The 57,671-nt window shown below is 31.3% G+C and carries 57 protein-coding genes, 1 pseudogene and 1 other annotated feature (1 of these 59 running past the window's edge); of the genes and pseudogenes, 52 read left to right on the top strand and 6 right to left on the bottom strand.

Annotated elements, in window-relative coordinates; genetic code table 11:
* The first annotated feature begins 49 nt into the window (after positions 1-49).
* The 21 genes from ACZ41D_RS13010 (at position 50) to murA (ending at position 19,725) form a co-directional block, all read left to right on the top strand.
* Positions 50-622: a TAXI family TRAP transporter solute-binding subunit gene (locus ACZ41D_RS13010; protein WP_464151844.1), complete on the top strand. Its 573-nt coding sequence runs from the start codon at positions 50-52 to the stop codon at positions 620-622.
* Positions 623-674: 52 nt separating this feature from the next.
* Positions 675-2,570 carry a TRAP transporter permease gene (locus ACZ41D_RS13005; RefSeq protein ID WP_464151843.1) on the top strand — a complete coding sequence of 632 codons (1,896 nt, stop codon included), beginning with the start codon at positions 675-677 and terminating at the stop codon, positions 2,568-2,570.
* Positions 2,571-2,581: 11 nt separating this feature from the next.
* A complete protein-coding gene (locus ACZ41D_RS13000) occupies positions 2,582-3,793 on the top strand; it encodes a homocitrate synthase/isopropylmalate synthase family protein (protein ID WP_464151842.1) in 1,212 nt (403 codons plus the stop codon).
* Positions 3,794-3,828: 35 nt separating this feature from the next.
* On the top strand, positions 3,829-4,590 hold the full coding sequence (locus ACZ41D_RS12995) for a cyclase family protein (RefSeq protein ID WP_464151841.1): 762 nt from the start codon (positions 3,829-3,831) through the stop codon (positions 4,588-4,590).
* Positions 4,591-5,046: 456 nt separating this feature from the next.
* Positions 5,047-6,225: an acetyl-CoA C-acetyltransferase gene (locus ACZ41D_RS12990; RefSeq protein ID WP_464151840.1), complete on the top strand. Its 1,179-nt coding sequence runs from the start codon at positions 5,047-5,049 to the stop codon at positions 6,223-6,225.
* A 315-nt stretch (positions 6,226-6,540) separates the two neighbouring features.
* The gene (locus ACZ41D_RS12985; RefSeq protein WP_464151839.1) at positions 6,541-7,719 is read left to right on the top strand and encodes an acetyl-CoA C-acetyltransferase; all 1,179 of its coding nucleotides are present in this window, start codon (positions 6,541-6,543) and stop codon (positions 7,717-7,719) included.
* An 87-nt stretch (positions 7,720-7,806) separates the two neighbouring features.
* Positions 7,807-8,463, top strand: coding sequence for a CoA transferase subunit A (locus ACZ41D_RS12980; protein WP_464151838.1), 657 nt, complete (start codon positions 7,807-7,809; stop codon positions 8,461-8,463).
* On the top strand, positions 8,463-9,122 hold the full coding sequence (locus tag ACZ41D_RS12975) for a CoA transferase subunit B (protein WP_464151837.1): 660 nt from the start codon (positions 8,463-8,465) through the stop codon (positions 9,120-9,122). Before ACZ41D_RS12980 ends, ACZ41D_RS12975 begins: the two co-directional genes overlap by 1 nt.
* Positions 9,123-9,331: 209 nt before the next feature.
* The gene (locus ACZ41D_RS12970) at positions 9,332-9,550 is read left to right on the top strand and encodes an AtpZ/AtpI family protein (protein WP_464151836.1); all 219 of its coding nucleotides are present in this window, start codon (positions 9,332-9,334) and stop codon (positions 9,548-9,550) included.
* A 4-nt stretch (positions 9,551-9,554) separates the two neighbouring features.
* Complete coding sequence (locus ACZ41D_RS12965; RefSeq protein ID WP_464151835.1) at positions 9,555-9,956, top strand: ATP synthase subunit I; 402 nt, start codon at positions 9,555-9,557, stop codon at positions 9,954-9,956.
* 43 nt (positions 9,957-9,999) lie between these two features.
* A complete protein-coding gene (gene atpB / locus ACZ41D_RS12960) occupies positions 10,000-10,671 on the top strand; it encodes a F0F1 ATP synthase subunit A (protein ID WP_464151834.1) in 672 nt (223 codons plus the stop codon).
* Between the two features lie 25 nt (positions 10,672-10,696).
* On the top strand, positions 10,697-11,512 hold the full coding sequence (atpE, locus tag ACZ41D_RS12955) for an ATP synthase F0 subunit C (protein WP_464151833.1): 816 nt from the start codon (positions 10,697-10,699) through the stop codon (positions 11,510-11,512).
* Positions 11,513-11,601: 89 nt separating this feature from the next.
* The gene (gene atpE, locus ACZ41D_RS12950; protein ID WP_464151832.1) at positions 11,602-11,874 is read left to right on the top strand and encodes an ATP synthase F0 subunit C; all 273 of its coding nucleotides are present in this window, start codon (positions 11,602-11,604) and stop codon (positions 11,872-11,874) included.
* A 79-nt stretch (positions 11,875-11,953) separates the two neighbouring features.
* Positions 11,954-12,466 (top strand): F0F1 ATP synthase subunit B, encoded by a 513-nt coding sequence (locus ACZ41D_RS12945; protein WP_464151831.1) that lies wholly within the window; start codon positions 11,954-11,956, stop codon positions 12,464-12,466.
* Entirely contained in the window at positions 12,454-13,005 is a 552-nt protein-coding gene (locus ACZ41D_RS12940) for a F0F1 ATP synthase subunit delta (protein WP_464151830.1), read from the top strand. Before ACZ41D_RS12945 ends, ACZ41D_RS12940 begins: the two co-directional genes overlap by 13 nt.
* Before the next feature lie 2 nt (positions 13,006-13,007).
* Complete coding sequence (atpA, locus tag ACZ41D_RS12935; protein WP_464151829.1) at positions 13,008-14,525, top strand: F0F1 ATP synthase subunit alpha; 1,518 nt, start codon at positions 13,008-13,010, stop codon at positions 14,523-14,525.
* A gap of 34 nt (positions 14,526-14,559) precedes the next feature.
* A complete protein-coding gene (gene atpG, locus ACZ41D_RS12930; RefSeq protein WP_464151828.1) occupies positions 14,560-15,432 on the top strand; it encodes an ATP synthase F1 subunit gamma in 873 nt (290 codons plus the stop codon).
* Between the two features lie 49 nt (positions 15,433-15,481).
* Complete coding sequence (gene atpD / locus ACZ41D_RS12925; RefSeq protein ID WP_464151827.1) at positions 15,482-16,873, top strand: F0F1 ATP synthase subunit beta; 1,392 nt, start codon at positions 15,482-15,484, stop codon at positions 16,871-16,873.
* Positions 16,874-16,917: 44 nt separating this feature from the next.
* Positions 16,918-17,319, top strand: a complete 402-nt coding sequence (locus ACZ41D_RS12920) for a F0F1 ATP synthase subunit epsilon (RefSeq protein WP_464151826.1) — start codon at positions 16,918-16,920, stop codon at positions 17,317-17,319.
* 314 nt (positions 17,320-17,633) lie between these two features.
* Positions 17,634-18,443: a YwmB family TATA-box binding protein gene (locus ACZ41D_RS12915; RefSeq protein WP_464151825.1), complete on the top strand. Its 810-nt coding sequence runs from the start codon at positions 17,634-17,636 to the stop codon at positions 18,441-18,443.
* Between the two features lie 28 nt (positions 18,444-18,471).
* A complete protein-coding gene (murA, locus tag ACZ41D_RS12910; RefSeq protein ID WP_464151824.1) occupies positions 18,472-19,725 on the top strand; it encodes a UDP-N-acetylglucosamine 1-carboxyvinyltransferase in 1,254 nt (417 codons plus the stop codon).
* Positions 19,726-19,744: 19 nt separating this feature from the next.
* Here the strand turns inward: murA and ACZ41D_RS12905 are convergent.
* A pseudogene (locus ACZ41D_RS12905) lies at positions 19,745-21,182 on the bottom strand (IS1182 family transposase).
* 315 nt (positions 21,183-21,497) lie between these two features.
* Between ACZ41D_RS12905 and ACZ41D_RS12900 the strand changes: the two are divergent.
* The 3 genes from ACZ41D_RS12900 (at position 21,498) to ACZ41D_RS12890 (ending at position 23,968) form a co-directional block, all read left to right on the top strand.
* A complete protein-coding gene (locus tag ACZ41D_RS12900; RefSeq protein WP_464151823.1) occupies positions 21,498-22,097 on the top strand; it encodes a PRD domain-containing protein in 600 nt (199 codons plus the stop codon).
* 71 nt (positions 22,098-22,168) lie between these two features.
* A complete protein-coding gene (locus ACZ41D_RS12895) occupies positions 22,169-23,371 on the top strand; it encodes a transposase (RefSeq protein WP_464151822.1) in 1,203 nt (400 codons plus the stop codon).
* 135 nt (positions 23,372-23,506) lie between these two features.
* Positions 23,507-23,968 carry a PRD domain-containing protein gene (locus ACZ41D_RS12890; protein WP_464151821.1) on the top strand — a complete coding sequence of 154 codons (462 nt, stop codon included), beginning with the start codon at positions 23,507-23,509 and terminating at the stop codon, positions 23,966-23,968.
* A 233-nt stretch (positions 23,969-24,201) separates the two neighbouring features.
* On the opposite strand, the gene ACZ41D_RS12885 is transcribed toward ACZ41D_RS12890, so the two are convergent.
* Positions 24,202-25,233 carry an IS6 family transposase gene (locus ACZ41D_RS12885; protein WP_464151820.1) on the bottom strand — a complete coding sequence of 344 codons (1,032 nt, stop codon included), beginning with the start codon at positions 25,231-25,233 and terminating at the stop codon, positions 24,202-24,204.
* Between the two features lie 122 nt (positions 25,234-25,355).
* Here ACZ41D_RS12885 and nagE point away from each other — a divergent pair, with 122 nt between their 5' ends.
* The 13 genes from nagE (at position 25,356) to ACZ41D_RS12820 (ending at position 37,580) form a co-directional block, all read left to right on the top strand.
* Entirely contained in the window at positions 25,356-26,765 is a 1,410-nt protein-coding gene (nagE, locus tag ACZ41D_RS12880) for an N-acetylglucosamine-specific PTS transporter subunit IIBC (protein ID WP_464151819.1), read from the top strand.
* Positions 26,766-26,793: 28 nt separating this feature from the next.
* On the top strand, positions 26,794-27,516 hold the full coding sequence (locus ACZ41D_RS12875; protein ID WP_464151818.1) for a sugar isomerase domain-containing protein: 723 nt from the start codon (positions 26,794-26,796) through the stop codon (positions 27,514-27,516).
* Positions 27,517-27,564: 48 nt separating this feature from the next.
* Entirely contained in the window at positions 27,565-28,056 is a 492-nt protein-coding gene (locus tag ACZ41D_RS12870; protein WP_464151817.1) for a PTS sugar transporter subunit IIA, read from the top strand.
* Positions 28,057-28,112: 56 nt separating this feature from the next.
* Positions 28,113-28,850 carry a glucosamine-6-phosphate deaminase gene (gene nagB / locus ACZ41D_RS12865; RefSeq protein ID WP_464151816.1) on the top strand — a complete coding sequence of 246 codons (738 nt, stop codon included), beginning with the start codon at positions 28,113-28,115 and terminating at the stop codon, positions 28,848-28,850.
* 10 nt (positions 28,851-28,860) lie between these two features.
* A complete protein-coding gene (gene nagA / locus ACZ41D_RS12860; RefSeq protein ID WP_464151815.1) occupies positions 28,861-30,024 on the top strand; it encodes an N-acetylglucosamine-6-phosphate deacetylase in 1,164 nt (387 codons plus the stop codon).
* A 256-nt stretch (positions 30,025-30,280) separates the two neighbouring features.
* Entirely contained in the window at positions 30,281-31,459 is a 1,179-nt protein-coding gene (locus ACZ41D_RS12855) for a MalY/PatB family protein (protein ID WP_464151814.1), read from the top strand.
* Positions 31,460-31,591: 132 nt separating this feature from the next.
* Positions 31,592-32,572, top strand: a complete 981-nt coding sequence (spoIID, locus tag ACZ41D_RS12850) for a stage II sporulation protein D (RefSeq protein WP_464151813.1) — start codon at positions 31,592-31,594, stop codon at positions 32,570-32,572.
* Between the two features lie 137 nt (positions 32,573-32,709).
* Positions 32,710-33,600, top strand: a complete 891-nt coding sequence (locus tag ACZ41D_RS12845; protein ID WP_464151812.1) for a peptidoglycan DD-metalloendopeptidase family protein — start codon at positions 32,710-32,712, stop codon at positions 33,598-33,600.
* 100 nt (positions 33,601-33,700) lie between these two features.
* Entirely contained in the window at positions 33,701-33,955 is a 255-nt protein-coding gene (gene spoIIID, locus ACZ41D_RS12840; protein ID WP_464151811.1) for a sporulation transcriptional regulator SpoIIID, read from the top strand.
* 244 nt (positions 33,956-34,199) lie between these two features.
* On the top strand, positions 34,200-35,219 hold the full coding sequence (gene mreB, locus ACZ41D_RS12835; RefSeq protein ID WP_464151810.1) for a rod shape-determining protein MreB: 1,020 nt from the start codon (positions 34,200-34,202) through the stop codon (positions 35,217-35,219).
* Positions 35,220-35,314: 95 nt separating this feature from the next.
* The gene (locus ACZ41D_RS12830; protein WP_464151809.1) at positions 35,315-36,385 is read left to right on the top strand and encodes a flagellar hook-basal body protein; all 1,071 of its coding nucleotides are present in this window, start codon (positions 35,315-35,317) and stop codon (positions 36,383-36,385) included.
* A 13-nt stretch (positions 36,386-36,398) separates the two neighbouring features.
* Entirely contained in the window at positions 36,399-37,196 is a 798-nt protein-coding gene (gene flgG, locus ACZ41D_RS12825) for a flagellar basal-body rod protein FlgG (RefSeq protein ID WP_464151808.1), read from the top strand.
* 36 nt (positions 37,197-37,232) lie between these two features.
* Positions 37,233-37,580, top strand: a complete 348-nt coding sequence (locus ACZ41D_RS12820; protein WP_464151807.1) for a rod-binding protein — start codon at positions 37,233-37,235, stop codon at positions 37,578-37,580.
* Positions 37,581-37,665: 85 nt separating this feature from the next.
* On the opposite strand, the gene ACZ41D_RS12815 is transcribed toward ACZ41D_RS12820, so the two are convergent.
* Both ACZ41D_RS12815 and ACZ41D_RS12810 read right to left on the bottom strand, forming a co-directional pair.
* Positions 37,666-38,181: a tryptophan transporter gene (locus ACZ41D_RS12815; RefSeq protein WP_464151806.1), complete on the bottom strand. Its 516-nt coding sequence runs from the start codon at positions 38,179-38,181 to the stop codon at positions 37,666-37,668.
* A 137-nt stretch (positions 38,182-38,318) separates the two neighbouring features.
* Positions 38,319-38,556 (bottom strand) — a binding site (T-box leader).
* 367 nt (positions 38,557-38,923) lie between these two features.
* Positions 38,924-40,021 carry an IS30 family transposase gene (locus ACZ41D_RS12810; RefSeq protein ID WP_464151805.1) on the bottom strand — a complete coding sequence of 366 codons (1,098 nt, stop codon included), beginning with the start codon at positions 40,019-40,021 and terminating at the stop codon, positions 38,924-38,926.
* A gap of 248 nt (positions 40,022-40,269) precedes the next feature.
* Here ACZ41D_RS12810 and ACZ41D_RS12805 point away from each other — a divergent pair, with 248 nt between their 5' ends.
* From ACZ41D_RS12805 to ACZ41D_RS12765, 9 genes are all read left to right on the top strand, one after another.
* A complete protein-coding gene (locus ACZ41D_RS12805) occupies positions 40,270-42,279 on the top strand; it encodes a sigma-54 interaction domain-containing protein (protein ID WP_464151804.1) in 2,010 nt (669 codons plus the stop codon).
* Positions 42,280-42,423: 144 nt separating this feature from the next.
* On the top strand, positions 42,424-43,188 hold the full coding sequence (locus tag ACZ41D_RS12800; protein ID WP_464151803.1) for a gamma-glutamyl-gamma-aminobutyrate hydrolase family protein: 765 nt from the start codon (positions 42,424-42,426) through the stop codon (positions 43,186-43,188).
* Between the two features lie 191 nt (positions 43,189-43,379).
* Positions 43,380-44,303, top strand: coding sequence for an AEC family transporter (locus ACZ41D_RS12795; RefSeq protein WP_464151802.1), 924 nt, complete (start codon positions 43,380-43,382; stop codon positions 44,301-44,303).
* Positions 44,304-44,358: 55 nt separating this feature from the next.
* Positions 44,359-45,546 (top strand): sensor histidine kinase, encoded by a 1,188-nt coding sequence (locus ACZ41D_RS12790; protein WP_464151801.1) that lies wholly within the window; start codon positions 44,359-44,361, stop codon positions 45,544-45,546.
* Complete coding sequence (locus ACZ41D_RS12785) at positions 45,546-46,199, top strand: response regulator transcription factor (protein ID WP_464151800.1); 654 nt, start codon at positions 45,546-45,548, stop codon at positions 46,197-46,199. Before ACZ41D_RS12790 ends, ACZ41D_RS12785 begins: the two co-directional genes overlap by 1 nt.
* A 149-nt stretch (positions 46,200-46,348) precedes the next feature.
* On the top strand, positions 46,349-47,353 hold the full coding sequence (locus tag ACZ41D_RS12780) for a hypothetical protein (RefSeq protein WP_464151799.1): 1,005 nt from the start codon (positions 46,349-46,351) through the stop codon (positions 47,351-47,353).
* A gap of 24 nt (positions 47,354-47,377) precedes the next feature.
* On the top strand, positions 47,378-48,313 hold the full coding sequence (locus tag ACZ41D_RS12775; RefSeq protein ID WP_464151798.1) for an ABC transporter ATP-binding protein: 936 nt from the start codon (positions 47,378-47,380) through the stop codon (positions 48,311-48,313).
* A gap of 10 nt (positions 48,314-48,323) precedes the next feature.
* On the top strand, positions 48,324-49,700 hold the full coding sequence (locus ACZ41D_RS12770) for an ABC transporter permease (protein WP_464151797.1): 1,377 nt from the start codon (positions 48,324-48,326) through the stop codon (positions 49,698-49,700).
* Entirely contained in the window at positions 49,657-50,832 is a 1,176-nt protein-coding gene (locus ACZ41D_RS12765; protein ID WP_464151796.1) for an ABC transporter permease, read from the top strand. Before ACZ41D_RS12770 ends, ACZ41D_RS12765 begins: the two co-directional genes overlap by 44 nt.
* Positions 50,833-50,913: 81 nt before the next feature.
* On the opposite strand, the gene ACZ41D_RS12760 is transcribed toward ACZ41D_RS12765, so the two are convergent.
* Complete coding sequence (locus tag ACZ41D_RS12760) at positions 50,914-52,008, bottom strand: glycerol dehydrogenase (RefSeq protein ID WP_464151795.1); 1,095 nt, start codon at positions 52,006-52,008, stop codon at positions 50,914-50,916.
* A 192-nt stretch (positions 52,009-52,200) separates the two neighbouring features.
* Positions 52,201-52,677: a cupin domain-containing protein gene (locus ACZ41D_RS12755; protein WP_464151794.1), complete on the bottom strand. Its 477-nt coding sequence runs from the start codon at positions 52,675-52,677 to the stop codon at positions 52,201-52,203.
* A gap of 184 nt (positions 52,678-52,861) precedes the next feature.
* Between ACZ41D_RS12755 and ACZ41D_RS12750 the strand changes: the two genes are divergently transcribed.
* The 6 genes from ACZ41D_RS12750 to ACZ41D_RS12725 form a co-directional block, all read left to right on the top strand.
* Complete coding sequence (locus tag ACZ41D_RS12750) at positions 52,862-54,172, top strand: GumC family protein (RefSeq protein ID WP_464151793.1); 1,311 nt, start codon at positions 52,862-52,864, stop codon at positions 54,170-54,172.
* A 72-nt stretch (positions 54,173-54,244) separates the two neighbouring features.
* The gene (locus ACZ41D_RS12745) at positions 54,245-54,403 is read left to right on the top strand and encodes a hypothetical protein (RefSeq protein WP_464151792.1); all 159 of its coding nucleotides are present in this window, start codon (positions 54,245-54,247) and stop codon (positions 54,401-54,403) included.
* A 78-nt stretch (positions 54,404-54,481) separates the two neighbouring features.
* Positions 54,482-54,721, top strand: a complete 240-nt coding sequence (locus ACZ41D_RS12740; protein ID WP_464151791.1) for an AbrB/MazE/SpoVT family DNA-binding domain-containing protein — start codon at positions 54,482-54,484, stop codon at positions 54,719-54,721.
* Positions 54,721-55,065, top strand: a complete 345-nt coding sequence (locus ACZ41D_RS12735) for a type II toxin-antitoxin system PemK/MazF family toxin (RefSeq protein WP_464151790.1) — start codon at positions 54,721-54,723, stop codon at positions 55,063-55,065. Before ACZ41D_RS12740 ends, ACZ41D_RS12735 begins: the two co-directional genes overlap by 1 nt.
* Positions 55,066-55,276: 211 nt before the next feature.
* Positions 55,277-57,298 (top strand): BglG family transcription antiterminator, encoded by a 2,022-nt coding sequence (locus ACZ41D_RS12730; RefSeq protein WP_464151789.1) that lies wholly within the window; start codon positions 55,277-55,279, stop codon positions 57,296-57,298.
* 20 nt (positions 57,299-57,318) lie between these two features.
* On the top strand, positions 57,319-57,671 hold the 5' end (the start) of the coding sequence (locus ACZ41D_RS12725; protein ID WP_464151788.1) for an amidohydrolase/deacetylase family metallohydrolase. Its footprint extends 775 nt past the window's final position; the window shows 353 of its 1,128 coding nt (coding positions 1-353); its start codon is at positions 57,319-57,321; its stop codon lies off the right edge, out of view.

Genomic DNA, 57,671 nt, shown 5'->3' with positions numbered 1-57,671 from the left:
TTATTTGGTTGCTCAAATAATGACGCATCACAATCTTTAAATATGAGTATTGGAACAGCAAGTATGGGTGGAGCTTATTACCCTATGGGGCAAGAAAATTGCAGCTGGTCCTGCTGGTGGAGGAACTTTACCTATATTAAAAGCTCTTCTTGAAAGTGAAGGGTTAAGCATTGACGATGTAGTTCCTAGCTATTTATCATATTCAGATGGTTTTTCTCAACTATCAGATGGAAATGTTGACATAGCTCTTGCACTTTCAGGTTATCCAGCTTCATCAGTTTTAGAGTTAACAGCTACAACTGATATCAGATTTATTGATATTGAGGAAGATAGGATTGAAAAAATATTATCAGAATATCCTTATTATAGTAAAATAATCGTTCCTAAAGAAACTTATGGTTTAGATAAAGATGCAGTCGCTTTAGGTGTGAAGAATACATTAATTGTAAATAATGATATTAGTGAAGACGATGTTTATAATATTACAAAGGCAATATTCGATAATCTAGATGAGTTTCAAGAAGCAAATGCAAATGCAAAGCAAATAGAGTTAGAATCAGCAAAAAATACAGCTATACCTTTACATCCAGGTGCTAAAAAATACTTTGATAGTTTAGAGTAATACACTAATAAATTTGCTTGGAGGTATCATTAAAAGTAATGGAGGGAAATAAATGGAAAGCTCTATCAATAAGAAGAAAGGCTTTATGCTCATTTCCTCTTTAATAGCAATTACAGTAAGTTTATTTCATATATTAAATGTATCTGGCATACTTACAATGTCTAGTATGTCGATAAGGGTAATACACCTTACTGCTATGGTAATGATAATGTACCTAGGAAATAAGAAAAATAAAGAGGATGGGGATAAGAACAAAGGATTAAAAACACTATATAGGATTATAATGCCTGTAATATTTCTAATCTGTGGTATTTATTTACTATATAGATGGGAAGCAATTATTTTAAGTGGTGGAGGAACAAACGAAGTAGATATTATTATTGGGATGATAACGATATTAATAGTATTAGATGCTACACGTAAATCATCAGGAATGGCGTTAGCAATAATTACAGCAGTGTTTTTAGCTTATCCATTTATTGGAAGTTATTTACCAGGTATGTTAAGGTCAAAATCTTATTCTGTATCTAGAATTTTTACATTCCTTTACACTACAACAGAAGGTATATATGGAATACCAATTAGTGTTTCAGCAACTTATATAATATTATTTTGTATTTATGGTGCTTTCTTAAGCCAACTTGGTGCAGGTGAATTTTTATTTAAATTATCATCAGTATTGACTAGAAGGTTTGTAGCAGCAACGGCAAAGACATCAATTATTTTCAGTGCATTAGTAGGTATGATATCAGGGTCAGCTGCAGGCAATGTAGCTATTACTGGATCTTTGACAATTCCTATGATGATTAAATCAGGTTATAAAGAAGACCAAGCTGCTGCTATATCAGCTGTTTCAGCGACAGGTGGTCAAATAATGCCACCTATAATGGGGGCAGCAGCATTTATGATGGCTGAATTAATTGGGGTACCTTATTCAAACATTATGAAAGTAGGTATACTTCCAGCAGTTCTCTATGCTTTGTCGATTTTTGCAATAGTACATTTAGAAGCAAAGAAACAGAATATCGATATGAATAATGAGGAGAATAATGATACATTTGTTTCTATAATGAAAGAGGGCTGGTTCTATATATTACCAATAGCATTGTTAATAATGATGATAGTTATAGGATATTCACCTTTTAAAGCTGCATTAGTATCTATAATTGCCTTAGTTTCAGTATATCTTATTTCGCAGGTAATAAGTGGCAAAGTGACTATGAAAGAGTTTGGAATTAAAGTCATCGAAGCGTTGAAAAAAGGTGCATTTGATACTAGCTCAATTGCCATAGCTTGTGCAGCAGCTGGAATAATAGCAGGTATATTATCAATAACAGGATTAGGTTCAAAACTTGCTACGATTATTATTCAAATATCAGGTGGAAATATATTAATTGCTTTAATATTAACAATGTTTGTTTCTCTTATATTAGGAATGGGGTTACCTACAACTGCAGCTTATTTAGTACTTGCTTCAGTAGTAGCTCCAGCACTAGTTAAATTAGGGTTACCATTAATATCAGCACATATGTTTGTATTCTTCTTTGGATGTATTTCAACTATTACACCACCAGTAGCCCTTGCATCATATGTCGCTGCTGGAATTGCAGGGTCTGATTTGAATAAAGTTGGATGGACAGCTTTTAAATACGGGTTAGTAAGTTTTATACTGCCATATATGTTTGTTTTTGGAGATGGTTTATTAATGGTAGGAAGTCCTTTAGTTGTTGGACAAACCTTTATTATGGCTGCTATTGGAGTATTTTGTATTGCAACCAGTCTAGTAGGATATCTTAATGTTAATTTAAGTAAACTACAAAGAATAATAGTATTTATTTCAGGACTGTTAATGATTTATCAAGGATTGTTAACAGATATAGTTGGATTTGCAATACTAGCAGCTATTTATATTTTAACAAAAAACAAAAAAGATAAGGCTATTATTTAGGAGGTAATAAGATGGAAAAATGGAGTAGTGAAAATTGGTGGGTAAGTAAATATAACTATTTAGATGAGTATAGATCAACTTTAAATTTACCTAAAAAAGTAAAAGTACATGATGCAACTTTAAGAGACGGAGAGCAAACTCCTGGCGTAGTATTTACTGTTGATGATAAAGTTGAGATTGCCAAAATGTTAGATGAAATAGGTGTAGATAGAATAGAAGCTGGAATGCCTGCTGTTTCAAAGGCTGATGAAGAAGCAATTAAAAAAATTGTAGGGCTAGGATTGAAAGCAGAAATATTTTCATTTGCTAGAGCTATAAAAGAAGATATTGATATGGCAGTAGAATGCGGCGTTGATGGTGTAGTTATAGAGATTCCAACAGGAAGACCTAAATTAAAATATCAATTTTCAAAATGGACAGATGAAGATATTATTGAGAAAAGTATTGAAACCATAAAATATGCCAAAGCAAATAATTTAAAAGTAGTGTATTTTGGTTATGATACAACTAGAGCAGATTATGAATTCTTAGTAGAACTATATTCAAAAATTATTGAGGAAGCTAGACCAGATTCAATTGGTATTGTAGATACAATGGGATGTATATTACCAGGTGCAGTAAATGCATTGGTTAGGAAATTAAAAGCACAGTTTGATATTCCTATAGAAATACATGCGCATAATGATTTTGGAATGGGAGTAGCTACTTCATTTGCTGCAGTTGAAGGAGGAGCTGAGGTAATACACACTTCAATAAATGGTATGGGAGAGAGAAGTGGGAATACACAACTAGAAGCAATTTTAGTAGGATTAAAGGTATTATATGGATTAGATGTTGATTACAAATTAAATATTTTAAAAGAAGTATCAGATAAAGTGGAAGAAATATCAAATTTCAGAAAAAATGTTAATCTACCATTAGTTGGAGATAATATATTTGTACGTGAATCTGGAATAGGAATAGATTTAGTAATGAATACTCCATTAGCTATGTTTGCTTTAAGGCCAGAGTTTATTGGAAATAAAGCTGGAGTAATATTAGGGAAAAAAAGTGGTTTAAAATCAATAGATGTAAAATTAGAAGAACTAGGTTTAACTATTGATGAATCTATTAAACCTAAATTGTTAGAAAGAATAAAGAGTTTAGCAATAAATAACAAAAGAGCGATAAATGATGAAGAATTTAAACAAATAATTAGTGATTTAGAAAAGGAAAATATTTAAATCTATAAATTATGTATAAATTAGGAGGATTAAGTATGAAAATCTATGACTTAAGTGTTTGCTTAGAAAATGATGCTACTGAACCATTTCCACCAGAGATAAAACATTCACCCCACGAAATGGGTGTTCATAGACTGGCTAAAGTGGCAGGTATAGAACCTACTGATTTTCCTGAACCTACAGCTCTTGCTACTGATTTTGTTACACTATCTACACATTCAGGTACACATATTGATGCGCCATTTCACTATGGCCCTACTTCAGAGGGCAAACCTGCAAAGTCAATCGACGAAATTCCATTGGAATGGTGTTATGGTGACGGAGTAGTGTTAGATATGAGACATAAAAATCCTGGAGATGAGATAACTGTTGATGATTTGAAAAATGCAGAGGAGAAACTGAAATACAGTATAAAACCAGGTGATATAGTTTTATTACAAACTGGATGCGATAAATACTGGGGAACAACAACAAAAGAATATTTAAAAATGCAATCTGGACTTGGAATAAAAGGAGTAGATTATCTATTAGATAAAGGGGTAAAGACTATAGGAATAGACGCTTGGACTCTGGATAGACCTGTTCAAGCGATGGTAGAATCATATCGAGCTGACGGAAATAAAAATCACTTGTGGGCTAGTCACTATTATGGAAGAAAAAGAGAGTATCTTCAAATTGAAAAATTAGCTAATTTATCGGTTCTTCCTTCGCCTATTGGATTTAAGGTATTTGCATTTCCAATAAAAATAAAAAGAGGAACAGCTGGTTGGTGTAGAGCAGTAGCTATTTATGAATAAAAAGCTTAAACTGCCTTAAAAAAATATAAAAATAGCTCTTATTAAAATTTGCAAGTTTAATTTTTAGATGTCGTACAAAAATTTAAACTTGCAAATTTTTTATATTTTTATTATGCAATTTCCTCATATTATATTTGTGAAACAATCTTAAAACATTAAAAAAATATTGTTAATTTTTTTACATTTATGTATTGAAATTTTTTTAAATAGTGATAAAATATAGATGAATAATAAATATAAAATATTATGTTACATAACGTAAATTATATTAAATCTAAGCATTTACATAGGATGTATATAATTAAAAAGATATTAGTTACTTTTAGGTATGATTTAAAGCTAAGAATGCAGTTTGAAATGTTAAAAAATTATCAATATTTATCATAGTAATAGATAAAAAAATAACATTTAATTAAATTATTATTTTTTAAAATTAATAAAAAGGGGATGTATTATATGAGAGAGGTTGTCATAGTTAGTGCAGTACGTACACCAATAGGTACTTTTGGAGGGAGTTTTAAAAATGTATCGGCAGTAAAATTAGGGGTTGTAGCAGTAAAAGCAGCAATGGAAAGAGCAGGAGTAAAACCAGATATGATTGACGAAGTGATATTTGGTAATGTATTACAAGCAGGATTAGGGCAAAACGTAGCAAGACAAATATCAATACACTCAGGGATACCTGTAGAAGTGCCATCTTACACAGTTAACAAAGTATGTGGCTCAGGATTAAAGACAGTACAATTAGCAGCACAAGCTATTATGGTTGGGGATGCAGATGTAATTATAGCAGGTGGAACAGAAAACATGAGTGCAGCACCATATATATTGCCAAACACAAGATGGGGACAGAGAATGGGAGATGGCAAGGTAGTTGATTATATGGTACACGATGGACTATGGGACATATTTAATGATTATCACATGGGAATTACTGCTGAAAACATAGCAGAAAGATGGAACATAACAAGAGAAGAACAAGATAAATTTGCTCTTCAAAGTCAACAGAGAGCTGAAAAGGCTATTAAGAGTGGAAGATTTAAAGATGAAATTGTGCCAGTAGAAGTTCCACAAAGGAAAGGAGACCCAATAATAGTAGACACAGATGAGCACCCAAGATTTGGTTCAAGTTTAGAAAAGATGTCAAAACTAAAGCCAGCATTTAAGAAAGATGGGACAGTAACTGCAGGTAATGCATCAGGGATAAATGATGGAGCAGCGGCGTTGATAATAATGTCAAAAGAGAAAGCAGAAGAACTAGGCATAAAACCACTAGCTACTATAGTTTCTTATGCAACAGCAGGAGTAGATCCAAAGATTATGGGTTATGGTCCAGTGCCAGCATCAAGAAAAGCACTAGAAAAAGCAGGAATGACTATAGAAGATATAGATTTAGTAGAGGCAAATGAAGCATTTGCAGCACAGTCATTAGCAGTAGTAAAAGACTTAGGGCTTGATCCAGAAAAGACAAATGTAAATGGAGGTGCGATAGCATTAGGCCATCCTATAGGATGTTCAGGTGCGAGAATACTTGTAACATTACTTCATGAGATGATAAAGAGAGATGTTAAGAACGGACTTGCCACTTTATGTATAGGTGGAGGTCAAGGAGCTGCTATGATAGTAAAAAGATAGTTAAATCTTATTAAAATGTATAAAAATATCTACACAATAAAAAAAGTGTATCCGAATGGATACACTTTTTTTATTGTGTATTAATTTGTGTTTTCAGCAATCAGCAATTATTTGATAAGAGAGTAAAAAAAATAAAGTAGAAAAATTTCTATAGTGATATTTTTGATATAGTACAAAATGGCTATAAATACGCGTTTATATAAATGGTATATTTATTGCTATATTGATTTTGTGGTATAACAAACACTTTTTAGTTTTGTATTTTTTAGTGTTAAAAAACCGTTGGTAAAAAATACAAAAAGGGGGATGTATTATATGAGAGAGGTTGTCATAGTTAGTGCAGTACGTACACCAATAGGTACTTTTGGAGGGAGTTTTAAAAATGTATCGGCAGTAAAATTAGGGGTTGTAGCAGTAAAAGCAGCAATGGAAAGAGCAGGAGTAAAACCAGATATGATTGACGAAGTGATATTTGGTAATGTATTACAAGCAGGATTAGGGCAAAACGTAGCAAGACAAATATCAATACACTCAGGGATACCTGTAGAAGTGCCATCTTACACAGTTAACAAAGTATGTGGCTCAGGATTAAAGACAGTACAATTAGCAGCACAAGCTATTATGGTTGGGGATGCAGATGTAATTATAGCAGGTGGAACAGAAAACATGAGTGCAGCACCATATATATTGCCAAACACAAGATGGGGACAGAGAATGGGAGATGGCAAGGTAGTTGATTATATGGTACACGATGGACTATGGGACATATTTAATGATTATCACATGGGAATTACTGCTGAAAACATAGCAGAAAGATGGAACATAACAAGAGAAGAACAAGATAAATTTGCTCTTCAAAGTCAACAGAGAGCTGAAAAGGCTATTAAGAGTGGAAGATTTAAAGATGAAATTGTGCCAGTAGAAGTTCCACAAAGGAAAGGAGACCCAATAATAGTAGACACAGATGAGCACCCAAGATTTGGTTCAAGTTTAGAAAAGATGTCAAAACTAAAGCCAGCATTTAAGAAAGATGGGACAGTAACTGCAGGTAATGCATCAGGGATAAATGATGGAGCAGCGGCGTTGATAATAATGTCAAAAGAGAAAGCAGAAGAACTAGGCATAAAACCACTAGCTACTATAGTTTCTTATGCAACAGCAGGAGTAGATCCAAAGATTATGGGTTATGGTCCAGTGCCAGCATCAAGAAAAGCACTAGAAAAAGCAGGAATGACTATAGAAGATATAGATTTAGTAGAGGCAAATGAAGCATTTGCAGCACAGTCATTAGCAGTAGTAAAAGACTTAGGGCTTGATCCAGAAAAGACAAATGTAAATGGAGGTGCGATAGCATTAGGTCATCCTATAGGATGTTCAGGTGCGAGAATACTTGTAACATTACTTCACGAGATGATAAAAAGAGATGTTAAGAACGGACTTGCCACTTTATGTATAGGTGGAGGGCAAGGTACTTCTATAATAGTAAAAAGATAATTTACCTTTAGGTAAACAAAATTTAAGCTTAAAATATGTCTATATAATTAAAGCGTTAAAGTTGGACCCTTAAAGGAGGTATAAAATATGAGTAAGATTATTTCTATAGAAGAAGCAGTAGGTAAAGTAAAAGAAGGTATGACAATTATGATAGGAGGGTTTTTAGGTTGTGGTAATCCTCATAAAATAATTGATGCACTGGTTAAAAAAGGAACAAAAAATTTGACATTAATAGCTAATGATACTGCCTTTCCAGAAATAGGAATAGGAAAATTAGTTATGAATAAGCAGTTTAAAAAAATTATCGCTTCTCATGTAGGCACAAATAAAGAAACTGGTAGACAGATGTCTACAGGAGAAACAGAAGTGGTACTAGTGCCTCAAGGAACACTAGCTGAACAAATAAGAGCAGGTGGAGCAGGATTAGGAGGAATACTTACGCCTACAGGAATAGGGACGATTATTGAAGAAGGAAAAAGAAAAATAGAAATTGATGGTAAGGAATATTTGCTTGAGTTGCCATTAAGGGCAGATATAGCTTTAATAGCAGGAACTAAAGTAGATAAAAAAGGGAATGTATATTACAATGCATCAACTAGAAACTTCAATACTTTAGTAGCTACAGCTGCTGACATAGTAATAGTAGAAGCTGAAGAAATAGTAGAAGTAGGAGAAATAGATCCAAATGTAGTAATGACTCCTGGCTTATTTGTTGATTATATAGTGTTAGGAGGCGAAAAATAATGGATAAGAATAAGATCAAAGAATTAATAGCAAAGAGAGTAGCAAAGGAATTAAAGGATGGAGATGTTGTAAATTTAGGAATAGGTTTACCAACTATGGTTGCCAATTATATTCCTGACGATATAAATATTACTTTTCATTCGGAAAATGGTTTTGTAGGATTAGGGCCTGCACCAAAGGAAGGAGAAGAAGATAAGGACTTAGTAAATGCAGGTGGGCAATATGTGACCATAAATAAAGGAGGAGCTTTTTTTGACAGTGCTACTTCATTTGGAATAATAAGAGGCGGTCATGTAGATGTTACAGTTTTAGGAGCACTTCAGGTAGATGAAAAAGGTAACTTAGCAAATTGGATGATACCGGGTAAATTAGTACCAGGTATGGGTGGAGCAATGGACTTAGTAACAGGTGCTAAAAAGGTAATCATAGCCATGACTCATACAGCTAAAGGTAAACCTAAAATATTGAAAGAATGTACATTGCCACTTACTGCTAAAGGTCAAGTAAATCTAATAATTACTGAAATGGGAGTAATGGAAGTAACTGATAAAGGATTAGTATTAAAAGAAATTGGACCAGAGGTTACTATAGAAGATATAAAGGCAGCAACGGAAGCTAACTTTATCATAGCAGATAATTTAAAAGAAATGAAAGTATAAAAGCAGGGATAATATCTCTGCTTTTTAATTTAAGTTGAAATGATATTATTTTCAAATTATAATTGTTGAACTTCTTTACTTATTTACCAAAACAGTAAATTGTATTATAATAATATTTAATAATTATAAGAAAATTAGAGAAATTTTTTTATTGTTAATTTTTTTTCAAAAAATATATTGAAATAATTTACTGGAGTGATAAAATAATAATGGGGGATAAGTCGAAAATTTACGAAAATATAGTTTTTATAACCCAAATAGGCCTTTCTATGTCGATACCTATAATAGGTTGTATAATATTAGGGCACTTTTTAGACAAAAAGTTTAATACAAATGTTATATTTTTATCAATATTTACTGTTGTTGGAATACTTTCTGCATTTACTAATCTCTTTAAATTAGTTAAAAGAATAAATAAAAGGAAGTGACATTATGAGTCTAGAGAAAAATACCAATCAAGAAATTATCAAAAGAGTTATAGCACTTGCTCTTATATTAATTGGTATAATTTTTTTTGTATTTTCTAATCCTAAACCATATATATATGGTTTGATATTTGGTACTACAATTAATATATTAAACTTTAGACTCATGTCATTAACTTTAGAAAAAGCAGTAACTAAACGTGCTAATAGAATTAAAGGATATGTAATGGGGAATTACATAATTAGGTATATTATTTATGGAGTAGTTTTATACATATCAGTTATAGCAGATTACATTAGTTTTGTTACTGTCGTAATAGGTTTTTTAATGGTAAAAATTATCATCATTTCTGATGCATTTTGTGATATAATTAAAATTAAATTTAAACGCCATAGTAAAAAAATTTAAAATAATTTAAAATATTTATCTCAAAAGAAAGGAGGTTAGAATTATGAAAATAGAAATGACTCTTACTATGTTTGGAAAAGAAATTTTTATTCCAGCTACTATTGTCAATTCGTGGATTATAGTTATTATACTCTCTATATTTGCTATAGTAGTAAACAAAAAACTTAAAGAGGCAGATATAGATAAAAAGCCTTCAAAGTTTTTAAATGTTATAGAGCTTTTAGTGGAAGGTGTAGAATCATTTGTTAAGAGTTCTATGGGAGCTAAGAACATGAAATTTGCACCATATATTGGAACATTGGCTCTTTACCTTTTGATTGCGAACCTTTTTGGGCTTATTGGTTTTGTGCCACCTACCTCTGATTACAATGTGCCATTTACATTGGCTATAATAACATTTGTTATGACTCAATACTATGGTTTAAAATCAAAGGGACTAGGTGGGTATGTTAAAGGATTTTTTGAGCCTGTGCCATTTTTATTTCCACTAAATATTATCGGAGAGTTGGCAAATCCTGTATCGCTTTCCTTCCGTCTATTTGGTAATATCTTAAGTGGAGTAATAATTATGGGACTTCTGTATTCTGCGTTAGGATTTTTTGCACCAATAGTAGCTCCTGTATTCCATGCTTATTTTGATGTATTTGCAGGTGTTATTCAAACATTCATATTTACTATGCTTACAATGGTTTTTGTATCAATGGCTATGGATTAAACTAGAGGAAGGGAGGTATCAAAATTTGGCAGAATCAAGTAATTTTATTGTTAGGTTTATAAATTGGCTGTTACAATTTGAAACTAAGGACCTTATATTAGCTGCATCAGCAATAGGTGTAGGATTTGCTATGATAGCTGGTATAGGCCCAGGTATAGGTCAAGGATATGCAGCAGGTAAAGCAGCAGAAGCTGTTGGCAAGACTCCCAAAAATAGTAGATCAATTACCCTTATGATGCTTTTAGGTGCAGCAGTAGCTGAAACTTCAGGCATACTGTCTCTTGTTGTTGCATTGATATTATTGTTTACAAATCCATTATTAGGGCTTAAAGGTGCTGACTTTGCTGGTTTAATAATAGCTGCATCAGGTATAGCAGCAGGTTTGTCAATGATAGGAGGTATGGGACCAGCTATAGGTCAAGGATATGCAGCAGGTAAAGCAGCTGAAGCAGTTGGTAGAAGCCCTAAACAAAGTAAATCTATCACTTTTGTTATGATATTAGGTCAAGCAGTATCTCAAACTTCAGGTATACTGTCCCTAGTTATATCATTGATACTGATGTATGCAAACCCTTTTATAAATGTAGAAGGGGCTATGATAATATTAGCAGCATCAGCAATAGGTGCAGGACTTTCAATGATAGCTGGTATAGGCCCTGCTATGGGACAGGGATATGCAGCAGGTAAAGCTACAGAAGCTGTTGGAAAAAGACCTAAACTTCAAGCAAGTATTGTTAGGACTATGATACTAGGTCAAGCAGTATCCCAAACTACAGGGATATACGCTTTGATTATTTCTTTGGTTTTAATGTTTGCAAATCCATTACTTAATTTATTATAGTGTAACTATATTTAATTGTTATAAGATAATATTTATTATGAGAATTCGTTACTTAAAAATTGGAATAAAAAAAAGAGGAGGAATTTTTTATGGATCCAAATACAGCTATTACAGGAAAAGATTTAATATTAGCAGCATCAGCAATAGGTGCAGGACTTTCAATGATTGCAGGTATTGGACCTGGTATAGGTCAAGGTTACGCAGCAGGTAAAGCTGCAGAAGCTGTTGGTAGACAACCAGAAGCACAAGGGGATATTATCAGGACAATGATTTTAGGTCAAGCAGTTGCAGAAACTACAGGTATCTATGGATTAGTTATAGCTATAATCTTACTATTTGTAAGACCACTGCTTGGCGCATAAAATTTTAAAAAGAGGTGGGCATACCCATCTCTTCTGAGTTTAACTCCAAGACAATATAGAGAAGGGAGGCATAATATTAATGGCCTTTGATGTAAGAGTTTTACCAGAATGGTCGTCGTTTATTCTACAATTAATATCTACACTTATTCTTTACCTTGTATTAAGACATTTTCTTTTTAAACCTGTTTCAGAAATGTTAAGAAAAAGAAGAGAAAAAATAGAAAATGACTTAAACGAGGCTAAAGAAAGAAAAGATGAAGCAGCTGCTCTAAAGAAAGAATATGAGCTTAAGATAGAAGAAGCTAAAAAAGAAGGTCAGGCTATAATAGAGGAAGCAAGAAAACGTGGAGAAGAATTAAAGGATAATATTATAGCTGAGGCTAGAAGTGAAGCTGAAAATATAATTAAGAAGGCTAATAGTGAAATAGAAAGACAAAGACAAAAGGCTATGGAAGACCTTAAAGCAGAGGTTGTTGCAATATCAATGATGGTGGCTTCTAAAGTAATAGAAAAGAACCTGGATGAAAATGTGCATAAGAAAATGATAGAAGAGTTTATAAACGAGGTAGGGGAAAGTAAATGGCAAAGCTAGTAGGTAAGAAATATGCAGAGGCATTATTTGATGTAGCAATAGAGTTAGATAAGCTAGAACAGTTTAAAGATGAAATATTGTTTATATCACAGGTTTTTCAAAAGGAGCCAAAATTAAATATTATCATACAGCATCCTAAAATAAGCAAAGCAGAAAAAAAGGATATTATTAACTCTATTTTTAAAGGTAGAGTTTCTCAAGAAATATTAAATCTTATGTATATTGTTATCGATAAAGAGAGAGAAAGAGATATTCAGGATATTAGTGATGAATATATTAATCTTTTTAATGAAAAGTATGGCATAGTTGACGCTCAAGCTATCACAGCTATACCTATGACTGAAGATGAAAAGCTTGCATTATCGCAAAAACTTTCTAAAAAATTCAACAAAAAGGTTAACCTTACAAATATTGTAGATAAAGATATAATAGGTGGAATATTAGTAAAGGTTCAGGATAAGGTAATAGATGAAAGCATCAGAAAACAGCTGGATATGCTTCAAGAAGACCTTCAAGGTGTGAAAGTAAGTAAAGAATAGGGGTGAAGAAAAGGATGAATCTAAGACCTGAAGAAATTAGTTCTATTATAAAAGAACAAATCAAAAAATACGAAAAAAGACTTGATGTAGTAGATGTAGGTACCGTTATTCAGGTTGGTGACGGTATAGCTAGAATTCACGGTCTTGAAAATTGCATGGCCAGTGAACTTTTGGAATTTCCCGGCGGCGTATATGGTATGGCATTGAACCTTGAGGAGGACAATGTTGGTTGCGTTCTTATGGGCTCAGATGAAAATATCAAAGAAGGGGACGAAGTAAAGAGAACAGGAAGAATAGTAGAGGTTCCAGTTGGAGATGCCATGATAGGCAGGGTAGTAAATGCATTAGGTCAGCCTATAGATGGTAAAGGTGCAATCAATACAGATAAGTTTAGACCAGTTGAAAGGGTAGCACCTGGTGTTATAACGAGAAAATCAGTATCCGAGCCTTTGCAGACAGGTATCAAAGCAATAGACTCTATGATACCTATAGGTAGAGGTCAGAGGGAACTTATCATAGGTGATAGACAAACAGGTAAGACTGCAATAGCAGTAGATACTATCCTAAACCAAAAAGGTCAAGATGTTATATGTATATATGTAGCTATTGGACAAAAAAGGTCAACAGTTGCTCAGATAGTTGATGTATTAGAAAAAAGAGGAGCTATGGACTATAGTATAGTTGTAGCAGCTACAGCTAGTGAACTAGCTCCATTACAATATATTGCTCCATATGCTGGAGTTACTATAGGTGAAGAATTTATGGAAAATGGAAAGGACGTACTTATAATATATGACGACCTTTCAAAGCACGCAGTTGCATATCGTGCTATGTCACTGCTTTTACGTAGACCACCTGGACGTGAGGCATATCCTGGAGATGTATTCTATCTTCATTCAAGATTATTAGAAAGAGCTGCAAAGTTAGACGAAAAATACGGTGGTGGTTCCATAACAGCACTACCAATTATAGAAACTCAAGCTGGAGATATATCAGCATATATACCAACTAATGTTATTTCCATAACAGATGGTCAGATATTCCTAGAATCTGAATTATTCTTTGCAGGACAAAGGCCTGCGGTAAATGCTGGTTTATCAGTTTCTCGTGTTGGTGGGGCTGCACAGATTAAGGCAATGAAAAAAGTAGCAGGGTCTCTAAAACTTGAACTTGCTCAATACAGAGAATTAGCAGCATTTGCTCAATTTGGTTCTGAGTTAGATAAAGAGACTCAAGAAAGGCTTGCTCAAGGTGAAAGAATTATGGAAATATTAAACCAGCCACAATATAAGCCATATCCTGTAGAAGAACAGGTTATGATTATATATGCTGTTATTAATAAATACCTTACAGATATACCTGTAGATAAGGTAAGACAGTTTGAAGAAGAATTTTTAAGTTTTATGAGATCAAACTACGCTGAAGTAGGCAAAAGCATTGTTGAAACTAAAGATCTTACTCCAGAGACAGAAGAAAAGCTTAAAGAAGGTATACAAGAATTTAAAAAGATATTTAGATAAAATCTGACCCCATGAAAGAATGGAGGTGAAAAACATGGCCCAAACTATTAGAGATATAAAAAGACGTATCCGAAGTGTAAGTAATACAAAGCAGATAACAAAGGCCATGGAGCTTGTGGCATCTGCAAAGCTTAGAAAATCCAGAGAAAAACTAGAGAAGACTAGACCATACTTTAATACTGTAGTAAGGAGTATACAAGAAATACTTTCTTCTACTACTGGTTTAAAACATCCATTTTTAGAAAAAAGAGAAATAAAGAGGTCTTTATATATAGTTATCACTGGAGATAGAGGACTGGCAGGAGGATATAATAGCAATATCATAAGATTAGCAGAGAACCATATGAAAAATAGAAATGTAGAAGTAACGGTAATACCTGTAGGGCAGAAAGGGAGAGACTATTTTAAGAAGAGAAATTATGATATTAGCGGAGAATTTATTCATATATCTGAAAATCCTCAATTTCATCATGCTGCAACTATAGGGGATTTAGCTGTAAAACTTTACAGCAAACACGAGGTAGATGAAGTTTACTTAGTATATTCCCATTTTAAAAGCACTATATCTCAAGAACCGAGGATGATGAAGATTCTTCCTGCTGAAAACATCAATGACAATAGTGAAGAAATACAAACTATGGCAGAGGATACTGTGGTGGAATATGAACCTTCACCAAATGAAGTTTTAAATTATTTAATACCTAAGTATGTTAAAAGTACTATATACGGTGCCTTAATAGAAGCTTCTGCTAGTGAGCAAGGTGCTAGAAGGGTGGCTATGGAATCAGCTACAGATAATGCTGAAGAGATGATAGATAATTTGATGTTGAAGTTTAATAGGGCAAGACAGGCATCTATTACTCAAGAGATATCAGAAATAGTAAGTGGAGCAGATGCTTTAAAATAATTAATGAGGAATACCTATCCTAAAGAAAAAAGGAAAGGATGTGAAATAAATGGCTGTAACAAATGAAGGTAAGATTGTTCAGATAATCGGACCTGTTATTGATGTGAGATTTGATGAAGAAAATCTTCCAAAGCTATTAAATGCTATTGTTATAGAAAAAGATGATAATAAGATAGTTGCTGAGGTTGCACAGCATATAGGAGACGATACAGTAAGATGTATATCTATGTCTCCAACTGATGGGTTAAAAAGAGGAATGAAAGCTATAGATACTGGTAGACCTATAACTGTACCAGTAGGAGATGCTACGTTAGGTAGAATGTTTAACGTTTTAGGAGAACCTATAGACGAGGCTGGAGAGGTTGATACTACAATTACATCTCCAATTCATAAAAATCCACCAGAATTTGAAGAACAAGAAACAGCAAAAGAAATATTTGAAACTGGTATAAAGGTTATAGACCTTATTGCACCTTATGCAAAAGGTGGTAAAATAGGTTTATTTGGTGGAGCTGGAGTTGGTAAAACTGTTATAATCCAAGAACTTATAAACAACATAGCTAAACAGCATGGTGGCTTGTCTGTATTTGCTGGGGTTGGTGAGAGAACTAGAGAAGGTAACGACCTTTATTATGAAATGAAAGAATCAGGAGTTTTAAGCAAGACATCTCTTGTATTTGGCCAGATGAATGAGCCACCTGGAGCAAGAATGAGAGTTGCACTTACTGGATTAACTATGGCAGAATATTTTAGAGATCAAGAAAATAAAGATGTTCTTTTATTTATAGATAACATATTTAGATTTACACAAGCTGGTTCAGAAGTATCTGCATTACTTGGACGTATGCCTAGTGCCGTTGGATACCAACCAACATTGGCAACTGAGATGGGACAGCTTCAAGAGAGAATTACATCAACAAAGAGTGGTTCAATAACATCAGTTCAAGCAGTATATGTTCCTGCTGATGACTTAACAGACCCTGCACCAGCGACAACTTTTGCTCACTTGGATGCTACTACTGTTCTTTCTCGTTCAATATCTGAATTAGGTATATATCCTGCAGTTGATCCATTGGATTCATCATCAAGGATACTTGACCCAGTAGTTATAGGGGAAGAACATTATAAAGTAGCCCGTGGAGTACAGGAGGTACTTCAAAAATACAAAGAACTTCAAGATATCATTGCTATACTTGGTATGGACGAATTGTCAGATGAAGACAAGATAATAGTTGCTCGTGCTAGAAAGATACAACGTTTCTTCTCACAACCATTCCATGTAGCAGAACAATTTACTGGGAAACCTGGAGTATATGTACCTCTTAAAGAAACAATAAGAGGATTTAAAGAAATATTAGAAGGAAAACATGACGATATACCTGAATCAGCATTCCTATATGCTGGCACAATAGATGATGTAGTAAAAAGAGCAAAAGCTTAAGTTATGTAATTCTAGCCTGCTACGATTTGAAATGGAGGGATTGTATGTCTCAATTTACTTTAGAGATAGTTACGCCAGATAGAAAGTTCTTCGAAGATGAGGTAGAAATGGTAGTAGTAAGAGGCTTAGAAGGAGATATGGGCATTTTAAAAGACCATACTCCATTAGTAACTCCCCTTGCTATAGGCAAAATAAAGATAAAACAAAATGGACAGACAAGATGTGCAGCCATTGCTGGAGGGTACATGGAAATCGCCGAGGAAAAAACTACTATTATAGCTGATTCAGCAGAATGGCCTGAAGAAATAGATGTAGAAAGGGCAAAGGCAGCAAAGGAAAGAGCAGAGAAAAGACTTGAAAGCAATGATGAAAATATAGATGTTTTAAGAGCTAGAATAGCTTTACAAAAAGCATTAAACAGAATAAATATTGCAAAAGAAAAATAAGTCAGGTAATTTGTTTATCTGGCTTATTTTTTATTTAAGATTTGTTCACATATAAAAAATAAAAAATAAAAAAGCATGTATAATACAAGCCTCTCTTTGTCAATACTTATTTTAGAGGAAAAGAAGAAAAAGATAAAAATGTTTTGTCCCCCTTTACATTTTTGTCACCCCACCTTTTCCTCAAAAACAAGAACACATAGGGACGGTTCTCTTGTGTTCAAATAATATGACACAAGGGGACGGTTCTCTTGTGTTGAAAAATCAACACACAGAACCGTCCCCTTGTGTTTTAAAGGAAAGAGAGGAGAGAGAGTATGAGTAAATTTAAAACTGTGGGACTTATTGCATTAGTAGTATTGCTTTCTATCATGAACTATGTATGGGCTGATACAACTAATCTTACAGATGAAAAAGCAGTAATAAATTCATTTAAGGCAACTGGGGCTAATTTCTTAGAAATGAATATGAATTTTAATAGCAAAATTAACGACCAATATTTGAACAAAGAACAATTATCTACTCTAGGTTTAGAACTTGTAGAGGCATTAAATATTCAAGGGAAACTTGTGAACGACAATCAATTTTTTGAATTAAATAATAATGCTGATGAGAAATTATACAGCTTTAGTCTATCTGAGGGAAATAATTACAATCAACTTGTTATTTGTGGACAAGATGACGCTAATAGGACAATTACCGCTATTGTAGTGTCATATAAAGACATATCTTTAGGCACAGAAGAGACAGATCTTTACATAGATGTAATTGAATATCAAGAAATTGAGAATTTAGAACCATTAAAGACTAAAATTGAGGATATATACGATAAATACAACAAGAAATCAAAAATTTCCACTTGCATTACTGGGACTTTTAAGGGAAAATTAAGTAGTAGTGAAATATATAAAAAAATAAGTATAGCATTGCAGACAGTTGACGGGTACAAAGTAGAAGGATTAGTAGATGATAATTTGACGAGTATATCTGCATTCACATCGAATATTACTGAATATTTATATACAGGAAATAAAAAGATGAATTTAAATATTGCTATGAGATACAATGAATATGAAGACAGTACTTATATATGGATTGGCACTCCAATAATCACTACAGGCTATTAAAACCAAACATAATAAGGGAGGAAAAAATGTGACAAAACTAATAGTAGAAAAAAGTCCCCCACTAAATGGAAACATAAGAGTAAGTGGGGCTAAAAATTCTGCCCTGCCAATTATTGCAGCTTCCTTGTTGGCAACTGAAAACACTATATTAGATAATGTACCAGATTTGAAGGACGTCGATGTAATAAGTGAAGTACTTACTTCTTTAGGGTCAGATGTAAAAAGAACTGAAAGAGGTAAAATAGAGATTAATTCATCAAATATTGATAATTTTGAAGCTCCCTATGACCTTATGAGAAAAATGAGAGCATCATTTTTAGTAATGGGTCCTCTTCTAGCAAGAATGGGTAAAGCACGTATTTCTTTGCCAGGCGGATGTGCTATAGGTACACGTCCTATAGATCTTCACCTAAAAGGATTTAAAGCTTTAGGAGCAGACATAAAGGTTGGACACGGATACGTAGAAGCAGCAGTAGAAAAATTGACTGGAAATAAATTATACTTAGACTTTCCTAGTGTTGGAGCTACTGAAAACATAATGATGGCAGCTACCCTTGCAAAAGGTGAAACTATAATAGAAAATGCTGCTATGGAACCCGAAATAGTGGATTTAGCAAATTACCTTAATAAGATGGGTGCTGATATAAAAGGAGCGGGTACTAGTACAATAAAGATAAAAGGCGTAGAAAAGCTAGGAGGCACAGAACATTCAATAATACCTGACAGAATAGAAGCTGGAACATATATGGTTGCAGCTGCAATAACTAAAGGAGATGTAGTAGTTGAAAATGTCATAGCAGATCATGTAAAGCCTATAATAGCAAAACTTAGAGAAATAGGTGTTACAGTTGAAGAAAATGGAGATAGTATAAGAGTAAAAGGCACAGAACATATTAAGGCAGTTGATATAAAAACTTTACCATATCCAGGTTTCCCCACAGATATGCAGTCACAGTTTATGGCACTTATGAGTGTAGCAGAAGGAACAAGTATTATTATAGAAACAGTATTTGAAAATAGGTTTATGCATGTAGACGAATTAAAAAGAATGGGAGCAGATATAAAGATAGATGGAAGAAGTGCAATTATACAAGGTACTAATAAACTTATGGGAGCACCTGTAAAAGCTACAGATTTAAGAGCAGGTGCGGCATTAGTGCTTACTGGACTAATAGCTGAAGGAACGACAGAAATAAGCAATATTTATCATATTGACAGAGGATATACTCATATAGAAGAAAAACTGTCAAAAATTGGTGCAAAAATATATAGGATTGATTAAAGAAGACTACTATGTCTTCTTAGGTTAATGACAAACCTGCGATGAAAATCGTGGGTTTTTGAATTATGTAAAATATATGATTATTATTAAGATATTTAATTAATTTTATAGTAATATCATGTTTTGAATAGTTTAAAATAGACTGCGATAGCATATTAGCTATCTTCTTAATATTTTGTACTACCGCAGTCATGTAACTTTGTTCCCTAACTTTGCTAATTCTGCGCATGCGACAACAGCGAAGCCCATGGAGTTCTTTAGAATCTGTAAAGCTTCGCTTTACTGTTTCTTTCTCTAATATATTTTTCTTCCAATATCATTTTTTATAAAACTTTTTACCTTTTCTTTATATTTTTCCAAACATGTCTTCTTATAGTTCTATATTCATTATCTCCAATTAGGCATTCGTCTCTATGTTTACATGTTTTACAATGTTCTTTATTACTAACATATTCTTTATATCCTTGACGTGTTGTAGTTTTATATTCTAAGAACCGTTGGGTTGGGGCATGCATATACATCCCACTCTTCTATATATTGAAATTTGTTTTTTGTGTATTTATTTTTTTTATGAGGTCCAAGCCTATAAGCTATTGCTCCTTGAATCTCTCTTTTTTTCTAAACCTTTGCAATTTGGTGCTGTAAAATAGCCTGCATCTAGTCCTACATATTTTGTGTAAAAACCAAATTTTTCTATTTGATAATCTAGCCTTTCTAGATATGGCTTAACATCATTTACATTCCCTGGAGTTATATGTACATCAGTAATTATATTGTTTTTACTGTCAACAGTTCTATGTTCTAGATAGAAGAAATCTTTTGGCTTTCTATCTATGAACGTATATCCACTATCAGGGTCTGTAGTGCTAGATTTTATCATCTTTTTTACTGGCTTATGTTTTTTTAAAAGGTTTCTTATTATGTTTTTCTCAGTCTGTATTTATATCTTCTTCTAAAGTATTTACATAGTTTTTAACAAATTATTTAATTTCTTTCTTTTCAAAATTTTGCTTGTTTGCATTAACGTTTAAATGAGTAGAATCTGTGTAAAGTATTTTACCTTTGACTAATTCCATATCTATAGCTTGAAATACAATTCTATCGAATATTTTCTCAAAAACATAGATTCCATTAAATCTTCTACGTCTGTTTTTGCTAATAGTTAAATAATCTAGGACCTTATCGGTCAATGAAAGACCTAAGAACCATCTGTACGCTATATTTATTGTAATCTCATCAATTAAACTTCTTTCAGATCTAATTCAAAACAAATATCCAATTAACATCATTTTAAAAAGCACAACAGGGTCAATTGATGGTCTTCCATTATCTAAACAATATAAATTTTCAAATAAATTATATATGAATATAAAATCAATGTACTTATCAATCTCTCTCAGTAGGTGATTTTCAGGTACTAAATCATCTATTATTAATAATTTCACAGAATTTTGGATTCCTTTAAATTTATTTTTGTTTTTTTAACTTTGTCAACAGTATGAGAAGATTTTAAAGTCTTCTTTTTCTTTTGTCCTCAACAATTTCCCAGGAAATAATGCTTTTATCGACTATTTTTCCTATTGACAAACTTGAATTATTACGGTAACATAGAATTAGTAAATAAAATAGGCATATGTACGATTTGGTGTGTTACTGATTAAATTCAGGCATTAACCAAAAAACTATATTAGTTTTTTAAACTATATTAGTTTTTTGGTTTTTTGTTTTTATGCAAAAGTATTTTGCTTTTTGTTTTAACGGAGGAGTTTTATATGCCAAATGGTAAATATAAAATACTAAAAGTATTAAATAATAATGTCATTTTAACATTTAGTCAATCGGAAAAACAAGAAGCAATACTGATTGGCAAAGGAATAGGATTCGGTCGTAAAATTAATGATTTAGTCACATTTGATTCAAATCAAGTTGAAAAAATATTTATACCATATGATGAAAAAATAAAAAGAGAATACTATAAGCTTGTAAACCAATTTAATTCATTTGCAATGGGGATAAGTGAGGAAATAATATTCCTTGCTGAAAAAGCATTAGGTGAACTTAACCCTCATATTCATATAGCTTTAACTGACCATATTTGTTTTGCTATTGAAAGAATAAAAGCAGGATTAGAAATTAGTAACCCATTTTTACATGAAATACAAATACTTTACAAATCAGAATACAAAGTAGCAAAACAAGCAATAAAAAAAATAGAAGAAGCTTTTGGTGTAAAGATGCCAGAGGATGAAACTGGATTTATTGCGTTACACCTTCATTCTGCAAGGCAAAATAAAAAGGTGAGGAAATTGCATAATTTTAAATTGTTGATTTTTCTAAATTTCAGTAAACGCAAAAAGGAGTTTCACCCCTAAATGTCGAATATATTAAGTAAGCAAACTCTATACCCGAAGGGAGTGAAACTTCTTAAATGTATATTCGACAAATGTGCTTAATTTCCTTTGAGGAAATTATGGAATTTCAACAAAAAACTAAATTAGAGATGATTTTATCTCAAATTGACGTTTCTAATTTAGCTTGTAAACTAAGAAAATCTCATAATTCTAAAGGCCCGAAGGGCTATGAGCCTGAAACTTTAATTTATGCTTTGATTGCTATGCAAGTAGAAAAAATTCAGACTATAAAAGATTTAGTTCTTAATCTTAAGCAAAATCCTGTTCTAAGATATTGTTGTGGTTTTGGTGTCCTTGGCAAAGTACCATCTGAATCTACTTTTAGCAGATTCTTAGATAAATTGACTCAAACAGATGAACTTGAGCAATTGTTCCATTCTTTAGTTGTTAAAGCAAAAGAACTTAATATAATTGATGGAGAACATATCTCTATTGATTCAACAAAATTAAGTTCTTATGAAACTGCTAAGCCTAAAAAATATATCGTAGATAATGACTACAACCCTAACTGGGGGATTAAAAAGGATACTAATGGTAACACTGTAAAGTGGTTTGGTTGGAAACTTCATATATTATGTGATTCTAAAAGCGAACTGCCATTAGATATTTTAGTAACCCCAGCAAATACTTATGATGGCACTGTAGCTATACCTTTAATAAAGCAATTTTTTAATAATTATAAAGATATTTTTAAGCCTAAATATTATGCTATGGATTCTGGGTATGACTTTGAGTATGTTTATAAAGATATAATAAACGAATTTAATGGTATTCCAATAATAGCTTACAATCCTAGACGAAGCTATGCTCCACCTGCTGGATTAGATGAAGATTTTAATCCTATCTGCTCCGCAGGATATAAACTAGTGTATTGGGGCAAAGATGGTAGTTATCTTAAATTTCGTTGTCCTCATGTTTTAGGTAAGTGTAATTGCCCTCATGGAATGAATTGGTGTTCTTCTTCTACCTACGGATATACTTTTAAAGTCAATTATAAGGAAAATCCAAGGCATTATGGATATCCTTTAAGGCCTTCTACTAGTTGGAAAAAGTTATATGATAAAAGGACATCAGTTGAAAGATGTAATAGTAGACTTAAAGAATATCTGAATTTAGATAATATAAGGTCCAAAGGTATTAAAAAAGCCATGGTCCACTCATTATTAAATTGCATAGCACTTATAGCTGGAACAATATCGTTAAACTCAAGTAAAACTGTTAATAAAGCTGCCTAACGGCATAAAATTATATTTATTTAGGAGGTTCTTTGCATTATTCAAAAATAAATATCAAAAATATCAAATTTAAAATCTCATTTTCAATAAGCTATCGCTCTATGCTCTTTTTTTCTACTATAAAAAAGATGAATTATGCAATTTCCTCAGGTATCAGAGACAGTAAGATATACTTTATTAATAAAAAGATTAGTTGAAATAGTTGAAAATGAGTTGCGAATAAAATTTGACAGCTCTGATTTTAGTTATTATAGGTTAATTACTCATCTAAGATTTACTATAGAAAGAATAAAAAAAGGCAAGTTAATTGAAAATCCATTGCTTGAAGCGATAAAAAAAGATTATCAAGAAACTTTTAAAATTGCTAAAATACTTGGTAATGAAATTAAAAACAGCATAGGAAAGGATGTTTGTGAAGGAGAGCTAGGGTATATAGCACTTCATCTACAGAGATTAGTTTTTTTAATACTGTTGACTAATACTATAAGCGTGTTACTGAGTTTATTCAGGCATGAGCTTATAAATATCAGGGAAACCTGTATTATTTATAAACTCATGCCTTTTTTAATAATAAAAGGAACTGTTAACTTAAAATGAAAAAATAGCATGATTTTATAGAAAAATTCTTAATGGATCTTGACCTTACAGCCCTATATGAATTTTAGCTATTACAATAAAGCTGTCAAGGGTCAAGATAAACGAGCAAAGCTCGCCCTTGACAGCTTTATTTTAAATAGCTATGGAATGGTTAAGGGCTGTAAAAATAAAAATTGCATAGCAAATAAACCAAGAAATAAGGCAAAGCAGAGAGAACCCTTAACAAGTAAATATTATGCAGATAATAACCAATTACTGCGATCTCTATCGCTATATTTGGCACCTGCTACCTGGGCAGGAGTAAGGTTACTCAAAGAAGAATGAGGCCGTATATAATTAAAGAAGAATACAAAGTTTGCAATTAAGTTATTAGCGCTTTCGAAACAGTTAAAACCTCGCTTTGGTTTATACCAGGCTTTAAATTCCTTATTAAAAGATTCAATTATATTGTTTGATATATCATCATCAAAAGATTCAACTCTTATATGGTTGGCACCGGCAAAGATAGATTTAGCAGGCACCTTATAAGCACTATATCTATCAGTAACGATAGTATTAGGAATGCCAAATTTCTTTGCTTTTTTAAAAAGGCTGAAGGCCTGGTTAGAATTTCTGTAAGGAGATAGATGAAAATTTATAATAAAGCGAGTTTCAGAATCAATGATAAACCAGAGATAATGTTTTTTACCATTAATTTTAACAACAGTTTCATCAGCATGCCACTCATCAGAAGAAGATAAGTCAATGTGTGAAGAAAACTTATTAGCCATACTGTCAAACAAAGGTGCAAACTTTTTAACCCAGGATGCAATTGATACATGGGAAACCTTAATATTATATGTAATATAAAGAAACTGTGATATTTTTCTTGTTGAAGAGTTATTTAAAAAATAAAGGTTAAGGGCAGTAATAATAACAAACATAGGAAATCTCATTCTTTTAAAATTAGTTTTACCAGAAAGATTAGACGATGAGGGATTATGGATAGTAGTTGGTTTTGCGATAAAGAAAGAATGATAACATTTTTTATCTGAGCATCTGTAGTTTGTATAGTGCTTATAATCATGATGAATAAAAGATGCTTTGCCACATTTGGGGCATCTTGGATATTTGCTATTACGTGAAGTATTAGATTTAGGCTTTGTAGAGAATTGACGTTTACAATCACGGCATTGATACTTTTGATAACCGTAAGGATCTTTGCCAAATTTATAAAGTTTTGAAGAATTACATCTAGGACACTTAATTTTTGGTATAATAGTCATAGGCCTCGACCTCCTTTGGAGTAATGTTTGGTTGACAATTACTATTATACCTAAAGGAGTTCGAGGCTTTCAATTTTCATTTAAGTTAACAGAACGTAATAAAATAAAAGGAGGAATTATTTATGAAAGGTTTTTTTGGTCAGCTGCAAAGAATAGGTAAAGCACTTATGCTTCCAATAGCAATATTACCAGCAGCTGCATTATTACTAAGGTTAGGCGCTCCTGACCTGTTCGATATTCCTTTCATTACTAGAGCAGGAGGAATATTGTTTGAAAATTTAGCATTACTTTTTGCTATAGGTGTTGCAGTAGGATTGTCTTTTGATAGCTCAGGTACAACAGGCTTAGCAGGTGCAGTAGGATATTTTGTATTAACTGAAGGAGCTAAGACAATAAATCCAGAAATTAATATGGGTGTTTTAGCTGGTATTATAGCAGGTTGTGTAGCAGGTAGTTTGTATAACAAATTTCATAATATTAAACTACCAGATGTATTAGGCTTTTTTGCAGGCAAGAGGTTTGTACCAATAGTTACAGGAGCTAGTTGTGTTGTTTTAGCAGCAATTTTAGGGTATGTTTGGCCACCTATTCAAAATATTATCTATTCCTTTGGAGAGTGGCTTACTACTTCAGGTTCAATAGGAGTTGGTTTATATGGATTTTTCAACCAGTTGTTAATTCCTACAGGGCTTCATCATGTTCTTAACAGCTTGATATGGTTTGTATTTGGTTCATTTACAAATGGGACTGGAGAAGTAATAACAGGAGATTTATCACGTTTTTTTGCTGGGGACCCAAACGCTGGTATATTTATGGCTGGTTTTTATCCAATATTTATGTTTGGTATGCCCGCAGCAGCTCTTGCGATGTATCATTGTGCTAAACCAGAGAATAAAAAATCAGCAGGTGGTGTCTTGCTAAGTGCAGCATTGACATTTGCATTAACAGGTATTGGTGAACCTTTGCTATTTAGCTTCTGTTTTGTTGCACCATTACTTTACGTACTTCATGCAGCTTTGACAGGTTCTTCGCTTATTGTTTGCAACCTATTAGGCATTAAGCATGGCTTTGGTTTTTCTGCAGGATTAATAGACTATGTACTAAATTATGGGTTAGCTACAAAGGCTTGGCTTATTATACCTGTAGGAATAGTATACTTCTTTATTTATTACTTTGTTTTCAGGTTCTTTATAACTAAATTTAAATTAGCTACACCAGGAAGAGAAGAAGAGATATCTATGGATGAAATAGACATGGATAAAAAAGCTGTTATAGATGCTGGTGGAATAGAAAGAGCTAATGCATATATTGAATACCTTGGCGGACCTGAAAATCTTGAGTTTGTAGAAGCATGTATTACTCGTCTTCGTTTAAAATTAAAAGACAGCTCATTGATAAATGAAAGAGGACTAAAATCAATTGGTGCATCAGGTGTGTTAAAGGTAGGAAATAATATTCAAGTTGTAGTAGGAACAAAGGCTGAAAACATTGCAGAAGAAATAAATAACCAGCTAAAATCTTTAAGAAAATAAAAGTAAATAAGAGCATGGAGGGATATATATGTCAGCAACAAAGTATATAGAAGAAATACAAAAATTAATAATAAAAGTAGAAGAAACACAAATGGATAATATAAAAAAGGCAGCAAAGGTATTTGCAGAGACAATAAAAAAAGATAAAATTATACACGTTTTTGGAACAGGTCATTCACACATAATAGGTATAGAAATGTTTGTTAGAGCAGGTGGATTAGCAGCAGTAAATGCAATGCTTGATGATACTATCATCACTAATTTTGGAGCAAGAAAAAGCAGTAAGATGGAAAGATTACCAGGGCTTGCAAAAATCATATGGGACCAATACTCTATAAATAAAGGCGATATCATGGTCATAATATCAAACTCAGGAAGAAACAGTGTTCCAGTAGAAATGGCAATGTTAGCAAAAGAAAAGGGTATCTATCTGATAGCACTTACATCATTAAGCCATTCAAAATCTTGTGAATCAAGGCATTCAAGTGGGAAGAGATTATTTGAGATAGCAGATTTAGTAATAGATAACTGTGTACCAAAAGGGGATTTCTTGCTCGATTTTAATGGTGTTACATCAGGTCCAGCATCAACAATAGCAGGTTCACTAATAGTAAACAGCATAGTCGCAGAAACTCTAAATATTTTATCAAAAGAAGGATATAAACTACCTGTATATACTAGCCAAAATATAGATGGATATAATAATGATGATTTATATGAAAAGTATGACGGTAGAATTAAACATTTATAAGTGTTATAATAATTTAAGATAGGAATATAATGCAGAAGGAATGATGTTATGATAAGATTTTTTAGATTTGGCAAATCAAAACAGCAAACAATAAAATCCCCATTAACTGGTAATATAGTGAAGCTAGAAGATGTACCTGATGAAGTTTTTTCACAAAAGATTGTAGGAGATGGTATAGCTATAGACCCTAAGGGTAAATGGCTTACTGCACCAGTAACTGGTACAATAGTAAAGCTTTTTTCTGCAAAACATGCCATTGGAATAGTTACTAAGGAAGGATTAGAAGTATTAATACATTTAGGTATAGATACTGTTAAGTTGAAAGGTGAAGGCTTTGAAGCAGTTGTAGAAGAAGGTCAACAGGTTAATGTTGGAGATAAACTTATAAAGATTAATTGGGAAGATATTAAAGGCAAGGTACCTTCAATACTTTCACCTATTATTATTACAAATATGGATAAGGTTGAAAGCATTGAAATCCTTAAAGATAGTAATGTTAATAGCGGTGAAGATTTAATATCTATTAAATTAAAAAAATAGATGCGCTGGGACAGTTCTCAGTGCATCCCAAATATAAAAAAAAGGGAGTAATTAACATGAAGTTAATTATTACAGAAGATTATGAGGAACTAAGCAGTAAAGCTGCAGAAATAATTTCAAATGAGGTCAATAAAAAACCAGACATAGTTTTAGGATTAGCTACAGGAAGTACCCCTATAGGCACATATAAAAAACTAATTGAAAAAAACAAAAAAGGCTTAGTAGATTTTTCTAAAGTAACTACATTTAATCTTGATGAATACTATGGACTTTCACCAGAAAATGAGGAAAGCTATCACTATTTTATGTACAAAAATCTGTTTAACCATATAAACATAAATCCTCAAAATATCCATATACCAGATGGACAAGTAAAAAATATAGACGAATATGTAAAAGAATATGATAGATCTATAGAAAAAGCAGGAGGAATTGACCTTCAATTATTAGGTATTGGTGCTAATGGGCATATAGCATTCAATGAGCCTGACGAAGAATTATGCGTAGGAACACATCTAACAACGCTTACTCAAAGCACTATAAAAGCAAATTCGAGATTTTTTGATTCAATAGATGAAGTACCGAAAAAAGCTATAACTATGGGATTAGGCCAAATAATGAAAGCAAAAAAAATACTGCTTCTTGCAAATGGTAAAAACAAAGCTAAAATAATGGCACGGCTGTTAAAAAACAATACCATAACCACAAAAATACCAGCATCCATTTTGTTATTACATAGTAGCATAACAATCATAATGGATAAAGAGGCAGCAGAAGAATATCAAAATTATTAAAAATTAGGAAGTGATATTATTGAAGATATTAATAAAAAATTCAAAAATAATAACTCCATACGAAATAAAAAAAGGATACTCACTAATCATAAATAATGGGAAAATAAAAGACATAATAAAAAATGAAACTATATATAAAAATCAATTTGATAAAATAATAGACTTAGAAGGAAAATACTTATCACCAGGATTTATAGACATTCACAATCACGGCAACAATGGACACGATAGCATGGAAGGCACTTACGAAGCATTAGAATCAATGAGCAAATACCACATAAAAAATGGAGTAACAGGATACTTAGCAACACCAATGACAAATCCTAAAGAGAACATACTAAAAGCAATAGAAAATGCAGCAAGATACATACAAGAAAAAAATGATAAAGGGGCAAAAGTATTAGGAATTTACCTAGAAGGGCCATACTTTTCACAAGAAAAAAAGGGAGCACAGCCATCTGAATATATTAAAACCCCTGACATAGAAGAATTAAAAATGTATATAAAAGAAGGAAAGGGAAACATAAAAGTAGTAGCTTTAGCACCAGAAATAAATAATGCCAAAGAAACAATAACGTATTTAAAAGAGCAAGGGATAAAAATATCAGCAGGACATACAAATGCGACATACGAAGAAACAATAGAAGGAATAGAAAGAGGGATAACACAAGTAACTCACTTGTACAATGGTATGAGAAGTTTTACTCACAGGGAACCAGGAGTCATAGGAGCAGCATTAACAGACGAAAGAGTGTATTGTGAAATGATATGCGATGGCATACACCTTCATAAAGCAGCAATGAAAATGGCAGTAAAAATGAAAGGGAAAGACAAAATAATACTTATATCAGATGCAATAATGGCAGCAGGGCTAAGCGATGGCGAATACGAACTAGGAGGGCAAAAAGTATTTGTTAAAGATGGTGAAGCTAGACTAGAAAGTGGAGTATTAGCAGGGTCTACACTAACACTAAACAGAGCAGTATATAACATGGTGCATTTAGTAGGAGTACCGCTAAAGGAAGCAGTACAAATGGCCAGTTTGAATCCAGCCAGAGCAATAGGCATAGATAAAAGGAAAGGAAGTATAGAAATAGGCAAAGACGCAGACATAATAGCATTTGACGAAAACCTAAATGTTTCCTTTACTATGGTTGAAGGAAATATAATTTGATAATATTAGAGGTTGCTTAATTCATAAATAAATAAAATTCAATTAGAAAAGATAATTGAGAATGAGAAACAATATCTTGATAGTAAATACTGTCAAGATATTGTTTTTTCTAATATTAAGGTATATTATTAACATGAGGAAATTGCATAATTACTACAAAGTTAAAGTATTTTATTATGCAATTTCCTCACATAATATTATAATTATTAAATAAGTCATTGTGTAAAAATAATTTTTTTGCAAAGGGGATGGTAATGTGAAATATGATTTTGACAAGGTAGTGGAGAGAAGGAAAACGAACAGTGTCAAATGGGACATGTTACAAGAAAGGTTTGGTGCTAATGACCTTATTCCTATGTGGGTAGCTGATATGGACTTTGAAGTACCACCAAAGGTATCTGAGGCAATAAAAGAAAGAGCTAATCACAATATCTATGGCTACGGGGTAAAACCACAATCGTATTATGATGCTATTATTGAATGGATAAAAAAAAGACATGGTTGGGAAACGAAAAAAGAGTGGCTTTTGTATACACCTGGAGTGGTACCTGCATTAAATTGGGCTGTTATGACATATACAGCTCCAGGGGATCAAGTACTTATACAGCCTCCTGTATATTATCCGTTTTTTAATGCAGTTAAGAACAATGACCGTATATTAGTGAAAAATGAGTTGGTTCGTGTTGGTGACCATTATGAGATGAATTTTGAGGACTTAGAAGAAAAGTTGTCTGATGAAAAAACAAAGATGATGATACTTTGTAGCCCTCATAATCCTGTAGGAAGGGTATGGACGAAAGAAGAATTAACAAAATTAGGAGAATTATGTTTAAAACACAATGTTATAATTGTATGTGATGAAATACATTCGGATTTAGTATATAAGCAATATAAACATACTCCTATTGCACTAATAAGTAAAGAATTAGAAAACAATACTATAACATGTTATGCACCAAGTAAAACATTTAACATTGCTGGATTAGGAGCATCAACAATTGTTATACCTAATGAAGAACTTAGAAATAAATTTACTGATACAATGAAAAGAATATCTGTTAATATAGCAAATCCATTTGCTGTAGTTGCTACTGAAGCAGCATACAAATATGGAGAGGATTGGTTGGAAGATCTTTTAGCTTATCTATATGATAACTATAAATATGTTTGCGAATTTCTTAGCAATAGAATCCCTCAAATAAAACCTCTAAAACTTGAAGGAACATACCTGATGTGGTTAGACTGTAAAGACCTAAATATGAATGATAAAGAATTGAAAGAATTTATAATAAAGGACGCAAAATTAGCCTTAAATGATGGTCTTATGTTTGGCGAAGCAGGTTCAGGATATCAGAGATTAAATATTGCTTGTCCAAGGTCAACATTAAAAAAAGCACTAATAAATTTAGAGAAAGCAATAAGAAACTTAAAATAATCATATATTCCCCCTCTTATTCATAAAATGATATAAGCGTCATAATTTATTTAAAGGAAAAGCATGTCATTTGAAGAATTTGCATAATTATTACAGTTGCAAAATTTTGAAAATTATAAAGAGGGGGACAAGATGAAGGGAATATTTATTACTGTCATTTTCATACTGTTTATAACTATAATAATGCCTATTGTATTGATTAAGGGTTGTGATGTAGCTACAGAAAATCCCCAATATGAAGAAACTGAAAATATACATATGGTAGAAATATATAATACTAGAACAAAAAAAGTAGAGAGCATTGAATTAGAAGAATACGTAAAAGGTGTAGTAGCTGCAGAAATGCCTGCAGAATTTGAAATAGAAGCATTAAAAGCTCAAGCAGTAGCTGCCAGAACCTATGCTTTGAGGCGCATAGAGCAATATCCCAATGGGCATCCTGACCATCCTGAGGCGGCTTTATGTACAGGTATACATTGTCAAGCATGGCTTTCTAAAGAGGAGTTAATAAGCCTTCATTCACAAAGTTGGATGGATAAATATTGGTCTAAAATATCGGAAGCTGTAGATAAAACTAAAGACGAAGTAATAGTATTTGATGGAGAATTAATAGAACCTTTGTTTCATTCGACAAGTGGTGGTATGACGGAGGATTCAGAAGATGTGTTTGCAAATGCGTTGCCATACTTAAGGTCAGTACCGAGTCCTTACGAAGAAGGAGCACCAAAGCTTAAGGATGTAACAAGTATGACAGTAGACGAATTTATAACAAAGTTAGAAAAAAAATATCCAAATGTGAAACTTACAGAGGAAAATCTTCAAGAAAAAATTAAACTAATAGAACGTAGTGATAGCGGTAGAATTAAAAAGGTAATGATAGATAATGAAGTAGTATCAGGCAGAGACTTAAGAGAATTATTTAACTTAAATTCTACAAATTTTAAAATAACCATAAATCCTAGAACAAAAATAGTGGATATAGAGACTATTGGATATGGACATGGAGTTGGTATGAGTCAATGGGGAGCCAATGGAATGGCTAAAAACGGAAGTACATATATAGAAATACTTAAGCACTATTACACAGGAGTGCAAATACAGGAACACAAATAACCGAGGATTTTCCTCGGTTTATTTTTTTATGGGTTTATTTAAAAGACATAAAAAAGAAAAATACATGTATTAATTACAAAAAACTGGAGATACTACATATTAAACAGTTAAGTTTTGTTTTTATTGGAGGTGAGTTAATGGATGAGTTTAATAAAGGTCCTAACAGGAATAATAAAAAGCAAGGGAAAGTAGTACAAAAATTTTCAAAAATATTTGATAAAGATGGTTTTTATATTATTTTATTTCTTTGTATATGTATAGTAGCTACAACTGCAGCGTGGGTATCGCAAAACAATGTAGAGAAGTTAAAAGACTTAAGCAAAGACTATATGGAGAATGATTTTGTTGAAAACAATTTTGACTGGGATGAAACTCAAATTGATGATGAAGAAAATATAATTACAAAAGAAGAAAATATCAAAGAAACAAAAGAAGAGGTGAATGCGACTAAAAGTACAAATATAAATGGAACTTCTGTAAAAGAAGAAAATAAACAAATTAAAGAGATTAATGCTGATGAGAAAACAAAAGAAGAAAAAATTGAAGAACAAAAGAAAAATGTAGTATCTGTGTCATCAGTTTCATCCCAGCAAAAACAGTCACAAATATTGGGAAGTTTAATTGTACCTATGAAAGGCAAAATAGGAATGGATTATGCTGAAGATAAATTAGTATATTCCAAAACGTTGGAGCAGTGGACTACACATTTAGGTATTGACATACTTTCGAGAGAAGGAAGTGTAGTAAAAGCTGTACAAGACGGTATTATAGCTGAAGTAAAAAATGACGAAACTATGGGAATTACTATTACAATAGATCATGGCAATGGAATCCTTACAAGATACTCCAATTTATCTACTGATGAGATGGTTAAAGTTGGACAGGAAGTGAAAAAAGGTGATTCAATAAGTGGAATAGGTAAAGGTGCTGGATTTGAAATGGCAGAAGGACCTCACTTACATTTTGAATTAATAGTAGATGGTGAGAATGTAGACCCTAAAGAATACTTACCTAAGCTAACTAATTAACTGCTAAAATATGTTCTATTATAACTTGCAAATGCATAAGTATTTAGAAAAAGTGTAAATTAATTGTAAAATAAAATACCGTTACAAAGGGGGTAAACCAGTGAAGGATTACATAGAAGAAAGAGCATTAGAAATTGCAGAATATATAATAGAAAAACAAGCAACTGTAAGACAAACAGCAACCATTTTTGGTGTAAGTAAAAGTACCGTGCATAAAGATGTAACGGAACGTCTTCCCAAGATAAACCCTCTGGTTGCAAGCAAAGTAAAAAAGGTTTTAGAAAAAAATAAGGCAGAAAGGCATATAAGGGGCGGAAGAGCAACAAAAATGAAGTATAAAGCTGTCAATGATTAACTTTAGAAGATTATATATTTAGAGATATAGTTACATGACTTTTCCTAATGTGGGAAAAGTCTTTTAATTTTTTTGAAATAATAAAAAAAATAAGAGGAATTTCATAGAAAATATAGAAATATTGAAATAATATATATATAAACAACCAACGGAAGATTTTATGAACTAATATAAATATATAATTGCTTATACAAAGCATGAAGCTTTAACCATATTAATAAATTAAGAAGGAGAGGTAAATTTTATGTTTTCACTAAGGGCCGATATGGGAATTGATTTAGGAACAGCTAGTATATTAGTGTATATTAAAGGAAAGGGGATAGTTTTACAAGAGCCTTCAGTTGTAGCAATCGACAAAAATACCAACAAATTTTTAGCTGTCGGAGAAGAAGCACGGAGAATGCTTGGACGAACTCCAGGTAATATTGTAGCTATAAGGCCATTGAGAGATGGTGTTATATCTGATTATGAAGTAACGGAAAAAATGCTTAAATATTTCATACAAAAAGCAGCAGGTAAGATGCTTTTTAAACCTAGAATTGTAGTTTGTGTACCAAGTGGTGTTACAGAAGTCGAAAAAAGAGCTGTATTAGACGCTAGTAACCAGGCAGGGGCTAGAAAAACATATTTGATAGAAGAACCAATAGCAGCTGCAATAGGAGCAGGATTAGATATAACGGCACCCAGTGGACATATGATTGTAGATATAGGTGGAGGCACTTCTGATGTAGCTGTTATTTCCTTAGGAGGAATAGTAGTAAGTAAATCCATAAAGGTGGCAGGAGATAAATTTGATGAAGCTATAGTTAGATATATAAGGAAAAAGCACAATGTGATGATAGGAGAGCGTAGTGCAGAAGAATTGAAGATAAATATAGGAACAGCATATCCTAGAGAAAAAAATGTATACATGGAGGTAAGAGGTAGAAATTTGGTGACAGGTTTACCTAAAAATATTAATGTATCATCAGAAGAGATGCTTGAAGCATTAGAGGAACCTGTTGCAGATATAGCGGAAACAGTACATACAGTTTTAGAACGAACACCACCTGAATTAGCAGCAGATATAGGCAATCAAGGTATAGTTATGACAGGAGGAGGTTCACTACTTTATGGGCTGGACAAGCTTATTACAAAGCGTACTGGTGTGCCAGTAAAAATTGCAGAAGACCCTATATCATGTGTTGCTATAGGAACAGGTAAATCACTAGAATGGGTAGATATAATGGACAATGGAATGGTGTCTGATCAACAGAGGAGATGATTCTAACATAAGTAGTATTATAGACCTATTTTTACTGTAATATTAAACAAAAAAAATAATATGACGATAATACATATAAAAGAGGGTGTGAAATCGTGAACAATGGGCTATATATTTCTACAACAGGTTTATTGTTAAACCAAAGGAGAATGGACGCGGTAGCTAATAATCTAGCTAACGCAAATACTACTGGATTTAAAAGAGATATTGTTATATCAGAATCTTTTCCTGAAATATTGACTAGCAAAATAAACGACAAAGATTTTAAAACTTTACGAGCATTTAAAGGAGTAGAAGTAAACCAAGATGGTGATGTTTATCAGTTATCTGTAAACAATGGATATTTCAGAGTAAAGACTCCTGTAGGTATTGGATATCCACAGGAATTGAAATTTACTGTAGATGACGACGGTTATTTAAAGACTTATTATAGGGATAAAAACGACAATCTAAAATCTGATGGAGAAAATTACATAATGGGTAAAAAAGGCATTATAAAAGTAGAGGACAAAAATATAACTATAGACAATCAAGGTAATGTGTTATCAAATGGGCAGATAATAGATAATCTAGTAACATTTGCACCAATGAATGTCATAGGTACGACTAATAGAGGAGTTAGATTAGATAAGGTAGTAATAGATTTTACTCAAGGCAATCTTATAGAAACAGGGAATAAACTTGACTTTGCTTTAAAAGGTGATGGTTTCTTTAAAGTTCAAGATGGCGATAGGACACTATATACTAGAGATGGGACATTTTCATTAAATGAAAATGGCGAGCTTATTACTTCTGAAGGATATTATGTATTAGGACAATACGGGTCTATTATAGTTCAGGGGGATGATTTTACTATAAATGAAAATGGAGAAATTATAAGAGACGGCCAAGTTATAGACAAACTCGATATAGTAGATATAGACAATAAGGAATATCTAAGAAAAAAAGGAAATAACTCATATGAAATTTTAGAAGGAGTAGAACCTCTGGAAACTGCTTTTCAGGGGCAGGTATTGAGAGGATATCTAGAAGGATCAAATATAAATACCATAAAAGAAATGGTAGATATGATATCCATTTTAAGAAGTTATGAAACTAGTCAAAAATTGGTACAATATCAAGACGAGCTTATAGGTAAAGTAGTAAGCGAAGTAGGAAGAGTATAAAGGAGATGGTAATATGATACGTTCACTTTGGACAGCAGCAACAGGTATGCAGGCACAACAACTTAATATAGATAATATTTCTAATAACTTAGCTAATGTAAATACTACAGCTTATAAAACTTCTAGAGTAGAATTCAAGGATTTACTTTATTCTACCATAAAAAATTCAAATCTTGCTGATGACAAAGGCAGACCAGTTAACCTAGAAGTAGGTCATGGAGTTATGCCATCAGCTACAACAAGAGATTTTAAAAATGGAAGCCTTATAGAGACACAAAATCCATTAGACTTAGCTATAGATGGAGATGGTTTTTTTGCTGTAGTTAATCCAAATAACGAAGTAAGGTACACAAGAGATGGGAGCTTTAAGCTCAGTATAGAAGATGATGAAGCTAAACTAACAACATCAGAAGGATACTATGTCCTTAACGAAGATGATGACCAGATTATCATAGAAGAAGGTTTGAAAGACATAAATATAGATGAATTTGGCTTTATTACAGCTAAAGACGAAGATGGAGAAATAGTTGAATTAGGAAGATTAAAAATAGTTAAGTTTCCTAATCCAGCAGGATTAATAAGCGAAGGGCAAAACTTATATAATTCATCTGTAGCATCTGGAGAAGAAATACCAGTTGATTCAGAAGATATGGACAGCAAAATAGTACAAGGATACCTTGAAGCTTCAAATGTTAAGATAGTAGATGAAATGGTAAAAATGATTACAGCTCAAAGAGCTTATGAGATAAGCTCAAAAGCTATACAAACTTCAGACGAAATGATGCAGATAACTAATAATCTAAAAAGATAGAAAATGAAAGTTAGCACCAGATAAGGTGGTGAAATAATGAACGATATAAATAGTGTAAATAATATAACAAATACGTTATATAAAACTCAAGTACAAAAACAAGCTAGCGATACTGATAGTATATCAAAAAAATTTGAGTATCTTAAAAATTCAGGTGATGATAAAAAACTCATGGAAGCATGCCAAGAATTTGAAAGCATATTTGTTCATATGCTCCTAAAGGAAATGCGTGCAACTATACCAGAAGACGGTTTAGTAGAAAAGAGCATGGCAACAAAGATATTCGAAGACATGTATGATGAAGAGGTAGCAAAAAAAATAAGCCAAACAAATGGAGGGCTAGGTATCGCTAAAATGCTTTATGAGCAGATGAAAAGAAGATAAATAAAAGAAATTGCATGTTAAATGATATCATTTAACATGCAATTTCTTTTATTATTACGTCTTATTTAAGTACCAATCTAATATTTTATCCTATCTTAAAATTACTTCTCTTTATACTTATTTTAACAGCATTGTATAATACCATACCCGCTATTGTATTTATCAAAGCTGCAGGAAGTACTATTGATACCAAAAGCACAGTAAAACTTCCTGGAAGTCCTGCAATAAAAGCTGCTGAAGATAAAAATACTATTCCACTTATTATGGTACCTAAAAGCATAACAATAACCATAGCAATTTGTTCTTTTATTTTGTTTTTTGCTAATTTTATAATAAAGAACATAACAGTTGTAGTAACTAACTTATCAATAATATTAGGTAATTGGCCACCTGGAAATCCAGTAGTAAGTGCTGAAAATATTCCTATTGCCAATCCAGCAGTTATACAAGATTTAAAATCGTCATTGAGAAATATAACGATAAATAGCATTGCCAAAGAAAAATCAGGCTTCATTCCTAAAACCAATGGTGGAGTAATTTGATGCAAAAGAGCACCTATAGCTAATAACAAAGAATTCATCACAAATTTTTTTAATTTCACAATTAACACTCTCCTCGTATAATATTTTTATATCAATATGTTCTTTTATCCTACTATTTTCTATTCACATCATCATCACCCCTTAAGGTTTAGAAATATAACAAGTCTATTTTAAGAATAAAAAAAATCCGTCCTATTAATAGGACGGAATAATATCCGCGGTACCACCTAAATTGTGCAAAAGTACACCACTCTTTCGGGTACTAACATACCCTATCCACTATAACGTGTGGCTTACGGTAATGCTAATATGATAGTATCATTTCACATTACTCCTCAAGGGCCCATTCATCATATATTATCGTACTGGATTTCCACCATCACCAGCTCTCTATAACTAAACATATGACTACTCTTCCCTATCAACGGAAACGATTAAATTTATACTATATTATCATTTATTAATTAATTTGTCAATTAAGTTTTTTGCACAAAAAAGGCTTCATATGTACTTTAAATTGCAATATTAAATGCAACACTTTGTGAGAAGAAGTATGGTATAGATATCCAAACTCTTATAGTTTTATAATTTTAGGTCGATATTACTTTATTTTGTTGTCAAGGGAAGGGTGGAGATTTTCGAGCATATGCGAGAAAATACTACCCGACCTTGACAACGTATCGAAATGATATAATTGGCTTTAGGCCTTTTGGCATACTAGCCGAAAGGCCTTAACGATATAAGATCATTTACTAAGGCACTCCTGTCTTTTGTTTCTTAGCTACATTTATTTGCTAAATCTCAAACGATAGACGACAGCAAATGCTTGTCCTTGAATTCATTACTGTTCTTACATAACCTCAATAGTTCTTCATAAAAACATTCTTTTGGCGTTTTATAATCCAATATCTTCCTCGGATATTCATTCATCCAGTCTTCGATACTCTGGATGAATGATAAAGGTATTCTTTTTATTGTTTTTCCTTTCGGAATAAAACGTCTGATTATACCATTTTGTCTCTCATTGCTTGCTCTTTCCCATGATGAATAGGGATGAGCAAAGTAGGCTTCACTTTTATACTTCTCTAAAATACTGGATAATTCACTAAATTCTGAGCCATTGTCAGCGGTTACACTACGAAATACCTTAGAGAATAAAGCACCATATCGGTTTTTAAGCTCTACAAATACATTACGAACAGCTTGACTGTTCTTTAAATCTAGTAAAAATATCAATTCATATCTTGTTTTCCTCTCGGTTAATGTTAAAAGTACTGCGTCATTCGAACGTTTACCGACAACAGTATCGATTTCCCAGTGTCCAAACTCTTTACGAGTTTCTACTTCTTTTGGCCTTAAATCTATACTTTTGCCCATAATTCGTTTATGTTTTTTGGAGTTGTTTTTATTTTTAGGTTTTAATCTAGGTTTGAGTTGTAAATCAATATTGCGTACTTTAAGAAATCCTCTGTCTATGTAATTATATAGAGTTTTTGTGCAAACCATCGGTTTTTCCTTCCATTTAGGATCTCTTTTGCAATACCCTACGATGCTATCTGGAGACCACTTCTTTTCTGCTAACATCTTTTTTTCAGCAAATTCAATAAATTCCTTAGCATGTGAAAGCTTGCATTTAGCGCCACAGTTTTTACGACGTTTTTCATATACTGCCTGGCCTGCTTCAGGAAAATAGGCTTCATAAGTCGATAAATCGTACTTAAGTTGAGTTACAGTCCCTCTTTTTATTTCTCTACTAATGGTACTAGCATTACGACCAAGTTGTCTTGCAATATATCGAAGGCTCTTTCCTTCAGCTAAAAGAGCTGCAATTTTTCCTCTCTCATATACATTTAGGTGTTTAAAAGAGCGTCTTTTCGTGGTACAATTAGATTGAACCATAGTGAGACCTCCCTATATTTTTTTAGTTTGGATAACTATATCATACAGGATTTCTCACTATGGTTCTATATTTTTTACCTGTTGCATTTAATTTTACAATGAACCGCTTCATATGTACGAATGGTTTACAATGTTTTATCCTTTAGAGTATAATTTTAGTATGCAAGAAAAAATGAAAAAGATGTACTAAGGTTTCGGGTCCTCAATTTTGTTTACAGAGTAGTAAACGTTTTAGGGAGGATACTAATATGAAAACGATAGGTGTAGTTACTGATGGCAATACATCATTAGATATATTTCTTAAAAAAAATTTAAAATTAGTTTTTAGTGATTATATCAGAATAAATACATATTTTTTAAAGTCATTAAAAAAAGGATATATAATAGAGGATGACTTAGTTCTTACTATGACAGATCAAAGAGCATTAGCTGTTAAGCAATATGTAAAGGATAGTAAAAAAATTATAGTAATAAATAGAACTATTATGGAAAAGGAAATTTATAAGCTTTTTTTAATACCGAATAATACTAATGTCCTTGTAGTGAATGATAATGAAGAAACTACATTTGAAACTGTCTCCCTCTTATATAGAATTGGTGTTGATCATTTAAATCTTATACCTTATGACCCTAGTAAACAGTATAGTGATATAGATATTGAGATTGCTATAACACCTGGAGAAGTCAATAGGGTACCAAAGCATATAAAAAAAATTATTGACTTGGGACATAGATGCATAGATGTATCAACATTTTTAACTATTATGAGTAAGCTTAACATAGACAATGAAGAAATAAGTAAAAAGCTCATAGAATACTCAGAAAAAGTTGTAAGTTTAGATACTGGAATTAAAAGCAAGTATAAAGAGCTTTATACAAAAAAAGAGGATCTCAATATGATAGTAAATTTATCTAATGATGGTATTGTACTTACGTCTGAAGATGGAAGCATATCTGTATATAATAAAAGTTTTGAAAAGATATTTAAAACGCAAGGAAATTTATACGGGTGTAAGATTAATAAGATATTTCAAGGAGAATTAAAGAGATTATTATCAAAAGAAGAGCTGAAAGATGAAGTTATAAAATACAAAAATAAATACCTTAACATAAATAAGCGATGTATTAATGAATTTGGTAAAAAGAAGAGAGAATATTATAATATACAAGAGATAACTTATATAAAAAAACTAGAACAAAATTTAAGTAGTAAACTTAGAGAAAAGGGGCATATTGCAAAGTATACTTTTAAAGACATAAAAACTATATCTAAAAGTATGAAGAAATGTATCGAATTAGCTGAGAAAATAGCGACATCAGATTTGACAGTATTAATTACTGGAGAAAGTGGTACTGGAAAAGAAGTGTTTGCACAGTCAATTCATAACAAATCACATAGACGCAATCAGCCTTTTGTAGCAGTAAATTGTGCTGCTATGCCTGAAAATTTATTAGAAAGTGAATTATTTGGATATGTAGGAGGAGCATTTACTGGGGCATTAAAAGAAGGAAAGGCAGGACTATTTGAACAAGCTAATAACGGTACATTATTTTTAGATGAAGTGGGCGATATGCCTATTCAACTTCAGACAAAACTTTTAAGAGTTTTACAGGAAAAGCAGGTTATGAGAATAGGTGCTGACAAAATTTTTGAGATTGATGTAAGAGTAATATCGGCTACTAATAGAAATTTAATACAAATGGTAAGAGAAAAAAAGTTTAGAGCAGACCTTTACTATAGGCTAAATGTATTACCAATAAATATACCACCATTGAGAGAAAGAAAAGAAGATATTATTTTATTACTAAAATATTTTTTAGGTAGAGAAATTAAGATAGATAAAAAGGCTAGAAAAGTTTTAGAAGAGTATAATTGGCCTGGTAATATTAGAGAGCTTTGGAATGTTAGTTCATATATATCATTGATGTGCAAAAAAGATATTATTGAAATAGAAGATTTACCACATTATTTAATGCCAACAAATGAAAGTAGTAATTATAACAATTGTAACGAACAAATAATTTTATCAGATATATCATTAAAAGTACTAGAAATTATTTATAATCACAATATTAAAGGAATACCTATTGGCAGAAATTCTATATTAAAAATTTTGCTGAATGAAGATGTAATAACTACAGAAGGAGAAGTAAGAAAAATATTATCAGATCTTAAAAACCTTGGCTTAATTACATCTTATGTAGGCAGAGGTGGAAGTAAAATTACTGATAAAGGAAAAAAATATTTGGTAAAATAGGTAACCTATTTTACCTATTTATGAAAATATGATTTATAAAATAAAGAGATGATCATGTTGAAAATGGCATCTCTTTATTTTTTTAATATGGCACAAAAGTTGCATAAATTATTATATAAATAAGATGGATAGAGGTGAAATAATATGATAGATAGATATAAACCTATAATAGGTATTACAGGAAGCTTAATAATCGATGAAGGTGGGATGTTTCCAGGATATGAACGGGCATATGTAAATAACGATTATATTCAATCTGTAGTTAGGAGTGGTGGAATTCCATATATTATTCCATTAACATATGAGGAAAATGTTATTAAAGAACAAATAAAAAATGTAGACGCTGTAATTTTTTCAGGAGGACATGATATAAACCCTCTATTATGGGGAGAGGAGCCTTCACAAAAACTTGGTGCAATTTTACCTAAAAGAGATAATTTTGATATTACAATTTATAATTATGCAACTAAAATGAAAAAACCTATTTTAGGAATTTGCAGAGGTCTTCATGTTATCAATGTTGCCAGTGGAGGAACTATGTATCAAGATTTATCACTTATTGATGGATGCTACATAAAGCACAATCAAGGACATTTGCCAAATGTTCCTACACATACTGTAAGAATTAAAAAAGGAACTAAATTATTCGAAATATTCGGTGAAAAGGTTATTACCAATAGCTTTCACCATTTAGCTATAAAAGATGTTGCTAAAGGATTTAAGATAGCTGCAGTTTCAGAAGACGGTATAGTAGAAGCAATAGAGAAAGTAGGAGGTGAATTTATACTTGGAATACAATGGCATCCAGAAATGATGTCACAAAACTATAATTGTATGCAAAAAATATTTGATTTATTAATTGATGAAGCTAGTAAACTAAAAGCCTGTACAACTACTGAAGAACAGTAATGATTAATAGAGTATATTGATATAATTTTTCCAAAATGATTATTGTTAGGAAGCTGTTTCATTTATTGATGAAATAGCTTCTTTATTTTATAATGTTCTCAATTTTAAGTTGATTGCTACTATTAATTATAGTATGGTATAATTAATTGAAATGCTCATAATGATCTTATTATAAAAAAAGGAGGAAGTAAATGGAATTAATACCGGTTTTAAACCAAACTGTTATATTATTTATACTAATGATTACAGGATATTACATAAGAAAAAAAGGGATTATATCAGATATATTTACTAAAGATTTGTCTTGTGTTATATTAAACATCACATTACCAGCACTCATAATAACATCTATGAATCGAGGGTTTTCACCTGATATCATGCAAAACTTAGCGTATATTATTGGCTTAGGAATTGTTGTATATGGATTTCTTATAATAATAGCTATGATTTTTGCTAGATCGTTAAAAATACCTCAACCATCAAATGGAATATACAAGTTTATGATATTGTTTCCAAACATAGGATTTATGGGGTTTCCTATACTCATGTCTATATATGGTGAGATAGGAGTATTTTATGGAGCAGCTTATAATGTGGTTTTTAATATATTTATGTGGACACATGGAATTGCTTTAGTAAATAATGAAAACAATTCTACAGGTATAAAAGGGAAGCTAAAGTTTATTGTAAATCCAGGAATTATATCTATAGCTATAGGACTTATTTTATTTATATTTTCCTTAAAACTTCCTTATGTTATATATACATCCTTAAAATACCTTGGTGATACTACTACGCCATTAGCAATGATAGTAGCAGGTTCGCTACTAGTAGATGCAGATGCTAAAAGCGTCATAAAAAACAAAAAACTATTATTTACTACATTTATGAGGTTGATAATTATTCCTTTATGTATAATTGTAGGATTATGGAAAATAAACATACCAGATATAGTAAAAGGAGTATTGGTAGTATTAAATGCTATGCCTGTAGCAGCAAATGCAGCTATATTTGCGAAAATATATGATTCAGACTACAAACTAGCATCAGAAGGAATATTCATAACAACTCTTTTAAGTATCATCACTATTCCGCTTATCACATCATTACTATAAAATTCAACACAAAGTAAGGAACACAAGAGGACGGTTTTTTTGTGTTGATGTGTTTTTGATAGGAAAGGATGATAGTATGGATAAAAGAAGGAAAAGATTTATATACATTATAAAATTCATATTAGCTTTCCTGTTGTTTTATTGGGCTGTATATTTTGAAAATGCTGTAGGTAACAGGTTATACGTATTAATTTTCCTATTTATAATATATTTATCAATAGGAATAATTAAGGCTTTAAAAAGCAGTTCTCAAAAGATGAATTATGTATTTGTAATTGTAGATTTATTAACTATATTTCTTATGGAATACAATTCAAGATTTTTAATAAATTATTTTTTTCATTCATTTTACATAATAGAGCTATTAGATATATCTATTTTATTTGACCAAAAAAACAGCCTAATAACAGGGTGTGCAGCAACAGTAGTTTCATCAATAAAATTCTTTTTCCTACTCTACTACAAATTTAATATAAACAATATTTCTCAAACTGTATTTTTTATATTAGTAACCATATTTGTATTAGTCATAACTAACTTTGCTCAATACTATCGTGAAGAAAAGAAAAGAAAAGATCAATTATATAATGAACTTCTGAATGCTCATAAAGAGCTTAAAGAATACTCAAAAAAAATACAAGAGCTTACTATAATTAAAGAAAGAAATAGATTAGCTAGGGAACTACATGATAATATAGGACATAATATGACTGCCTTAATAATGGAAATGGAATTGATGGGACGTTTACTAGACAAAGACCCAGAGAAAGTTAAATTGATATTACAAGAATCAAAACAGACTGCTAGAGAAGGATTGGCAAAATTGAGAGAAGTAGTAAGGACATTGAAACCAAATGATATGAAAACAAAAACTATTGATTCTATAAAGGATTTAGTAAATAAATTTTCAACTAGAACCGGAATAAAAACTCTACTAAAAATAGAAGGGGATATTATAGATGCAGATGTTTCAGTTAGTGCCGTGTTATATGCTATTATTCAGGAATCACTAACTAACTCAGTAAAACATGGCAAAGCTACTAAAGTAGAAATAAATATAAAATATAACGGTGATAAATTAAACTTTCTTATAACAGACAATGGGGTAGGAAGTGAGCAAATTAGTGAAGGATTTGGATTAAGAAATATGAGAGAAAGGGTTGAAGGTTTAAAAGGCAGCATAAGTTTTACAGCCAATAAAGGCTTTACTGTAAAAGGATATTTGCCTTTGGAGGGAAAATAATGATAAGACTTATAATAGCTGATGATCAGAAAATATTTAAGGCAGGATTAAAAATGATACTTGAAGGAGAAGAAGATATAGAAGTATGTGGATTAGCTGCTAATGGGAGAGAAGCATACGACCTTTGCAGAGAAAAGGTACCTGATATGGTTCTAATGGACATTAAGATGCCTAGATCTAATGGAGTGGAAGGAACAAAATTAATTAAAAGAGATTTTCCTAATATTAAGGTAATAATACTTACTACATTTAATGATGATGAATTTATATTTGATGCATTACGCTATGGTGCTTCAGGATATCTATTAAAAGATTTACCTCCTGAAAAAATAGTAGAAGCAATAAAAACAGTCTATGAAGGTGGAGCTTTAATTCAACCAGACGTTGCTGTAAAAGTAATAGATAAATTTTCTCAAATGGCTAATAACAAAAATGTAAAAAATATAGATAAAAGAGTAGAGCTTTTAACTGAAAGAGAAAAAGATATAATAAGCTTATTAGGTAAAGGTTATAATAATAAAGAAATAGGAAAAGAACTATTTTTAAGCGAAGGAACCGTTAAAAATCACATAACTAATATACTAAATAAACTTGATCTTAGAGATAGAACTCAATTAGCAATATTTGCAGTTAAAAATGATTTGTGCCTATAAATATTTATAGGTTTTTTTTATGCAAAAAGTCATATGTTTTTATAATAACAAGTGCCTATAGTTATATGTATAGTGAAATAAAAATTAATAAAATATAGGTATAAAGATTAAGTATAACGAATACAAGGAACACAAGGGGAGGGATGATTTTGAAAAGAGTTTTATTGTTTACATTAATACTATCTATATCGTTATTTTCTTTATCAGGTTGTGGAAAAAACGATTTTGAAAACTATATTGATGCATTAGAAAAGACTAATAGTATTACTAAAGGACAAAGCTTAAACAAGGCCACTATTTCTATGGAGTATAATACTGAAGGATTAACTGAAGAAGAAATAAAAAAGTTAAATTATTTTAGAAATGTAGAGTCAGAGACTAAATTAAAATTTGACAACACCCAAAACAAAATTATAACAAAAAATTATTTCAATTTTGGTGGACTAGGATTTGATACAGAATATTATTTTGATGGTGACAAAGCATATATTAAGCTGCCTATACTAGGGAAATATATCAAACTAGATCAATATATACAACAGTATGGTGCAATAAATAAAGCAAATAATTATGAAGACAATGCGATCTTTATTACTAACGAGACTAAGGAAAAAATCAAAGATGAGTGGATGAAGCTTTTTGGGCAGAAAGACGTAGTTTCTGGAGAAAATATACTCCTTTCTACTGAAGATGGAGAAGTAAAGGCTAAATACTATACTATCAACTTGACTGGAGAGCAAGTAAAATCTTATGTAGCTGAATTAATAAATATATTATTAAATGACGAGTTGTTTACTCAATATATTTTTGAAAGAAACAGTATTTTAGATAAAAATAGTAAAAATAAAGAGGAAATAATTCAAGAATTAAATGAATGGGTAGAAAAATTTACAATTACAGATTTTAATTATAGTGCTTATATAGATGTAGATGGTTATATTATAAAAGAAAATATATCTGTATTTATTAAATTAAATTCAGATAAACAAGAAAAAATTAAAGAAATACAATTTAACTTAGAAAGAGAAAACTGGGATATAGAAAAAGAACAAAAATTTGATTTTCCAGTATTAACTGAAGAAAATACCCTAGATATTAATAATATAGATCAAGGTATTCCTTTTATTTTTAATGATATGATGGGTAAAATGTAAAATTTTTTATGGAGGGATAACTGTATGTCGTTATTAGAGATACGGAAAGTTAGTAAAAGGTTTAAAGATGTCCTTGCAGTAGATGATATAACATTTAGTGTTGAAAAAGGTGAGATATTTGGTTTATTAGGACCTAACGGGGCGGGTAAATCTACGACTATATCAATGATTTCAACACTTTTAAAACCAACGAAAGGCGATATATTTTACAATGGAGAAAGCATAGTAAAAAAACCAAAATTAATACAGCAAACTTTGGGAGTAGTACCACAAGAGATAGCACTTTATCCAACCTTAACAGGATATGAAAACTTGAAATTTTGGGGTCATGCTTATGGATTAAGAGGTAAAGCACTAAAAAGCAGGGTTGAAGAAGTTAGTGAAATCATTGGGCTTCACGATAGATTGAAAAGTAAGGTAGATAAATATTCAGGAGGAATGAAAAGGAGACTTAACATTGGTGCTGCTTTGATGCATAAGCCACAGTTGTTGATAATGGATGAACCTACAGTTGGTATTGATCCTCAATCTAGAAACCACATATTAGATACAGTACTTAAGCTAAACAAAGAAGGAATGACAATAGTATATACTAGCCACTATATGGAAGAAGTAGAACAGCTTTGTACGAGAATAAGCATAATGGATAGGGGAAAGATTATAGCATCTGGAACTAAAGATCAGCTTATAAACATGATAGATGAGAAAAATAAAATAGTATTAAAATTTGACGATGTAAACGAAAACTTGATTAACAAGATCAATCAATTAGATTACGTCAAAAATATGAAAATTGTAGAAGATGAAATCACCTTATTTACAAATAATGGCGAAAATGTTTTAAAAGATATTATAGACAAAACTTCTGAAACTAATAGCAGCTTACTGTCCATTGATATAAAGAAACCTAACCTTGAATCAGTATTTTTGCATTTAACTGGTAAAGGATTAAGGGATTAAGGAGGCAGCTATGAGGGTTTTAGATATAATAATTAAAGATTTAAAAGTAATGTTAAGAGATAAAAAAGCACTAGCAATAACTTTGCTCATGCCTATTATACTAATGACTATTTTAGGCTTTGCATTACAAAATACTTTCACGTCTGACTCAGGGAACAATGAAAAATTTAATATAGCTGTAGTTAAGAATTATGATGCAGCTGAAGACAAAAAGATGCTATATACAACTTTTAAAAACTTATCCACATACAATGATGAAATGACCTATTTTGAAAGTGGAGAAATAAGTTTTGATGTGGAAAAAATATTTTTTGAAGAATTTTTAGAGAATGAAGAGCTTAAGAAATATTTACAATATGAGATAAAAGACATGGATGAAGCAGAAAAACTACTTGAAAATAAAAAGATTGACGCAGTAGTCGTACTTCCAGAAAGATTTGTGTATAATATGGGAATAAATGTTTTAACACCTTTTAGAAATAAAGTGAATATTGAAGTTATAGGGCATCCTGACAAATATATCACTACTAATATAATAAATAATATTATGCAGGGGTTTGCAGATAAAATGTCATCTATTATAGTGAGTAAAAATGTTGTTATAGAGAAAGTCTTGTCAGAAGATTTACCATATGAGGTATTAAATAATTTAGATAAAATAATCGGTAATTTTGTAGACAACATCAATGAAGATGGAGAAGTGATAAATTATATAAAAGTAAATAAAAGAAAGCCTCTATCTAGTTTTGATTATAATGCAGTTGGAATGGCTACTATGTTTATTCTATTTATTGCAGGTCAGGGTGGATTGCTTCTATTAGAAGAAAAAGAAAATATTACTTATGACAGAATGTCAGTAGCAGGAATTTCAAAGTGGGAAATCATAACAGGAAAGTTTTTTACACTATTTATCTCTGGATTGTTGCAAATATTCATAATGATACTATATTCTAGTACTGTATTAAAGGTAGATTGGGGTAATAAAGTTTTAGTTTTATTAGTTACAATATGTACTGTATTTTCAGTAGCTGGGTTAGGAATGCTGATATCTACAATAGCTTTTAAGTATAGAAAGTCAACAGTTTCAGATGTTTTTCAATCAGTAGTAGTTCAATTTATGGCTTTAATTGGAGGAAGCTTCATTCCAGTTAATATATTACCTGAATTTGTTCAAAAACTAAACAAATTTGTGATAAACGGTATTGCTTTAAATAGTTATATTAAAATAATGTACGGATATGGATTAGAAGAAATTAAAACTTCTATGATTTTACTAGTTATCATTGGAATTGTGCTTATTACGATTTCAATATTTATATTTTCACAGGAAGAGAGGTATAAAGATGATAAGCATATTAAAATTAAGGCTGTTAAGATTGAAAGATGAGTTATGGATTATGGCTATAATGACAGCTATGGCTATAGGGCTTACAGCGATCTTTGCATTATCTGTTATGTCTAACCCTGTGACAGAGATATTAGTAGTAAATAATGACGATAGTTCTTATTCTAAGATGTTACTAGACGACCTTAAAGATAACAAATCTTATAAACTTAGTTTTGTAGACTATAAAAGTGCAGTTATAAATGTGGAAGAAGGATGGACTTCTGCAGCGCTGATAATAGATGAAGACTTTGGGCAAATCATAAGAAATGGAGATATTCCTCATGTAAATATAATGAAAATGAAGGATACTAATGAGGTATATGGATTTGAAAATTTAGTGACTCAGAAAATAAATGAGATAATCCTAAGCAACAATGTATCAAAAATGACCTCTCAATTAATTTATGCAAATAAAAGTTCAGTTGATAAAGAAAGAATAGAGAAAGAAACTTTTCAGATGATGGAAGATGGTTTGAATTATAAAAAGCCTTTGTTTTCTACTACGAGTTTTTTTAATGTAAACAATCAGGACAGCTATAATAACACAAAACACATGATGATAGGTTTTTCTTTATTTTTTTCAATGTTTACTATTGTATTTGGGATAGGGGAGATTTTGAAGGAAAGAAAATATAATACTTGGCAGAAACTTATAATTACTCCAATAAGTAAAGCTTCAATATTAGGGGGCAATTTATTAATTACCTTTTTAATGGGCATATCTCAAGTATATATTCTCATATTAGTAGGTAAATATTTATTTGGCATAGATTGGGGTAACAGTATGCTAGGTATAGCATTAATAGCTGCAGCCTTTGTATTTACAGTAACATGCCTTGGACTTATGATATCTGGTTTAGTAAAGACTTATGCACAGCTTTCATCTATTACACCAGTAATATTAGTAAGCACTTCTATGCTGGGAGGTGCTATGTGGCCTTTAGAGATAGTAAATTCAAAGGTACTTTTATTCTTAGCAAATATAACGCCTCAAAAATGGGCTATACAAGGTATGGAACAAATAGCTATGTATGGGGCAGGATTTAAAGCAGCAGTAATACCACTAATAGTTCTTATGATCATGGGAATTATCTTTTTTACAGTAGGAGTAAAGCTGGTTAAATTTGAATAGAATACAAGAACAGAACACAAGGGGACGGTTTTCGTGTGTTCGCCCCTTATGTTTTGTTCTTTTATGTTGTTGCGTTAATTATTAAAATTTATATAATTTACCCAAGCTATCTGCAGTCAATATAGCAGCATATACATCGTCAGGAGTTACTTTAAATGGCATATTGTGAATAGTTTCACCTTCAGCACAAGCAGCTTCTGCTACTTTCATAATATCTTCTTCTTTTACTTCTTTTATTCCCATTTCTTCTAATGTAATAGGTAGTCCTACTTCAAAGCAGAAATTAATTACTTCTTCTATCTCTTCTAATGGACTGTTTTCAAGTACTAATTGAACTATAGTTCCAAATGCAACTTTTTCACCATGATATAAATGGTGGCATTCATGAAGTACAGTAAAACCATTGTGAATTGCGTGAGCAGCACTTAATCCACCGCTTTCAAATCCGATACCACTTAAATAAGTATTTGCTTCAATAATATTCTCTACAGCTTTTGTACAAGCTTTTCTTTCTACTGCTAGTTTGGCTTTTAAGCCATCGTTAATAAGGGTCTTATAACATAACTCTGCAATAGCAAAAGCTGCTTTTGTAGCTTTACCTCCAGCCATAGCATCGCTATTTGAAGCTATACATGCTCTTGCTTCAAAATATGTAGCTAAAGCATCACCCATACCAGCTACTAATAACCTCGCAGGAGCTTTAGAAACTATAGCTGTATCTACTAACACTATTTCAGGGTTTTTAGGTAATAATAGATATTCACTAAATTCTCCCTCATCTGTATATATAACAGAAAGAGCACTACAAGGAGCATCAGTTGAAGCTATAGTTGGAACAATGACTACAGGTGTATTATTGTAATAAGCTACTGCTTTAGCTGTATCAAATATTTTTCCTCCACCAACTCCAACTACTACATCATATTTATTATCAACTACAATTTTGCCTAATCTGTCAATTTCTTTTCTTGAGCACTCGCCATTAAATTTTTCAAAGGTCAATTTTATGTTACTTCCGCTAAAACTTTTTTCAATGGTGTCTTTTGTTCTTTTTATGCCATTTTCGGTAGCAATTACAAGAAAGTTTTTTCCTAAAGATTTTGTGTACTTATACAAGTTTGCAAGTTCATTTTTCCCTTGGATATATTTACCTGGAGATATTATTACTTTAGCCATTTTTCACACTCCCCTTATTTAGATTTAATATTATATTTTATTATGCTTATTTTATAAAAAATATATAAGTTAGTCAATAATTTAACAAAAAATAATGCACAAAATTAACCATATGGGACTTTAAAAGTCCCTTGAATACAAACAAAGAGGGATAGAAAACTATCCCCTTGTGTCTATTTGTATTTTTAGTGTTTATGCGTCTTCTTTAGTTTTTTCAAATGTTCCATGTGGATGTTCTGGGGGTGCATAAATGGAGTATAATTTAAGTGGTTTATTTCCTGTATTGATTAGATTATGCCATTTCCCAGCAGGTATAAGGATAGCATAATCATCGTACACTTTCTTCTGATAATCTAGTTTATCTTTGTTATCTCCCATCATGACAATCCCTTCGCCTTCCTCAATACGGATAAATTGGTCAACGCATGGATGTTTTTCTAAACCTATGTCTTCTCCAACGTTGATACTCATCAAGGTAAGTTGTAAATGTTCTCCTGTCCACAAAGCTACACGAAAAGCATTATTTTTTTTAGTAGCTTCATCTATATTAATTACAAATGGCTCTGGCCCATAATCTTTTAATCTAGGACAATGTTTAGGATACTTTGGATTGTATATAGGTGGATAAAACCAGTAAGGACATAAATATGGATTATATATATGGTACATATTTCTCATTCCCTTTCATAGTATTTTATAATATCATATGTTCAAATATAGTAAAACGTGAAAGCACAAACTTAACACAAGGGGATGGTTTTTGCGTGTTCAATTTATAGATGAAATAATAAAAATATATGTTATAATATAATACATAGCGACAATTGAATAAAATATGAAAGGATGGTAACTGATGTCACAACAACCAACAGCTCATCAATATTCACAAGATTACGATGAAATTTCCCTTAGAGAAGTGATTGAGGTATTGATAAATGGTAAAAAATTAATAGCTATAATCACTATAATAGCAGTATTAATATCAGGTATATTAAGTTATTTTGTTATAGACCCTACATATGAAGCCAAAACATTACTTATGGCATCTTTGGCTACAGACAAGCTATCTAGTCTTAAATCAAGCAATGGAGATATTGATAGTATATTAGATTCTATATCTTCATACCCAGTATTAACTATACAGACATATAAAGAACAGATAAAAAGCCCTGAGATACTCCAACAAACTATAGAAGAACTTGAGTTAGACAAACTTGATATAAAGATGGATAACTTAGCGGATATGATAGACCTAGAAACTATAGAAGACACAAACCTTATAGCAATAAAAGTTAAGCATAGTGACCCAGAGTTAGCGTCAAATATAGCAAATACACTAGCGAAAAACTTTACTGAATTTATAACAAAAATATCAAAGGATCAAGCATCTAAAACATCACAATTTTTAGCAACTCAATTAGAGGTAGAAAAATCTAAGTTAGACGAAGCTACATTAGAATTAAAGACATTTTTATCACAACCTAGAGGATTGGATGAACTAAATAGTGAATATGATTCAAAAATATCTTTACTTACAAACTATAAAACTCAGCTTGTAGAAAAAGAAGTAGAAATTAGTAAGCTAGAAGCAGGACTAGCTGCAGCTAAGGAAAATCTTAAAAATACTCCTAAAATATTGGTTACCAAAAAATCAGTAGGGGAGGATTCTCTGTTAAATCAAGTAGTAGCAGACAAAGCTGGTAGTACTGTAGCAGAAACAGCAGATATAACTATGGAAAGCGAAGAGATAAATCCAAACTACATAAAACTAGAAAATCAAATATCTGATTTCAACATAAATATTTCAAAATTAAAAAAGGAAATGGAAATATTAGCACAAAAAATAGATAAAACTCAAAAAGAAATAGAGTCATTAAATTCAGAAATAGCAGAGAAAAAACATCAACAGACTCTAATTCAAAGAAAGGTAAACCTAGCTCAAAGTACATATGATTCTTTCCTAAAAAAATATGAAGAAACACGTATAGCTGAATCAACTGAGATAGGTGAATCTAGCATAAACATAGTATCAAAAGCAGCAGTTCCTGAAGTGCCTGTAGCACCTAGAAAAGCACTTAATGTTGCTATAGCAGCAGTACTTGGTATTATGATAGGCGTATTTGTAGTTTTCTTTAGAGAATACTGGAAAAGTTCAGCTGCGTAAAGCAGCTTAAAAGACAATATATATTTCTTAGAATCGAAATTTAATATATAGCCAAGGGGATATTTAGTCTCCTTGGCTATATTAAATTTCCAAGCTATGTATGTTGGCATATCACCTCATATAAAATCTAAAACAGTGGAAGACCTATATTTTGTAGGTGATTCAGTTCATCCAGGTACAGGAATGTCTATAGTTTTGCTTTCAAGCAAACAATTAAGTAAGATAATTTGATGAATATACCACAATTTATAAGATAATAATTGACAAATGTAGAAACATTGTATATACTCAAAACAAGAGGTGATGCATATGTATACTACAATCCAAAAATGGGGAAATAGCAATGCTATAAGGATTCCTAAAGTTATTCTTGAGATGGTTGATCTCAATGAAAATGATAAAGTAGAAATAAAGGTTAAAGATGGCAATTTGATTATTGTTCCTGTAAGAAAGCATAGAATGCTTCGAGAAAGAATAGCTGAATATAAAGGCGACTACAAATGTAGTGAATGGGCTACAGGAAAGCCTGAAGGCAAAGAGGTGTTATAATGATATATATACCAAAGCAAGGTGATATTGTATTTTTAGAATTTGATCCTCAAGCAGGTCACGAACAAAAAGGAAAAAGACCAGCACTAGTAGTTAGCAATAACACATACAATCAATTTACTAATATAGCCATGGTATGTCCTATTACCAGCACCGATAGAAACTTTCCACTACATGTTAAACTAGATGAAAGAACCAAAACAACAGGAGTAATAATGTGCGAGCAAGTAAAAGCTTTAGATATAATAGCAAGAAAAGCATCATTTCGTGAAAAAGTACCTAAGGACATTCTAGAAGAAGTAGTAGATATTTTAATAGGATTTGTTGAGTTTGAAGATAAATAAAAGCACTGGAGATTTTCTCTAGTGTTTTTTCTGTTTTTGTATATACTTTATAACCAATCAATAAATAGTAAATTAATTGCAACATTTGTTTGCATGAAAAAAGTATTTTATTTCGTTATATCATGTAATATAATATGATTAATAAAATAGCAAAATAAAACTTAAATAATTAATAGATAACATATTGCAATAATTTAGAGGAGAAAAGTATATGAATAAGCTTACAGAAAGACAGAGTCTAATAATAGAAGATCTTCTTAATAGTGATGTCCCTATATCTGCTAAGCAATTATCCGAAAAATTCAACGTAAGCGTGAGAACTATACGATATGATTTAGATAATATTGATTATTGGCTTAAATCAAAAAACATTGATATGTTAAAAAAGCCTAATATAGGTATATGGATAAATGCAGGAGAGAAAGAAAAAAAGTTTCTTATTAATGAAATAAATTCTCTAAATTTTTCTGCAAGAGTATTAACTAAAGATGAGAGACAGAAAATTATTCTTTTAGAATTACTAAGGAATGTAGCCCCTGTCACAGCAGAGAGTCTAGCAGATAAATTAGGCGTTAGTAGAACAACGTTAATTAAAGATATTAAAGAAATTAGAATCAAACTAAAAAAATATGGAGTTAATCTTATAGGTCGTCAAAGAAATGGATACATATTAACGGGAGAAGAAAATGACATAAGAAATCTTATCAGTAACGTACTATTACAATCTATTGACAAATCTAAGCTGCTGGAGATCATAGCTGAGACAAAGATTGCTAGTAATAATAAAAATGATTCTATAGTTATTGAAAGATTAAAGGATATATCAGACTCTATAAAAATAAAAGACATAAAAAAAGCAATAAAGGAAACTAGAAAAACATATGATTTTTGGATGCCTGATAGTTCATACGCATCATTATTAGTTCATCTAGTTATAGCAATGGATAGGCTTATAAAGGGACAGAAAATAAAGCTTTCTCAAGATAGGATATTAAAGTTAAAAAAATATAATGAATATTCTATTGCATCTTTAATTGCAGAAAAGTTATCCCATAAATATAATATTAAAATTCCTGAAGCAGAAGTAGCAAATATCACTGTTCATTTAATATCTTCTAATTTGAGATTAGAGTATTTATTAAATGAGAATATCAAAGATAGGGAAAAGATTCTTGTTGAAACTGTTAGAGAGATGATAGAATCGACAAAAGATTATATAAATATTGACTCGATTAATTATAAGAAATTAGAAACTGATTTAATAGCTCATTTGAAAATTACCCTAAAAAAGCTTGAATTAGGAATAGTGTCAGAAAATCCATTAATAGAACAAATAAAAGTAAATTTTGTTGATGAGTTTGAAAAAGCTAAAAAAATGAATAAAATATTTGAAAAAAATATTGGTATATGTCTTCCAGAAAATGAAATAGGATATTTAGCTTTACATATAGCAGCTTGTAGACATATTTCTCAACAAAATAAAAGAAAAAAAGTGCTAGTAGTTTGTACTACAGGGAAAGGTTCTGCAAAAGTGCTTGCAGCAAGACTTAGAAGTACAATACCACAACTTGAAATAAAAGATGTAGTATCAATGTTTGAACTAGAAAGCTGTGAAAATCTCTTAACAGATGTAGACTTTATTATCAGTACTGTTTATCTAAATAATATAAAAAAGCCAGTATTAAAGATTAGCCCAATAATATCAAATCGTGAACTTGATAAAATAAAAGAATATATATCAGGAAATAGTTTTGATGTAGTGTTAAAAGAGAATAAAAAAGAGAACTATATACTTGAATCTGTAATGAATATTATAGGAAAATACATAGATGTGGAAGATAGAGAGAAGTTAAAAACAGAGCTTGGATATTTTATCAATTTTGTGATAGCAAATGAAGAAAGGTCTTCAAGACAAATAGAATTATTTGAGAGATTTTCTCAAACCATTTCTCTAATGATGATAGATGTAGCCAACATGTTAAAAGAAATAAAAGAAAAAACTAATGTGGTTATTGATATGACAAGTTCCTTTGGTATTATAATACATTTAATCATGTCATTTCCTCGTTGGAAGTCGGGAGATTTTGTCAAAGAAACTAACAGCAAAAACTACATTGAACAAAATAAAGAAATATATAACATAATAAAAAAATATATCTTGGAAATATCAAAGAAACATGAAATTAGAATACCAGAGGATGAGATTTTGGCTATCATGAGATACTTAGTGTGAGTGTATAAGGAGGTATAATGATGAGCAAAAATATTTTAATTAAAGGTGGAAGGCTTCTTGATATCAATAATGGATATCATTTTGACAATAAAGATATTTTAATAGAGGATGGTATTATTAAACAAATAAAAAATGAGATCAAAGAAATTGATAATTGTAATGTTTTAAAATTATCAGGAGAAGTAGTATCACCTGGTTTTATCGACATACACTCACATGTATTTTATGGAGAAACTTCCTTAGGGATAGAGCCTGATATTGTAGGTGTAAATATTGGAACTACAACTTTATTTGATGCAGGTAGCAGCGGAGCTAAAAATTATGAAAAATTTTTTCAAAATGTCATAAAAAAAAGCGTTACCAGAGTCTACTG

It is taken from the genome of Brassicibacter thermophilus (assembly GCF_055378355.1).
This window is presented reverse-complemented; position numbering and strand designations above follow the sequence as displayed.

Coding starts and splice junctions, on each gene's coding strand:
- ACZ41D_RS13005 (WP_464151843.1), top strand. CDS start 675: ATGGAAAGCTCTATCAATAAGAAGAAAGGCTTTATGCTCATTTCCTCT.
- ACZ41D_RS13000 (WP_464151842.1), top strand. CDS start 2,582: ATGGAAAAATGGAGTAGTGAAAATTGGTGGGTAAGTAAATATAACTAT.
- ACZ41D_RS12995 (WP_464151841.1), top strand. CDS start 3,829: ATGAAAATCTATGACTTAAGTGTTTGCTTAGAAAATGATGCTACTGAA.
- ACZ41D_RS12990 (WP_464151840.1), top strand. CDS start 5,047: ATGAGAGAGGTTGTCATAGTTAGTGCAGTACGTACACCAATAGGTACT.
- ACZ41D_RS12985 (WP_464151839.1), top strand. CDS start 6,541: ATGAGAGAGGTTGTCATAGTTAGTGCAGTACGTACACCAATAGGTACT.
- ACZ41D_RS12980 (WP_464151838.1), top strand. CDS start 7,807: ATGAGTAAGATTATTTCTATAGAAGAAGCAGTAGGTAAAGTAAAAGAA.
- ACZ41D_RS12975 (WP_464151837.1), top strand. CDS start 8,463: ATGGATAAGAATAAGATCAAAGAATTAATAGCAAAGAGAGTAGCAAAG.
- ACZ41D_RS12970 (WP_464151836.1), top strand. CDS start 9,332: ATGGGGGATAAGTCGAAAATTTACGAAAATATAGTTTTTATAACCCAA.
- ACZ41D_RS12965 (WP_464151835.1), top strand. CDS start 9,555: ATGAGTCTAGAGAAAAATACCAATCAAGAAATTATCAAAAGAGTTATA.
- atpB (WP_464151834.1), top strand. CDS start 10,000: ATGAAAATAGAAATGACTCTTACTATGTTTGGAAAAGAAATTTTTATT.
- atpE (WP_464151832.1), top strand. CDS start 11,602: ATGGATCCAAATACAGCTATTACAGGAAAAGATTTAATATTAGCAGCA.
- ACZ41D_RS12945 (WP_464151831.1), top strand. CDS start 11,954: ATGGCCTTTGATGTAAGAGTTTTACCAGAATGGTCGTCGTTTATTCTA.
- ACZ41D_RS12940 (WP_464151830.1), top strand. CDS start 12,454: ATGGCAAAGCTAGTAGGTAAGAAATATGCAGAGGCATTATTTGATGTA.
- atpG (WP_464151828.1), top strand. CDS start 14,560: ATGGCCCAAACTATTAGAGATATAAAAAGACGTATCCGAAGTGTAAGT.
- atpD (WP_464151827.1), top strand. CDS start 15,482: ATGGCTGTAACAAATGAAGGTAAGATTGTTCAGATAATCGGACCTGTT.
- ACZ41D_RS12920 (WP_464151826.1), top strand. CDS start 16,918: ATGTCTCAATTTACTTTAGAGATAGTTACGCCAGATAGAAAGTTCTTC.
- ACZ41D_RS12915 (WP_464151825.1), top strand. CDS start 17,634: ATGAGTAAATTTAAAACTGTGGGACTTATTGCATTAGTAGTATTGCTT.
- ACZ41D_RS12900 (WP_464151823.1), top strand. CDS start 21,498: ATGCCAAATGGTAAATATAAAATACTAAAAGTATTAAATAATAATGTC.
- ACZ41D_RS12895 (WP_464151822.1), top strand. CDS start 22,169: ATGTGCTTAATTTCCTTTGAGGAAATTATGGAATTTCAACAAAAAACT.
- ACZ41D_RS12890 (WP_464151821.1), top strand. CDS start 23,507: ATGCAATTTCCTCAGGTATCAGAGACAGTAAGATATACTTTATTAATA.
- ACZ41D_RS12885 (WP_464151820.1), bottom strand. CDS start 25,233: ATGACTATTATACCAAAAATTAAGTGTCCTAGATGTAATTCTTCAAAA.
- nagE (WP_464151819.1), top strand. CDS start 25,356: ATGAAAGGTTTTTTTGGTCAGCTGCAAAGAATAGGTAAAGCACTTATG.
- ACZ41D_RS12875 (WP_464151818.1), top strand. CDS start 26,794: ATGTCAGCAACAAAGTATATAGAAGAAATACAAAAATTAATAATAAAA.
- ACZ41D_RS12870 (WP_464151817.1), top strand. CDS start 27,565: ATGATAAGATTTTTTAGATTTGGCAAATCAAAACAGCAAACAATAAAA.
- nagB (WP_464151816.1), top strand. CDS start 28,113: ATGAAGTTAATTATTACAGAAGATTATGAGGAACTAAGCAGTAAAGCT.
- spoIID (WP_464151813.1), top strand. CDS start 31,592: ATGAAGGGAATATTTATTACTGTCATTTTCATACTGTTTATAACTATA.
- ACZ41D_RS12845 (WP_464151812.1), top strand. CDS start 32,710: ATGGATGAGTTTAATAAAGGTCCTAACAGGAATAATAAAAAGCAAGGG.
- mreB (WP_464151810.1), top strand. CDS start 34,200: ATGTTTTCACTAAGGGCCGATATGGGAATTGATTTAGGAACAGCTAGT.
- flgG (WP_464151808.1), top strand. CDS start 36,399: ATGATACGTTCACTTTGGACAGCAGCAACAGGTATGCAGGCACAACAA.
- ACZ41D_RS12820 (WP_464151807.1), top strand. CDS start 37,233: ATGAACGATATAAATAGTGTAAATAATATAACAAATACGTTATATAAA.
- ACZ41D_RS12810 (WP_464151805.1), bottom strand. CDS start 40,021: ATGGTTCAATCTAATTGTACCACGAAAAGACGCTCTTTTAAACACCTA.
- ACZ41D_RS12805 (WP_464151804.1), top strand. CDS start 40,270: ATGAAAACGATAGGTGTAGTTACTGATGGCAATACATCATTAGATATA.
- ACZ41D_RS12800 (WP_464151803.1), top strand. CDS start 42,424: ATGATAGATAGATATAAACCTATAATAGGTATTACAGGAAGCTTAATA.
- ACZ41D_RS12795 (WP_464151802.1), top strand. CDS start 43,380: ATGGAATTAATACCGGTTTTAAACCAAACTGTTATATTATTTATACTA.
- ACZ41D_RS12785 (WP_464151800.1), top strand. CDS start 45,546: ATGATAAGACTTATAATAGCTGATGATCAGAAAATATTTAAGGCAGGA.
- ACZ41D_RS12775 (WP_464151798.1), top strand. CDS start 47,378: ATGTCGTTATTAGAGATACGGAAAGTTAGTAAAAGGTTTAAAGATGTC.
- ACZ41D_RS12770 (WP_464151797.1), top strand. CDS start 48,324: ATGAGGGTTTTAGATATAATAATTAAAGATTTAAAAGTAATGTTAAGA.
- ACZ41D_RS12765 (WP_464151796.1), top strand. CDS start 49,657: ATGATAAGCATATTAAAATTAAGGCTGTTAAGATTGAAAGATGAGTTA.
- ACZ41D_RS12760 (WP_464151795.1), bottom strand. CDS start 52,008: ATGGCTAAAGTAATAATATCTCCAGGTAAATATATCCAAGGGAAAAAT.
- ACZ41D_RS12755 (WP_464151794.1), bottom strand. CDS start 52,677: ATGTACCATATATATAATCCATATTTATGTCCTTACTGGTTTTATCCA.
- ACZ41D_RS12750 (WP_464151793.1), top strand. CDS start 52,862: ATGTCACAACAACCAACAGCTCATCAATATTCACAAGATTACGATGAA.
- ACZ41D_RS12740 (WP_464151791.1), top strand. CDS start 54,482: ATGTATACTACAATCCAAAAATGGGGAAATAGCAATGCTATAAGGATT.
- ACZ41D_RS12735 (WP_464151790.1), top strand. CDS start 54,721: ATGATATATATACCAAAGCAAGGTGATATTGTATTTTTAGAATTTGAT.
- ACZ41D_RS12730 (WP_464151789.1), top strand. CDS start 55,277: ATGAATAAGCTTACAGAAAGACAGAGTCTAATAATAGAAGATCTTCTT.